Annotated in this window: 48 protein-coding genes, 2 tRNA genes and 1 pseudogene; 8 read left to right on the forward strand and 43 right to left on the reverse strand. The window is 56.5% G+C overall.

The genetic code is table 11. From position 1 onward, the window contains the following. Positions 1 to 85: 85 nt before the first annotated feature. Complete coding sequence (locus IE151_RS02030; protein ID WP_189487344.1) at positions 86 to 964, forward strand: ATP-binding protein; 879 nt, start codon at positions 86 to 88, stop codon at positions 962 to 964. A 65-nt stretch (positions 965 to 1,029) separates the two neighbouring features. Here the strand turns inward: IE151_RS02030 and IE151_RS02035 are convergent, their stop codons facing one another. From IE151_RS02035 to IE151_RS02095, 13 genes are all read right to left on the reverse strand, one after another. After that, on the reverse strand, positions 1,030 to 2,253 hold the full coding sequence (locus IE151_RS02035) for a peptidoglycan DD-metalloendopeptidase family protein (protein WP_244636567.1): 1,224 nt from the start codon (positions 2,251 to 2,253) through the stop codon (positions 1,030 to 1,032). A 131-nt stretch (positions 2,254 to 2,384) separates the two neighbouring features. After that, positions 2,385 to 3,038: a protein-L-isoaspartate(D-aspartate) O-methyltransferase gene (locus tag IE151_RS02040; RefSeq protein WP_244636568.1), complete on the reverse strand. Its 654-nt coding sequence runs from the start codon at positions 3,036 to 3,038 to the stop codon at positions 2,385 to 2,387. Then, entirely contained in the window at positions 3,031 to 3,789 is a 759-nt protein-coding gene (surE, locus tag IE151_RS02045; protein ID WP_189487348.1) for a 5'/3'-nucleotidase SurE, read from the reverse strand. Before surE ends, IE151_RS02040 begins: the two co-directional genes overlap by 8 nt. A gap of 3 nt (positions 3,790 to 3,792) precedes the next feature. Next, complete coding sequence (serS, locus tag IE151_RS02050; protein WP_189487350.1) at positions 3,793 to 5,085, reverse strand: serine--tRNA ligase; 1,293 nt, start codon at positions 5,083 to 5,085, stop codon at positions 3,793 to 3,795. Positions 5,086 to 5,184: 99 nt separating this feature from the next. After that, positions 5,185 to 6,015: a twin-arginine translocase subunit TatC gene (tatC, locus tag IE151_RS02055; RefSeq protein WP_189487353.1), complete on the reverse strand. Its 831-nt coding sequence runs from the start codon at positions 6,013 to 6,015 to the stop codon at positions 5,185 to 5,187. Continuing rightward, positions 6,012 to 6,653 carry a Sec-independent protein translocase protein TatB gene (gene tatB, locus IE151_RS02060; protein WP_189487355.1) on the reverse strand — a complete coding sequence of 214 codons (642 nt, stop codon included), beginning with the start codon at positions 6,651 to 6,653 and terminating at the stop codon, positions 6,012 to 6,014. Before tatB ends, tatC begins: the two co-directional genes overlap by 4 nt. Positions 6,654 to 6,686: 33 nt before the next feature. Beyond that, positions 6,687 to 6,923: a twin-arginine translocase TatA/TatE family subunit gene (locus IE151_RS02065; protein WP_189487357.1), complete on the reverse strand. Its 237-nt coding sequence runs from the start codon at positions 6,921 to 6,923 to the stop codon at positions 6,687 to 6,689. 226 nt (positions 6,924 to 7,149) lie between these two features. Further along, positions 7,150 to 7,887 (reverse strand): SMC-Scp complex subunit ScpB, encoded by a 738-nt coding sequence (gene scpB / locus IE151_RS02070; protein ID WP_189487359.1) that lies wholly within the window; start codon positions 7,885 to 7,887, stop codon positions 7,150 to 7,152. Further along, positions 7,884 to 8,687 carry a segregation and condensation protein A gene (locus IE151_RS02075; RefSeq protein WP_189487614.1) on the reverse strand — a complete coding sequence of 268 codons (804 nt, stop codon included), beginning with the start codon at positions 8,685 to 8,687 and terminating at the stop codon, positions 7,884 to 7,886. Before IE151_RS02075 ends, scpB begins: the two co-directional genes overlap by 4 nt. Before the next feature lie 68 nt (positions 8,688 to 8,755). Next, positions 8,756 to 9,775 (reverse strand): beta-N-acetylhexosaminidase, encoded by a 1,020-nt coding sequence (gene nagZ / locus IE151_RS02080; RefSeq protein ID WP_189487361.1) that lies wholly within the window; start codon positions 9,773 to 9,775, stop codon positions 8,756 to 8,758. A gap of 86 nt (positions 9,776 to 9,861) precedes the next feature. Continuing rightward, the gene (locus IE151_RS02085) at positions 9,862 to 12,714 is read right to left on the reverse strand and encodes an SPOR domain-containing protein (RefSeq protein WP_189487363.1); all 2,853 of its coding nucleotides are present in this window, start codon (positions 12,712 to 12,714) and stop codon (positions 9,862 to 9,864) included. A 101-nt stretch (positions 12,715 to 12,815) separates the two neighbouring features. Continuing rightward, the gene (argS, locus tag IE151_RS02090) at positions 12,816 to 14,573 is read right to left on the reverse strand and encodes an arginine--tRNA ligase (RefSeq protein WP_189487365.1); all 1,758 of its coding nucleotides are present in this window, start codon (positions 14,571 to 14,573) and stop codon (positions 12,816 to 12,818) included. A 63-nt stretch (positions 14,574 to 14,636) separates the two neighbouring features. Next, positions 14,637 to 15,854: a deoxyguanosinetriphosphate triphosphohydrolase gene (locus IE151_RS02095; RefSeq protein WP_189487367.1), complete on the reverse strand. Its 1,218-nt coding sequence runs from the start codon at positions 15,852 to 15,854 to the stop codon at positions 14,637 to 14,639. Between the two features lie 108 nt (positions 15,855 to 15,962). On the opposite strand from IE151_RS02095, the gene erpA reads away from it, so the two are divergent. Next, positions 15,963 to 16,301: an iron-sulfur cluster insertion protein ErpA gene (gene erpA / locus IE151_RS02100; RefSeq protein ID WP_189487369.1), complete on the forward strand. Its 339-nt coding sequence runs from the start codon at positions 15,963 to 15,965 to the stop codon at positions 16,299 to 16,301. An 85-nt stretch (positions 16,302 to 16,386) separates the two neighbouring features. Next, the gene (gene xth / locus IE151_RS02105) at positions 16,387 to 17,172 is read left to right on the forward strand and encodes an exodeoxyribonuclease III (protein ID WP_189487371.1); all 786 of its coding nucleotides are present in this window, start codon (positions 16,387 to 16,389) and stop codon (positions 17,170 to 17,172) included. Between the two features lie 12 nt (positions 17,173 to 17,184). Here xth and IE151_RS02110 read toward each other — a convergent pair whose 3' ends face one another. After that, complete coding sequence (locus IE151_RS02110; protein ID WP_189487373.1) at positions 17,185 to 17,478, reverse strand: Dabb family protein; 294 nt, start codon at positions 17,476 to 17,478, stop codon at positions 17,185 to 17,187. A gap of 228 nt (positions 17,479 to 17,706) precedes the next feature. Between IE151_RS02110 and IE151_RS02115 the strand changes: the two genes are divergently transcribed. After that, on the forward strand, positions 17,707 to 18,966 hold the full coding sequence (locus IE151_RS02115; RefSeq protein ID WP_189487376.1) for an SAM-dependent methyltransferase: 1,260 nt from the start codon (positions 17,707 to 17,709) through the stop codon (positions 18,964 to 18,966). A gap of 54 nt (positions 18,967 to 19,020) precedes the next feature. Here the strand turns inward: IE151_RS02115 and IE151_RS02120 are convergent. From IE151_RS02120 to dusB, 9 genes and pseudogenes are all read right to left on the reverse strand, one after another. Continuing rightward, positions 19,021 to 21,008, reverse strand: a pseudogene (locus IE151_RS02120) (bifunctional 2',3'-cyclic-nucleotide 2'-phosphodiesterase/3'-nucleotidase). A gap of 115 nt (positions 21,009 to 21,123) precedes the next feature. After that, positions 21,124 to 22,407: a GTPase HflX gene (hflX, locus tag IE151_RS02125; protein WP_465262248.1), complete on the reverse strand. Its 1,284-nt coding sequence runs from the start codon at positions 22,405 to 22,407 to the stop codon at positions 21,124 to 21,126. A 105-nt stretch (positions 22,408 to 22,512) separates the two neighbouring features. After that, complete coding sequence (gene hfq / locus IE151_RS02130; protein ID WP_189487383.1) at positions 22,513 to 22,761, reverse strand: RNA chaperone Hfq; 249 nt, start codon at positions 22,759 to 22,761, stop codon at positions 22,513 to 22,515. A gap of 325 nt (positions 22,762 to 23,086) precedes the next feature. Continuing rightward, positions 23,087 to 24,463 carry a Trk system potassium transporter TrkA gene (gene trkA, locus IE151_RS02135; protein ID WP_189487385.1) on the reverse strand — a complete coding sequence of 459 codons (1,377 nt, stop codon included), beginning with the start codon at positions 24,461 to 24,463 and terminating at the stop codon, positions 23,087 to 23,089. Positions 24,464 to 24,477: 14 nt separating this feature from the next. Further along, positions 24,478 to 25,839: a nitrogen assimilation response regulator NtrX gene (gene ntrX / locus IE151_RS02140; RefSeq protein WP_189487387.1), complete on the reverse strand. Its 1,362-nt coding sequence runs from the start codon at positions 25,837 to 25,839 to the stop codon at positions 24,478 to 24,480. A gap of 80 nt (positions 25,840 to 25,919) precedes the next feature. Beyond that, positions 25,920 to 28,214 (reverse strand): sensor histidine kinase NtrY-like, encoded by a 2,295-nt coding sequence (locus IE151_RS02145; RefSeq protein ID WP_189487389.1) that lies wholly within the window; start codon positions 28,212 to 28,214, stop codon positions 25,920 to 25,922. A 97-nt stretch (positions 28,215 to 28,311) separates the two neighbouring features. Then, positions 28,312 to 29,769 carry a nitrogen regulation protein NR(I) gene (gene ntrC / locus IE151_RS02150; RefSeq protein ID WP_189487392.1) on the reverse strand — a complete coding sequence of 486 codons (1,458 nt, stop codon included), beginning with the start codon at positions 29,767 to 29,769 and terminating at the stop codon, positions 28,312 to 28,314. Continuing rightward, the gene (locus tag IE151_RS02155; protein WP_189487394.1) at positions 29,766 to 30,893 is read right to left on the reverse strand and encodes a two-component system sensor histidine kinase NtrB; all 1,128 of its coding nucleotides are present in this window, start codon (positions 30,891 to 30,893) and stop codon (positions 29,766 to 29,768) included. The genes ntrC and IE151_RS02155 overlap by 4 nt, the downstream gene beginning before the upstream one ends. Next, positions 30,890 to 31,921, reverse strand: coding sequence for a tRNA dihydrouridine synthase DusB (gene dusB / locus IE151_RS02160; protein WP_189487396.1), 1,032 nt, complete (start codon positions 31,919 to 31,921; stop codon positions 30,890 to 30,892). Before dusB ends, IE151_RS02155 begins: the two co-directional genes overlap by 4 nt. Before the next feature lie 139 nt (positions 31,922 to 32,060). On the opposite strand from dusB, the gene IE151_RS02165 reads away from it, so the two are divergent. The 3 genes from IE151_RS02165 (at position 32,061) to IE151_RS02175 (ending at position 34,649) form a co-directional block, all read left to right on the forward strand. After that, entirely contained in the window at positions 32,061 to 33,296 is a 1,236-nt protein-coding gene (locus IE151_RS02165; protein WP_189487398.1) for a bifunctional 2-C-methyl-D-erythritol 4-phosphate cytidylyltransferase/2-C-methyl-D-erythritol 2,4-cyclodiphosphate synthase, read from the forward strand. After that, positions 33,293 to 33,784, forward strand: a complete 492-nt coding sequence (locus IE151_RS02170; RefSeq protein WP_189487400.1) for a CinA family protein — start codon at positions 33,293 to 33,295, stop codon at positions 33,782 to 33,784. The genes IE151_RS02165 and IE151_RS02170 overlap by 4 nt, the downstream gene beginning before the upstream one ends. An 88-nt stretch (positions 33,785 to 33,872) precedes the next feature. Then, positions 33,873 to 34,649, forward strand: a complete 777-nt coding sequence (locus IE151_RS02175; protein WP_189487402.1) for a glycosyltransferase family 25 protein — start codon at positions 33,873 to 33,875, stop codon at positions 34,647 to 34,649. On the opposite strand, the gene IE151_RS02180 is transcribed toward IE151_RS02175, so the two are convergent. The 20 genes from IE151_RS02180 to IE151_RS02275 form a co-directional block, all read right to left on the reverse strand. Continuing rightward, positions 34,638 to 35,357 (reverse strand): glycosyltransferase family 32 protein, encoded by a 720-nt coding sequence (locus IE151_RS02180; RefSeq protein ID WP_244636571.1) that lies wholly within the window; start codon positions 35,355 to 35,357, stop codon positions 34,638 to 34,640. The genes IE151_RS02175 and IE151_RS02180 overlap by 12 nt on opposite strands. A gap of 152 nt (positions 35,358 to 35,509) precedes the next feature. Beyond that, positions 35,510 to 35,965 (reverse strand): type II toxin-antitoxin system RatA family toxin, encoded by a 456-nt coding sequence (locus IE151_RS02185; protein ID WP_189487404.1) that lies wholly within the window; start codon positions 35,963 to 35,965, stop codon positions 35,510 to 35,512. A gap of 8 nt (positions 35,966 to 35,973) precedes the next feature. Next, positions 35,974 to 36,939 carry a lipoyl synthase gene (gene lipA / locus IE151_RS02190; RefSeq protein WP_189487406.1) on the reverse strand — a complete coding sequence of 322 codons (966 nt, stop codon included), beginning with the start codon at positions 36,937 to 36,939 and terminating at the stop codon, positions 35,974 to 35,976. Positions 36,940 to 37,075: 136 nt separating this feature from the next. Next, positions 37,076 to 38,521, reverse strand: a complete 1,446-nt coding sequence (gene lpdA, locus IE151_RS02195) for a dihydrolipoyl dehydrogenase (RefSeq protein WP_189487408.1) — start codon at positions 38,519 to 38,521, stop codon at positions 37,076 to 37,078. Between the two features lie 11 nt (positions 38,522 to 38,532). Continuing rightward, positions 38,533 to 39,174 carry an SGNH/GDSL hydrolase family protein gene (locus IE151_RS02200; protein WP_189487410.1) on the reverse strand — a complete coding sequence of 214 codons (642 nt, stop codon included), beginning with the start codon at positions 39,172 to 39,174 and terminating at the stop codon, positions 38,533 to 38,535. Between the two features lie 15 nt (positions 39,175 to 39,189). Beyond that, on the reverse strand, positions 39,190 to 40,560 hold the full coding sequence (locus tag IE151_RS02205; protein ID WP_189487412.1) for a pyruvate dehydrogenase complex dihydrolipoamide acetyltransferase: 1,371 nt from the start codon (positions 40,558 to 40,560) through the stop codon (positions 39,190 to 39,192). Positions 40,561 to 40,570: 10 nt separating this feature from the next. Next, positions 40,571 to 41,986 carry a pyruvate dehydrogenase complex E1 component subunit beta gene (locus IE151_RS02210; protein ID WP_189487414.1) on the reverse strand — a complete coding sequence of 472 codons (1,416 nt, stop codon included), beginning with the start codon at positions 41,984 to 41,986 and terminating at the stop codon, positions 40,571 to 40,573. A gap of 12 nt (positions 41,987 to 41,998) precedes the next feature. Further along, positions 41,999 to 43,042: a pyruvate dehydrogenase (acetyl-transferring) E1 component subunit alpha gene (gene pdhA / locus IE151_RS02215; protein WP_189487416.1), complete on the reverse strand. Its 1,044-nt coding sequence runs from the start codon at positions 43,040 to 43,042 to the stop codon at positions 41,999 to 42,001. 185 nt (positions 43,043 to 43,227) lie between these two features. After that, positions 43,228 to 43,554 (reverse strand): FtsB family cell division protein, encoded by a 327-nt coding sequence (locus IE151_RS02220; RefSeq protein WP_189487417.1) that lies wholly within the window; start codon positions 43,552 to 43,554, stop codon positions 43,228 to 43,230. A gap of 263 nt (positions 43,555 to 43,817) precedes the next feature. Beyond that, on the reverse strand, positions 43,818 to 45,098 hold the full coding sequence (gene eno, locus IE151_RS02225) for a phosphopyruvate hydratase (RefSeq protein ID WP_189487420.1): 1,281 nt from the start codon (positions 45,096 to 45,098) through the stop codon (positions 43,818 to 43,820). A gap of 158 nt (positions 45,099 to 45,256) precedes the next feature. Next, the gene (gene kdsA, locus IE151_RS02230; RefSeq protein ID WP_189487422.1) at positions 45,257 to 46,090 is read right to left on the reverse strand and encodes a 3-deoxy-8-phosphooctulonate synthase; all 834 of its coding nucleotides are present in this window, start codon (positions 46,088 to 46,090) and stop codon (positions 45,257 to 45,259) included. A 131-nt stretch (positions 46,091 to 46,221) separates the two neighbouring features. Next, complete coding sequence (locus IE151_RS02235; RefSeq protein WP_382344715.1) at positions 46,222 to 46,974, reverse strand: tetratricopeptide repeat protein; 753 nt, start codon at positions 46,972 to 46,974, stop codon at positions 46,222 to 46,224. A 768-nt stretch (positions 46,975 to 47,742) separates the two neighbouring features. Continuing rightward, positions 47,743 to 48,051 carry a putative quinol monooxygenase gene (locus IE151_RS02240; protein ID WP_189487424.1) on the reverse strand — a complete coding sequence of 103 codons (309 nt, stop codon included), beginning with the start codon at positions 48,049 to 48,051 and terminating at the stop codon, positions 47,743 to 47,745. Positions 48,052 to 48,149: 98 nt separating this feature from the next. Next, on the reverse strand, positions 48,150 to 49,295 hold the full coding sequence (locus IE151_RS02245; RefSeq protein WP_189487426.1) for an outer membrane protein transport protein: 1,146 nt from the start codon (positions 49,293 to 49,295) through the stop codon (positions 48,150 to 48,152). A gap of 349 nt (positions 49,296 to 49,644) precedes the next feature. Next, entirely contained in the window at positions 49,645 to 52,569 is a 2,925-nt protein-coding gene (locus IE151_RS02250) for a valine--tRNA ligase (RefSeq protein WP_189487433.1), read from the reverse strand. Positions 52,570 to 52,876: 307 nt separating this feature from the next. After that, entirely contained in the window at positions 52,877 to 53,743 is an 867-nt protein-coding gene (locus IE151_RS17810) for a PopZ family protein (protein WP_280517231.1), read from the reverse strand. A 337-nt stretch (positions 53,744 to 54,080) separates the two neighbouring features. Further along, on the reverse strand, positions 54,081 to 55,484 hold the full coding sequence (locus IE151_RS02260) for a TolC family outer membrane protein (RefSeq protein ID WP_189487435.1): 1,404 nt from the start codon (positions 55,482 to 55,484) through the stop codon (positions 54,081 to 54,083). A gap of 129 nt (positions 55,485 to 55,613) precedes the next feature. After that, positions 55,614 to 56,288, reverse strand: coding sequence for a protein-L-isoaspartate O-methyltransferase family protein (locus IE151_RS02265; RefSeq protein ID WP_189487622.1), 675 nt, complete (start codon positions 56,286 to 56,288; stop codon positions 55,614 to 55,616). Positions 56,289 to 56,421: 133 nt separating this feature from the next. Then, positions 56,422 to 56,495, reverse strand: a tRNA-Cys gene (locus IE151_RS02270). Positions 56,496 to 56,668: 173 nt separating this feature from the next. Further along, positions 56,669 to 56,947, reverse strand: coding sequence for a hypothetical protein (locus IE151_RS02275; RefSeq protein WP_189487437.1), 279 nt, complete (start codon positions 56,945 to 56,947; stop codon positions 56,669 to 56,671). Between the two features lie 288 nt (positions 56,948 to 57,235). Between IE151_RS02275 and IE151_RS02280 the strand changes: the two genes are divergently transcribed. After that, positions 57,236 to 57,310, forward strand: a tRNA-Asn gene (locus tag IE151_RS02280). Positions 57,311 to 57,671: the final 361 nt, after the last annotated feature.

A 57,671-nucleotide genomic window follows, 5' to 3' on the forward strand; every position in this document is an offset into this window, starting at 1 on the left:
TAGCTTACAGAAAGTTTGCGAGATCACACATCTGTGTCCTATGGTGCATGCCGAAAAGCCGTCTACTGTGGAGGAAATGCCGAAAATGACTGATGAGACCTGGAGCCGGATCGAGCGAAAGCTCGATCTTTTGATCGATGTGCTGTCCAGAATGGCTCCAGCAGCGCCCGAAAATCCGGACTTCGATTCCGCAGATTGCTTCGTGTGGAACGCCGAAAAGACCACTCTGGATCCGGTTCTCCGCGTGAACCGCGTCGATATAGGCCTAATACGCGGTGTCGATCATGTACGCGATATCCTCCTCGACAATACGCAGCGCTTTGGCCGCGGCCTACCTGCCAACAATGTCCTGCTGTGGGGCGCGCGCGGCATGGGTAAATCATCGCTCGTGAAATCGGTTCATGCGGCCATTAATGAAAGACAGGAAACCTCGAAACGGCTCAAGCTGATCGAGGTCCATCGCGAAGACATCGACACGCTGCCGCATCTGATGACTTTGTTGAAATCGAGCCAGCATTATTTCGTACTGTTCTGCGACGATCTTTCATTCGACCACGACGACACGTCCTATAAGTCGCTCAAGGCAGCCCTTGACGGTGGTGTCGAAGGACGCCCTGCCAACGTCCTCTTTTATGCGACATCGAATCGCCGCCATCTTCTGCCGCGCAGCATGATCGAAAATGAGAGCTCGACGGCGATCAATCCGTCAGAGGCGGTCGAGGAGAAAGTCTCGCTGTCGGATCGCTTCGGCCTGTGGCTTGGCTTTCACAAGTGCAGTCAGGATGATTATCTGCAGATGATCGATGCATATGTCGCGCATCATGGGTTGAAGATCGATGCCGAAAGATTGCGGGCCGAGGCGATTGAATGGGCCACAACTCGAGGTAGCCGCTCCGGCCGCGTAGCTTATCAGTTCATCCAGGATCTTGCAGGCCGCCTCGGGCAGCCTCTGCGCGAAACCTGATGAAAACGAAAACGTCCGCCGCGATTGCAGGCGGCGGACGTTTTCGTTTTCTAGCCGGAAAAGAGCTATTCGAGATAGGTGGACGGATCGACTGGTGACGAGTTCTTGCGAACCTCAAAGTGCAGCTTCGGTGAACCGGCCGAACCGGAGGCACCCGACAGCGCCAGATCTTGACCGCGGCTAACCTTATCACCGCGATTGACCTTGATCTCGCTATTATGGCCGTAGACGGTCACAAGTCCGTTGTCGTGGCGCACAAGAACCGTATTACCGAATTCCTTGAGACCATCTCCGGCATATATGACAACGCCGTTTTCGGCAGCTTTGACAGGCGTGCCGACCGGGACGGCAATATCCAGGCCATCGCTGCTCTTGCCAGTCCCTTTACCGAAAGTTGTGACAACGCGTCCGTTGACCGGCCAGCGCATCTTCGAAATACCGGTTGTCTGCGGGGCGGACGCAACCTGCTTGGACGCGTCATCGACCGATGTGCTCTGGCCCTGCTGGCTTGGAGGGGTATAGCTGCCGGTAGCCGGCGCGGCTTGCTCCGCCTGCTTTGGCGCCACTGCTGCCTGCTGCTGAACTGCCGGGGCCGGTTGTTCCGGCTTGGGCGCGACAGGGGCCGTTGAGGCGACCTGTGTGTCACCACTCTTCGGAATTGTCAGGGACTGGCCGATGCGAATCAAGCCGTTGTCGAGATTGTTGGCACGCTTCAAATCTTCAACCGAAACGCCATGCTTGCGTGCGACTGAGGAAAGTGTATCGCCCGCCGAGACGACATAACCGCCCGTTCCCCCACTGGCAGGCGCGGCTGGATTGGCCGTCTGCTGCTGAACGGCGGGTGCCGATCCATTCTGCGGAGCGGAAAGAGTGGGTGTCTGTTGGGGTAGCGATGCAACCTGCTGCTGCGCGGGGGCAGAGGGAGGGGTTTGGGTTTGCGCCTGCTGCACCGGCGGAGTGCTGCCGTAAGCAGGCGCCAAGGCTGGTGCCGAACCGGACGCAGGTGCAAGCGCTGAACGCGAGACGGTGGAATTGGGGGCTGCCGCTACCGGCGCTGCGGCCATGTTCTGATTGTAGGCCGGAGCTGAATAGCCATTATTATTTGTGGAATACGGAGAGGAATTCGCGGGTCCCGTCGAGGCCGTGGAAATACCATCGACCGCATCCGCAAACCGTGTTGCACCCGAGCTACAGCCTGCGGCCACGCCCCCGAGCAATACGACGACGGACACCCTTAAAAGACCGCGCTGGTTCTGGAAAATTTCAAACGCCCGCATAACCGAACCCATTCACGCTACCAAACACAAGCACAATAAAAGCGCGTTAATGTTACTGGTCGGTTAAGGGATGGCGAAAAACAGGCAATTGCGGCAAATTTGTTAGCAAACACTAACATTACTGGTTGATTTCCCTTGCGAAATCACAGTGCCTTCGCGCGTGACGTGTGCAACGGCTGAAACCGCACGCTCCAGAGATCAAGCCTTTCGAATCGCGAACCGATCTTCGTCATGCGCGACAAAATCTGTTCGCCATCGCCCGGCCCTACGGCCGCAATTAGAATACCGTGGCTTGAGAGTTGCTCCAGAAACGCCCGCGGGAGCGTCTCGAAAGCCGCCCACACGATGATTCGATCAAAGGGGCCCTCACCCGCAAGACCATTTGAACCATCGACATGCTTGACAATGACGTTGCGGAGATCAAGCGCCTCGAAACGCTGCCGTGCGTCATGGATGAGCGTCTGATAGCACTCAAGCGTCGTAACCCGCTCAACGATCCGCGCCATGACAGCGGCGGTATAACCCGTACCGGTACCGATCTCGAGGACCCGCTGTCCCGGCTGGAGATCGAGCGCCGCAAGTGTAAGAGCCTGCATATCGGCGCCTTCGATCGTCTCGCCGCAAGCGATTGGAATGGTTCGTCGCGACCACGAAAGATTTTTCATATCGCCAGGGAGGAACATTGAACGCGGTGTGGCCTCCAAAGCAGAGACCAACACATGCGACAATTGACCTGCAGACCGTAAACGCAACAGGAAGGCAGCAAGCTCTTCCAGTTCAGATCCCTTATTAGGCAAGCACCTTCTCCAATGCTTCTTTCGAAGCATAATCCGTCAGATCAAGTTTAAGAGGTGTTACCGAAATTTTGTTATCACGCATCGCCGCAAGATCGCTGCCCTCCACGATGTCGGATTTGGCGCGACCGAAGCGCAACCAGTAATAAGGAATGCCGCGACCGTCCTCACGCGCATCGATCGACAGGCCGTGATTCATCTTTCCCTGGTGAGTGACCTGAAGCCCGGCAACGTCACCAGGCTTGCATGCCGGGAAATTGACATTGATGAAGGTGCCCGCCGGCAGTTCCAACGTGAGAAGCTTGCGCACTGTCTCGACACCGTGAACCTCCGCGCAATCGAAGGAGTATTTCCCCCCTTCTTCCTTGGGAGAAAATGTCTGGCTAAGCGCGATCGACCGGATGCCGACCATCGTACCCTCCATGGCGCCGGCAATAGTGCCCGAATAGGTCACGTCATCAGCGACATTCGACCCGGCATTGATGCCGGAAAGAATCAGATCGGGCTTGCGATCGAGGATTTCGCGTACGCCCATGATGACACAGTCAGTCGGCGTGCCGCGCACGGCAAAGTGCCGATCGTCGATCTCGCGAATGCGCAACGGCTCAGAGATGGAAAGCGAATGGGCAAATCCGGACTGATCAGTCTCCGGTGCCACAACCCATACGTCGTCACTGATGGCTCGAGCGATCTTTTCCAGCACTGCGATACCAGGTGCGTAGATGCCATCATCATTGGTCAGAAGTATGCGCATATATCAGGCTCCGATACGTTCCACGCCACTCATATAGGGGCGCAATGCAGACGGCACGCTGATCGAGCCGTCTTCGTTCTGGTAATTTTCGATGACTGCGATCAGGGCACGGCCGACCGCCGTTCCCGAACCGTTCAGCGTGTGCACGAAACGTGTTTGTTTTTCACCAGCGGCCCGGTAGCGCGCATTCATACGGCGCGCCTGAAAATCTCCGCAAATCGAGCAGGACGATATTTCGCGATACGTCTTCTGCCCCGGCAACCAGACCTCGATGTCATAGGTCTTTTGGGCACCAAAACCCATATCGCCGGTGCAGAGCACAACTGTACGGAACGGCAATTCGAGTTTCTTCAGAACGGCTTCTGCACACTCTGTCATGCGCTCATGTTCTTTGAGCGACTTGTCTTCCGCTGTGATCGAAACAAGCTCGACCTTGTTGAATTGATGCTGGCGCAACATACCACGCGTGTCACGACCTGCTGACCCAGCCTCCGAACGGAAACATGGAGTCAGCGCAGTAAAACGTAGCGGCAAGTCACTGAAGTCGACAATCTCTTCCCTTACCAGATTGGTAAGAGTTACCTCTGCCGTCGGGATGAGCCACCGCCCTTCCGTCGTCTTGAACAGGTCTTCAGTAAATTTCGGCAGCTGGCCGGTACCGAAAAGCGCCTCATCGCGAACCAGAACGGGCGGATTCACTTCCGTATAGCCATGCTCCTGCGTGTGCGTGTCGAGCATGAATTGTCCGAGCGCACGTTCCAGACGCGCAATCTGTCCGGACAGCACCGTAAAGCGTGCACCCGAAAGCTTGGCCGCACGCTCGAAATCCATCTGTCCGAGCGCCTCACCAATTTCGAAGTGTTCCTTGATCCACTCTTCCTCGACGCGTGGCTCGCCAACGCGGCGCACCTCTACATTGTCGGCTTCATCCTTGCCGTGTGGCACGTCTTCGAGCGGCACATTAGGAAGACGCGCCAGCTTGTCTGCCAACGCCAGATCGATTTCACGCTCGCGCGCTTCGCCAGCCTGCACGTCATTCTTGATCTGCGCGACCTCTACCTTAAGGGAGTCGGCCTTTGCCATATCTTTGGCAGCCATCGCCTGGCCAATTTCTTTCGAAGCCTGATTACGGCGTTCCTGAGCCTTCTGCAGCGACGTCAGATGACCACGACGCTCTTCGTCAAGAGACACGATGGCGGAAATTTCGGCGGATGCTTCCTGGCTGTGCCACCCGCGCGCGACCAGCGCTGCAATTGCCTTATCCGAATTCGCACTGATCCATCTGATGTCGAGCATGATCTTTCCGACTGCATTTCATGATTTAAACAAAGCAACACCGGCCCTGTGAAAGGGCCGGTTGCTCCGGACGTAATGAACCGGAAGCGTGACGCAAAATCAGGCTTCGTCGACAGCCTCATCCGACTTGGCATCGGCAACCGTCTTCTTGGCCCGGTCGCGCTCGATCATCCGAGCCGTCCAGATGGAAATCTCGTAAAGAAGGATGGCTGGAAGAGCAAGACCGATCTGGCTCACCGGATCGGGTGGCGTCAGCACGGCGGCTGCCACGAACGCGATAACAATGGCGAACTTGCGTTTACTAACGAGCGAATCCGAGGTGATCATGCCCACGCGGACCATCAGCGTCGTCACCACTGGCAACTGGAAGACCAGACCGAAGGAGAAGATGAGCGTCATGATAAGCGAAAGATATTCCGAAACCTTTGGCAGAAGCGCGATTTGAATATCTTCGTCCGGTCCGACCTGCTGCATGGCAAGGAAGAACCACATGACCATCGGCGTGAAAAAGAAATAAACCAGCGCCGCGCCAATCAGAAACAGGATTGGTGACGCAATGAGGAAAGGGAGGAAGGCGCTGCGTTCGTTTTTATAGAGACCGGGAGCCACAAATTTGTAGAGTTGCGTGGCAATCATCGGGAAAGCCAGCACTAGCCCGCCAAACATGCCAAGCTTCACCTGGGTAAAGAAGAACTCCTGCGGTGCCGTATAAATCAATTCGACATGCTGCGTATCCAGCCCGGCAAATCCCACTGCCCATTTGAAGGGGATGACCAGGAGGTTGAAAAGTTCTTTTGCGAAGGCAAAGCAGCAGATAAACGCTATGAAGAACGCGCCAAGCGCCCACATGAGGCGCTTGCGCAGCTCGATCAGATGCTCGATGAGCGGCGCGGAGGAAGCATCGACCTCGTCTCTTTCAGAATCAGTCACTGGCTTTCATCCGTCTTGCTGGCGGGCTTCTTTTTCGTTGCACGCGGCTTTGTCGCCTTCGTTGCCGCAGCTTTTTTAGGTGCAGTCGCCTTCGCCTTCGGCGCGGCCTCAACGGGAGTCTTTCTAGCCGCCTTTGGTTTCGGCGCGGCCGGATCAGGTGTCAACGCTACATCCGCGGATACCGGTTCCATGGATTTGGCAGTCCCTGCGGAAGCCGCAGTCGTTGCAACCACGGGAGCAGTCGAGACTGCATTCTGCTCCGCCGCCTTGATAAGTGGGTCCTCGAGCGCGTCGCCTTCGCGCCCCCCCTTGAGCGGCTCGGAAGGAACAGCGGTCTTGCCCGGCTCATCCATCGTCTTCTTCAGATCATCCGCAGCTTCCCGCAGCGGATTGAGATGCTTCTGAATTTGGCTTTTAGGATTGAGCGAGCGAAGCTCGTTCACATCCTTGCGCAATTCCGAAAGCTCGGCTTCGTCCATCGCCTGATTGAACTGGCGCTGAAACTCACCAGCCATGCCGCGCATCTTCTTCGTCGCCTGACCGAAAGCGCGTAGGACACGCGGCAAGTCCTTTGGACCGACGACGACGATCAGAAGGATGCCGATGACCAGCATCTCGCTCCAGCCAATATCAAACATGCTGTCTATCCGACCCTTCGAAGCACATTGCGACTAGTGCTTGTTGACCTTGCTGGCCGGATCGCTGGCGGCGATGTTTTCTTCCGCACGGTGCTCAACGGTCTTCTGCTTGTCGGCAGCTGCCGCATCCTCGTCTTCCGACATGCCTTTCTTGAAGCTCTTGATGCCCTTGGCCATGTCACCCATAAGTTCCGGGATCTTGCCACGGCCGAAAAGAAGTAGCACGACGACCAGGACGATCAGCCAGTGCCAGATTGAAAAGCTACCCATTTATCCACTCTCTCTCGCAGATGTTTGCCTGAGACTTATTCCGTTTGAGTTCCGGTTTCAAACGCTTCTGCATTTAAATAGAACAAAACCCAAGCTTTTGTGTGATGCTCGCCGCAACGTGATCGATTTTTCTTACCGTACCATCCGGGAAATTAGCTCTACGGTAGAAAGTATGCCTCCGAAATCAAACTGTTAGCGCCTTTATACCTCTTTTGAGTGCCCTACGCTAATCCTCATCGGCTTTAGGCGGCAAAAGGCCAAGCTCCTCCAGATCAATATCTTCCAGCGGGTCTTCGGAAGCATCAAGCACGTCGGCATCGCGCGGTGGCAAAGGCATGGAGAAATTCGAGGGCATGCGCGCAGAGAGGAGCCCTGCCCCCTTCAACTCGTCCACACCTGGCAGATCGCGTAGCTCCTCGAGCTGGAAATGATCGAGAAACGCGTCCGTAGTACCATATGTAACGGGCCTCCCTGGCGTACGACGACGTCCGCGCATACGCACCCATTCCGTTTCAAGCAGCGTATCAAGGGTGCCCTTCGAGGTTTCCACACCTCGTATTTCCTCGATCTCCGCGCGTGTCACCGGCTGATGGTAGGCAATAATCGCCAGAACCTCGAGCGCAGCACGCGAAAGCTTGCGCAACTGCTGCGCGTCGCGACTCATCAGAAAGGCAAGATCGTCAGCAGTACGGAAGGCCCAGCTATCACCGACGCGCACCAGGTTCACACCTCGTTTCTCGTAGAGTCGTCGCAACTCTTCCATCACCGCCGAAACGTCCGTCCCGTCCGGCAAACGTTCGGCAAGTACCTTTGCGGGCACCGGCGAAGCGGATGCAAAAACCAACGCCTCGCCCATGCGCATGGCCTCGAAGAAACGCGCGCGCATCGCATCCCCCGCCGGGGAAACAGCCTCCAAACCATCCGGTTCACGCGGAAACGGAACGATGTTCTCGCGATCGGTCATTTTGATTCGCTTTCTGGCGGTGATTCCGTGTGGCCTTGCGCACCTCGAATGTAGAGGGGAGCAAAGGCTCCCGTCTGGCGCAATTCGATCTGTCCTTCACGCACCAATTCCAGGGATGCGGCGAAGGAACTGGCCACCGCAGTCGCCCGCTCTTTCGGATCGACCATATAGCGCAGGAGAAAATGATCTAGCGCCGTCCAGTCATCAAGCTGACCAAGCATCCGCGTCAAGATTTCACGCGCATCCTTGAGGGACCAGACGCCGCGCTTGGCAATCTGCACGTTCGTGACAGCTTGCCGCTGGCGCATAGTGGCATAGGCCGTCAGCATGTCATAGAGCGAAGCCTCGAAAATCGAGTTGCGAACGATAACGACGTTTTCAGGATCACCCCGCTGAAAAACGTCCCGCCCAAGCCGGTTGCGATTGACGAGCCGGGTTGCAGCGTCCCGCATAGCTTCGAGGCGACGCAGACGAAATTGCAGCAAAGCCGCTAGCTCCTCGCCCGATTGTCCATCGTCGTTCTTCTGTTTCGGGATCAACAATTTGGATTTCAGAAAGGCGAGCCACGCTGCCATGACAAGATAATCGGCAGCCAGTTCAATACGCAGCTCACGTGCCTTGTCGACAAAACGGATATACTGCTCGGCAAGCGCCAGAACGGAGATACGCGCCAGATCGACCTTCTGGATACGGGCCAGGTGCAGAAGCAAATCGAGCGGACCTTCGAAGCCATCAACATCGACGACCAGTGCAGGATCGTCGGAAGCGCGCGTCGCGCCATCCGACCAAAGCGCATCCATCGATGCTTGGCCCGCCCCCTGCTTGTCCTGTTCCACTTCTTGCGCCAAGCCTGCTGAATCCTCTTTAATCAAGCAACCGCCGTACCCATCAATGCTTCGAATTCTGCGCGCAACGTTTGCTCGTCAGCATCGTCTTTCCGTCGGCGCACCGCAAGAGCACACTCTGCACGCTCAAGGCCCCTACCCGCCAATACACCGCAATTTTCAGCAACAGCGATCATCTCGTCACGGTCTCCGTTGCAATGCAGAACGAGATCGCAACCTGCTGCTATGATATTCTTGGCGCGGCCTCCAAAATCGCCACTCAGCGCCTTCATCGAAACATCGTCGCTCATCAACAGCCCGTCGAAGCCAATTTCGCCCCGAATGATTTCAGAGATGACCTTCGGCGAAACAGTGGCTGGCGCGGCCGGATCGATTGCCTCGAATACGATATGCGCGGTCATCGCCGCGGGTAGATCGCGCAACGCCTTGAACGGCACGAAATCACGCTGCCGCAAATCGTCGAGCGTTGTCGCAACATGCGGCAGATGCAGATGCGAATCGGCGGTGGCACGCCCGTGGCCGGGCATATGTTTCATCGTCGGAAGCACACCACCGGCCATTAATCCTTCCGCAAGAGCCTTGCCCAGAATAGCAACCGGATTGACATTTTTAGCAAATGCGCGGTCGCCTATCACATCATTCGCCCCATCGATGCCCACGTCTAGAACTGGCAGACAGTTCGCATCAATGCCATAAGGCGCTAGGTCGAAGGCGTGCAACCGCCCAAGCAGCCAAGTTGCACGAATGCCGCTCTCTTCATTTCGCGCATAGAGCGCCCCGAACAGCGCTGCCGCCGGATAACGTGGCGCAAGCGGTGGTTTGATGCGCTGTACGCGGCCGCCCTCCTGATCGATGAAAATGGGTGCATCGCGCCCGACGCTTGCCCGCAGCTCAGCGGTCAAGCGCTTCAACTGTTCGGCGCCAGCAATATTGCGTCCGAAAAGGATAAAGCCCCAGGGCTGGTTCTCAGCAAAGAAATCAACCTCCCAAGGCTGGAGTGTCAAGCCGGCACAGCCAAGGATCATTGCCTTCATCGAAGTCATGCGAACACCTTTATAACGACATCCTCTTATAGCAAAAACGCGACCTTGAAGGTCGCGTTTTTATGCAAATCTTATGCCTTGCAAAATCAGCGTGAGACGAAGCAACTTCCGCCTGCGGCCTTGTACTGTTCGCACAACCGAACGGCCTGATCACGCGTGCCACCATTAATACGCACGCGATAGAAGGTACCGCGGCCCTCGATCTGCGCAGCAACAATATTGTAGCTGCGCGAGCCGAGAATCGAACTATAGCGCTGCGCCAGTGAATTATAGCTCGCTTGTGCAGCCTCGCGGCTAGGCTGGGATGCGATCTGGATCGACCACTCGCCAGCAGCAGGTGCAGCTTGCGGTGCAGCCGGCGGCGTCGTCGTCTGCTGCGGTGCAGCCGCCTGTTGTTGCGACTCCGGTGCTAGCGCAGGCGTCTGTGCTGCGGGCTGCGGCTGCGGAGCAATTGTCGTAGTTGAAACCGTTTGCGTCGGCACGGACGAGGCGTTTGGCTGAACAGAGGCGATCAATTCCTGCTGTACGTCACCTGTCCCCGTCTGTGCCTGTGACTGAATGGGCGCAGGCGTCTGATCTTCACGCGGAGCCAGCGTTCCGTCCGGACGAACCACAAGCGTACGAACTCGACGCGGGGTCACCAGTGCAACATCGGAGGCCTGCTCCGCCCCAGAAGAAGCCGGCGCCACACGCTCTTCCGTCTTGTCGCTTTCAACACCCGGAGCGAGCGCCGGAGTGTCGACGCCCGGCAGGTTATTCTCGTTCTGGCGCATGGCTGAAACATCGACCGGTTGTTCCGCGCCGCCTGCCAGGGTTTCCTGCTGCGGCGCCCCGCCCTCATTACCGGCCATGGTCTGAAAGACTTTGTTGTCGGTTGGCTCTTCAGCTCCAGCGCTGGTTTCCGGACGCATACGCACCGGACGATCATCGGCGGAGATTACGACGGGCTCACCGTCTGCCCCCACATCGTCATCACCCCATGTGCCCCATGCGACAGCGCCACCGATAAGGAAAACGAGGCCGGCAACACTTGCCATCAACAACTTGCTGCGGTCTTGCCAGATGGACTTGCGCGGCGTGCTGGCGATTTGCTGGCGAACAGGCTGATAGCTCGATCCATGCGAAGCGTAGTCCGGGAGATCGTCGTCGGCACCGAGACGTTGTTCTTGCATCGGCTGGCTTTCGTTGGTGGGGCTGTGGCTGCCACCAGCGACGGCACCAGCGGCAACACCTAAACCTGCGCCGGCAATTGCCGCATTCAGATCGCGCTCCCACTCATTGTCGAAATCATCTTCCACAGCAGCACTTGCAACGGTCGCCGGCGGAGCAATCTTTGGCGTCTCTTGACGTATCGGCGCTCCAAACGCTCCGGATAATTCTGATTCGAAATCATCATGCGGCTCAACGACGTTGACCGTCTCTTCCGGCTCGAACTCGAATTCCGGAATATCGAGATCATCCTTAAGGGGCGCAGCTCCTTCGTTGATATCGATCGTCTCGATCTCCGGCACATCGGTTCGCGAACGGTCGACGGCCTGACGCACGGACTGCGCAGACGCCTCGGCGACATCCGCGTGTGACCAATTGTTTTGCGCCAACTGCTCCTGCGTCGCCGTTATAGGCGCGAAAGCAGCTTTCATACGCGGTTCGTCATTTTCTTCATCGAATGTGTCGAGGCTCAGGCTTTCAAGAGCTGCAAATGGATCAACTTGTTCCTGGGCCGTAACCTGCTCTTGCTGCGATTGCCACTCGCTGTAGCTTTCGTCGCCCTGTTGCTCCTCGGCATACGAAGACGCAAAGGGGCTGTCGTCATCTGCGTACCCGGGTTCATCGACTTGGAGAGCGTTGACAGGCTGCGCATCCTGGGGATCAACCGTTTCATCAAAGTCGAGTTCGAAGCCGTCAAACTCGTCCAGTGTTGGTTCTTCCTGAGCCGTCTGCGCCGGCGTGTTCATATCTGCCTGGAACTCATTCCAGAATTTGTCGCCGTCCTTCGCGGTCGCCTGCGCCATCTGCGGCTCTTCATACGCAGCAACATCGGTTTCAGGCTGCGCGGCCGGCTGGACCGGATCCGCATCACCAACGAGAAAGGCCGAAAGCTCGTCCTCGAAGCTCTGAGGATCAGACGCAGGCGTCGCAACCCATTGCGATGAAACGCCATAAAGGTCGTTTTCCTGCGCAGGCTGTGCAGATTCAGCAACCACATCGGTTTCGCTGAAATCGAAATCGTCAAGATTCAGCTCGGTGAGATCATTGGCAATCCGCCCAGCTTCTGGAGCAGACTGGGCCTCGCCCGACCAGTGCGCCACATGTGGCTGTTGCCACTCTCGCGCATCATATGCTTCTTCTGCCTGCTCGGCAGCGGCATCGGGTGTCAGAGCATAAACGTCCTGTTCAACCGATGCAGGTATCTGCTCCGGCCATTGAACAGGCTCCGGAGATGCATCAAATTGATGCCGCGGCTCTTCCTGCATGCCAAGCTCATTTGCAAGAGCGTCGTCGAGATCGAAGCTGAAATCGTCGATCTGTTCGCTTTCTTGCGACGCCTGCTCCTGAACCGGTCGCGGCTGGAAAACACCGTCAAATACATTTGAGAACGCATCCGCATCCCATTGCTGGGCAGACGCCTCCGGCGATGCCGGTGCTCCGTAGAAGTCGTCACTGGAAGAACTTGCCCCCTGCGCCTGTTGCGCAAAGCCCTGACCGGCATCCTCGCGAGGCTGAGGTACATCCTCGATCGGATCGAGATCAGCCATCAGCTCCTTCTCGAGATCTATGCCAAGATCATCCTCATCCGTGGAGAACGAGACATCTGCCTGCTGCTTGGCCGCAACCGGCTCACGGGGATCAAACCCCATGATGCGCGTCAGCTCCGCAAAAGGATCTTCGTTGTCCGTTTCGGGTGCATGGCTGCGCCCTGGCCAATTTTTGTCTGCCATGGTGGTTTCCGCACTCAAACTCAAACGGACGCCGCAACGTCTCGCTTTACCAACCTTCTACCAGGTTAATGTGGGCAAAGATTGGCGGACCACCTTATAGACTAACGCATCTCGGCTGGCGCATCCGCCCCGATCAACCCAAGTCCGGATGTCAAAACATCACTGACCGCCTGCACAAGCCCAAGCCTGGCAAGTGTCAATTCTGGATCATTAACCTTAACAAAGCGTAAGTCTTCCTGGTCGGTGCCGCGATTCCATTGCCCATGCAGCGCGCTCGCCAGTTCATACAGGTAGAACGCAAGCCGGTGCGGTTCATGCGCCGAAGCTGCGGCCTCGATCAGACGCGGGTATTCCGCGAGCTTCTTGATCAGCGCAATCTCGCTCTCATCCGTCAGACGCGAGACGTGCGCAGTCATCGTTGCCCGATCAAATGATAGATCGGAAAGCTGCTCCTTGGCCTGACGCATGACGGAATGCGTGCGCGCAGATCCATATTGCACGTAGAACACGGGGTTGTCTTTCGACTGTTCGGTCACCTTGGCAAAATCGAAGTCGAGCGGCGCATCCGATTTCCGATAGAGCATCATGAAACGGATCGCGTCACGCCCTACTTCCTCCACCACTTCGCGTAAGGTCACGAACTCCCCTGACCGCTTCGACATGCGCACCGGCTCGCCATCGCGGAACAGCTTGACGAGCTGGCAGAGCAGGACGCTCATCTTCACGGTGCCGTCCGAAACGGCCCGGGCAACTGCTTCGAGCCGCTTCACATAGCCCCCGTGGTCAGCACCAAGGACATAAATCGTTTCCTTGAACTGACGATCGAACTTGCTTTTGAAATAGGCAACGTCCGCGGCAAAATAGGTATAGGCACCGTCGGACTTGACCAGCGGGCGATCCATGTCATCGCCAACCTCGGTGGAACGGAACAACGTCTGCTCACGATCCTCCCAATCATCCGGCTTCTGCCCCTTCGGTGGTGGCAGCGTACCATGATAGACGTGCCCCTTGAGCGTCAAATCGTTGATCGTCTGGCGGATCGCCTTGGCCTTGTCGGCATGCAAGGTGCGTTCGGAGAAGAACAGGTCGTGGTGCACGTTGAGCAGCGCCAGATCCTCGCGGATCATGTCCATCATCGCATCGATAGAGCGGTCGGCAACCAGCTGGAGCGCCTCATCTTCCGGTTTTTGCAACAGATCGCGACCGAACTCATCCGCAAGTGCCTGACCCAGCGGCACGAGATAGTCGCCCGGATAGAGCCCCGCCGGAATTTCCCCGACTTTATCGCCGAGCGCTTCGCGATAGCGGATCATCACGGAGCGAGCAAGAACCTTAATCTGCTCACCTGCATCGTTAATATAATATTCTTTGGTAACGTCATAGCCCGCAAAAGAAAGCAGGTTCGCCAACACATCGCCAACAACGGCACCGCGGCAATGTCCAACATGCATCGGTCCCGTCGGATTGGCCGACACATATTCAACGTTGACCTTCTGGCCGTTTCCAACAGTCGAACGCCCAAAATCCTGTCCCTTGTCCAGAACACCTGTCAGAAAATTTTGCCAATAGCCTTTGTCGAGTGTCAAATTGACGAAGCCGGGTCCCGCCACATCGACGGAAGCGATGTCCTTATCCTTGCGCAACTCAATAGCCAGAGTTTCGGCCAGCTGGCGCGGATTCTGCCCCAACGGCTTGGCAAGCAGCATCGCGGCATTGGTAGCCAGATCGCCATGAGCGGCATCGCGCGGCGGCTCGACGGTCAGACGTGACAAGTCAGGCTTTACCCCTTCCGCACCCTTTAGATCGAGCATGTCGATAGCGGTTTTGATCCGCTCGGCGAATTCCGAAAAGATGTTCATGGATGCAATCATTCCAGTGCATGGCGCTTGGGTTTTTCTACCCGACCGAGAATTTTCTTCGCCCTACCGTAAATCAGGCGTGCGGTCAAACAAGCGCTTGTGGGCATTGACGGCGTATGTGTCCGTCATGCCAGCGAGAAAATCCGAAACACGCCTTGCCTTGCGCGCGTCATTCGCTCCTTCAAGCCCCTTGTGCCAGTCGTCAGGCATGAGGTCAGGCTCAGCGAAATAGCGATCGAACAAGTCGCGCACGATCTGGTCCGCTCCCTCACGCACTGCCATTACATCCTCATGACGATAAAGATTGGCATAGAGGAAGCGCTTCAGCTCTTTCTCCTTTGCCGCCATCGCGTCTGAGAAGCGAACGATCGTCTCTCCTGCCCTGTGCACATCCTCCACGCTCTGCGGCCTGATACGCTCGAGATTGGCATGGGACGTGCGTATCACATCCTCGACCATCAGAGTGATCTGCCGACGCATCAGCTCATGCCCCTTTCGGCTCGGGTCGAGGTCGGGATAACGCGCCTCGACCTCGGCGAGAATATCACTGATCAGGGGAACGTTGCGCAGCTTGTCGAGGGTCAGCAGGCCGGACCGTAGGCCATCGTCCATATCATGTGCGTCATAGGCAATGTCGTCGGCGATAGCCGCACATTGAGATTCCAGATTAGCGTGGAGATCGAGTTCAAGATCATGAGTGGCGCAGTAGTCGAGGACCGCCGCAGACACCTCCCCGTTCAACCCCTTGCCTGCCGCATCGACCAGCGGCCCATTATGCTTGACCAGACCTTCCAACGTCTCCCAGCTGAGATTGAGGCCATCAAACTCGGCATAGCGGGCCTCGAGCTTGGTAACAATGCGAAGGGACTGGGTGTTATGATCGAAGCCGCCATAGGGCTTCATCTTCTCATGCAGCGCGTCTTCACCCGTATGGCCAAACGGCGTGTGACCGAAATCATGAACGAGCGCGACCGCTTCGGCGAGATCTTCGTCCCCCCGCATTGCCCGCGCCAACGCGCGGGCAATCTGCGCCACCTCGATCGTATGCGTCAGGCGCGTACGATAATGATCCGCCTCATGCGAGATAAAAACCTGCGTCTTGTGTTTGAGGCGGCGAAAAGCTGTCGAGTGGATGATCCGGTCCCGGTCGCGCTGAAAAGGCGTGCGGGTCGGACTCTCTATCTCCGGGTGAAAGCGGCCTCGTGTTCTGGCCGGGTCGCATGCATAAGGCGCACGCGGCCTGTAGCCGAAACCGATTTCGGAAAGCGCATCCTTTGTCATGATCTACCTGTTCTGCCCCATACATGCTAAGGTCGGTGCGCCTCTGTCATTGACGCACTCGCTTGCGCTTCATACCTATGGCATAGATTTGAAATCAAGGTGACGGAAATGACCAGTTCCTCCAAAAGCGTCGAAATGACGGAATCGGCTGCAAAGCGGATCAATCGCATCGTTGAGAAGGAACCCGGCAAGATCGGCCTGCGCATTACGGTCGAAGGCGGAGGCTGCTCAGGCTTCTCCTACAAGATGGATCTCACCGATTCCGTAAACGAAGATGACATTCGCATCGAACGCGATGGTGCAGTCGTGCTCGTAGACGATCTTTCGCTCGTTTACATGGGCGGCTCGGTCATTGACTTCGTCGATGACCTGATGGGGCAATCCTTCCAGATCAAGAACCCTAATGCCGTCGCGTCCTGTGGATGCGGTACGAGTTTTTCGATCTAACCTCTTTTCAGCTGTTCGGCGGTGCATGACAGCCGCACCTCATGTCGCTAATCTCTCCGCGACCAGAAGCAACGGAAGAATCGACATGAAGATTGCCACATGGAACATTAATGGCGTACGCGCTCGCATCGGCAATCTCGTCGCATGGCTGAAAGAAAGCGAGCCGGATATCGTCTGCCTTCAGGAGATCAAGTGCGAGGATGCCTCGTTTCCCCGCATGGAGATCGAAGATCTCGGCTACCATGTTGAGACGCATGGCCAGAAGGGCTTCAACGGCGTGGCCCTTCTTTCGAAGCTTCCCTTCGACGAGGTAACGAGCGGCTTGCCTGGCAATGATGAGGATGCACATTCGCGCTTCATCGAGGGCGTTTTCTCCACGTCGAAAGGCGTGCTCCGGGTCGTCTCGCTCTACCTGCCGAACGGAAATCCGGTCGGTACGGAGAAATTTCCTTATAAACTAGACTGGATGCACCGCCTTGAAGAGTGGTCGAAGGAACGTTTGGCGCTGGAAGAGCCTTTGGTGCTGGCCGGTGATTACAACGTCATTCCCCAACCAATAGACGCGCGCCATCCGGAAAACTGGACAGGAGACGCCCTGTTTCAGCCGGAAACGCGTGCAGCATTCCGCCGCCTCGTCAATCTTGGCTTCACGGAAGCGATCCGCAACGTAACGGATGAAGACGTTTATACCTTCTGGGATTATCAAGCCGGCGCATGGCAAAAGAACAACGGCATCCGCATCGATCACCTGCTGCTGTCACCGGAAGCCGCGCGCTATCTGGACGCTGCCGATATCGAGAAACACGTACGTGGCTGGGAAAAGCCGTCCGATCACGTGCCGGCCGTAATCCATCTCGGCATGGCAGGCTGAAGCAGTAGGTACTTATTCTTTCGTGGTCCGATAGTCCGCCGACATGCGAACTTCGCGCCGTGGGCGAACGAGCGCCGTCGTCTCATGATAGATGGGATCGGCCTTGAAGGCCGCGAGCGCTGCCTCGTCCGCGAATTCTCCGTAGACAACGATATCCACTTCGTTGGAATAGAGATCAACCTTGGAATTCAGGACCACTTCGAAGAACTGCGAATGTGGAATCGTGCCTAAGCGGGCCAACTCACTGCGAACTTGCTCACGATCTTCGCCGGGCTTAACGGTGAAAAGGACGATGTGACGGATCATGGCAGCTCCTGAAATTTTCAAGCCTTTTGGCTCGTCATCTCATCTGCGTCAACACTCCATTCCTTCCGCCGATCCAGCTAAGCGGAAATTATAGCAGGAACGCCTTCCAGCAGTCGTCCATGCGGGCCCTTGTCACCTATCAGGACATGAAGCAGTATTAGCAGATAGCGATACGACGCTTTGGGCATTTGGCAGTATCGCCTGAAGGACGATTATGGGAGACGCACCATGGAAACTGTCGCTGGCAAACATGTGCTTCTTACACAGGACAATCTCAAACAGGAAACTGCGCATCTTCCATGGCGTGCGCGCTTCGCACTTGCAACCCTTTTGGAGCTGCCAAAAGGTAGCCTCACCGTTACGACGCCCAACGGGAAGATTTTGCGTGTCAGCGGCAAGGAAACCGGACCGAACGCCGATATCACACTCAATAATTGGCGCCTTATCGATCGCGCGCTTGTCGGCAGCACGATCGGCGTTGCCGAGTCCTATATGGATGGGGATTGGGAAAGCGGGAATGTCACGACTTTCCTGGAGCTTTTCGTCGTAAACGAGCAGGCGGGCGAAAAACTGGCCGGCAACAAGAGCTTCTTCCGAGAACTGTTAGCGCGCGTTCGCCATTGGACCAATCGCAATACCAAATCCGGGTCGCGTAAGAATATCTCTGCCCATTACGACCTCGGAAACCGCTTTTATAAGCAATGGCTCGATCCTTCTATGACCTACTCGTCCGCGCTCTATGAAGAGGGCGCAAATGATCTGGAGAGCGCGCAAGCTGCGAAATATCGCGCCCTCGCCGAGGACACGGGCATCACGGCAAAGGATCATGTTCTTGAGATCGGATGCGGATGGGGTGGTTTTGCCGAGTTCGCGGCGCGTGAGATCGGCTGTCGCGTTACAGGTCTGACCATTTCGAAGGAACAGTTCGAATTCGCAACCGAACGAATGATCAAGGCTGGGCTGAGCGACAAGGTCGAGATCAAGCTGCAAGACTACCGCGACGAGAAGAACCGGTACGACCGTATCATCTCCATCGAAATGTTCGAGGCAGTCGGTGAGAAATACTGGCCGATCTTCTTCTCGAAGGTGAAGGAGAGCCTCAAGCCCTGCGGCACAGCCGGTTTTCAGATCATCACGATCAAGAACGAGGCGTTCCACTTATATCGCAAACGTCCGGATTTCATTCAACGCTACGTCTTCCCAGGCGGGATGCTTCCCTCGCCTGAAATCCTCCAGAAACTCGGAAACAAACACGGCCTGTCCTTTCTGCGGGAACGTGCTTTTGCGCAGGATTACGCGCGGACGCTGGCGGAATGGCGGCAGAGCTTCAAGGCGTCGTGGGACAAGATTGTACCGCTCGGTTTCGACGAGCGCTTCAAGAAGCTCTGGGAATTCTATCTCCACTATTGTGAAGCGGGTTTCCGAACCGAGCATTTAGACATAAAACAGCTCGTGTACAGAAAGTGCAATGAAACATTCACTAACTAGCTCAATCCATTGAAATTAAACTAAAATCGATATTCATCATCCCGTTCGGTAAGCTTAAAGCAAGATTCGGTACATCGAGAAGCCGTTTTCGCCTTCGCCCGCTTCCTCGATCTTCACTCCCCTCACGTCGGCCAGGAATTTGGCGGCCGCAGGACCAGTCTCGAACGTCACGGTCGTGTTGGGCATGGGTACAAAAGTCCAGTTGCCGTCCGCAGACGGATCGATAGTCTTTCGCTCCTGGATATAGCGCACAAGTACGTCTCGGTTAGTGTCGGGTGCCTCAAAGATCACCTTGCCAGCGCCGATCTCCGGGAAATTGCCGCCGCCACCAGCACGATAATTATTTGTGACGACGATGAACTCTGCCTTCTCATCGATCGGCTTGCCGGCAAAGTAAAGCTTCTTGATACGATTGGCAGAAGCGTTCACAACCTCACCTTCCTCGCCGTATTTCGATGGCTGCGACAAGTCGATCTGATAGGTCACGCCATCGATCACATCGAAATTGTAGCTCGGAAAACTCTTGTCAATCAGAACAGCATCCTTTGCACCCGGCTCGATCTGGTGAAATATGCCAGCCGCGCGCTCCAGCCATTCCCGCACCTGCGCACCGTTGATGCGTACTGCCTGCACCGTGTTCGGATACAGATAGAGATCAGCGACATTCTTGATCGCCAGCGGCCCGGGTGCGACATCGGTGTAATAATCCGGCCCACCACGTCCGCCTGCCTTGAACGGCGCTGCCGCCGAAAGAATCGGCAGGCTTGCATACTCCGTTGTCCTCAACATATCGGCAATGTACCAGCTCTGCGCCTGATTTACGATTTGTACGGAAGGGTCGTCCGCTACCAGCGCAAAGTAGGAATAGAGCGGCACGGAGGTTTCACCAACCGGTGTGCGCACATAAGCAAGCGTCGCCTCATGATCTGCCCTCACGGTCGTTTCCACATCGGCGCGGCTCTCCACAATCGCCGTGATGCGGCGTCCATCCCGGCGTGAAATCGGACGGGCTTCCGAAGTCGAGCTAATTACCCGCCAGCCACTACCGTCGCGCTCCACCAAGAGATCGATCAGACCCAGATGCGAGCCCCAGAAACCGGCCATGACCCCCGGCTTGCCGTTGATCAGCCCCTTCTTCACATCCAGCCCCTCCATGTTTGCGAATTTGGGACCGGGAAAATCGAGATGGCTGTGACCGGTTACGATAGCGTCCACGCCCTCGACACCCGCGATCAGCAGCGAAGCGTTTTCGAGATTCTCTGCTTCTTTTAGGTCCCCCATGCCCGAATGCGAAAGCGCGATGACGATATCGGCGCCTTCTTCGCGAATTTGAGGCACCCAGGCGCGTGCGGCAGCCACCATGTCCCGCGCCCTCACCTGACCCTCCAGATGCTTGACGTCCCAATTCATGATCTGAGGTGGCACGAAGCCAATGAGGCCGATGCGGATAGGATGTTCCTCGCCAGCGCCATCCTTGAGTTTACGATCGAGGATCACATACGGCTTGAGTAAAAGTGCGTCTTTGGTGGGATCGGCACCTAGCGCGCCCTTGGTCACATTTGCGCAAACGAACGGGAAATCCGCCCCGTTCAGCACCTTGAACATGAAATCCAGACCATAATTGAATTCATGGTTTCCCAAGGTCGAGCAATCATAGCCGAGCAGGTTCATCGCAGCGATGATTGGATGCACATCCTCATCCTTCATGCCCTTTTGCAAGGCAACATAGTCTCCCAGCGGGTTGCCTTGCAAAAAGTCACCATTGTCGACGAGGATCGAATTGCCGGCTTCGGCGCGAATCGTGTCGATTAAGCTTGCAGCACGAGCGAGGCCCATCGTGTTATTGGCGCGATCGGCAAGTAGTCGTAGGGCATGACATGGCAGTGCAGATCAGTGGTTTCCATGATCCGCAAATGCGCCTGATTGGCTTGCGCACGCGCCGCAAAAGGATGCAGAACCGTTAATGCGCCCACTGCGCTCGCTCCTGTCAAAAAAGCCCGTCTGGAAATCGTCTTGAAGGACGAAGAGCGAAATGCAGTCATTGAAACATCCTCTCGTGAGATTCGCACCTGAACAAGATCATCCCTGTGAGAACATCAAATGACAGTTTTCAATGTCGCGCAATTACGTGATCGCGTACCTTTTTGTCGGTTTCGCCTAGTTTTCGCCGGAAATTCGTCGCTCTAGCATCTGACGATTGGCAACTGGCATCGAAAGCGTCAGTGCGATCGATCCGTCTTCGCGATCTTCGCGCTCAAGAACATTGCCATTGCGATAAATCCAGTCGATCAGATTGAGCTGTCCCGGTTCGATCAGGACGTCGAACAGTTCGAGCTGGCCAGAAATACGGCTCTCAATAACTTCCACAAGACGATCCAACCCCTCGCCGGTCACTGCCGAAATCGGCACAGGCGCATGTGCGCGCTTCGATCCCGCAGTGCTTTCAGCAAGTGCGTCGCGTGCGGTTTCGTCCAGAAGATCGACCTTGTTCCAGACCTCGACTACCCGTTGCTCATCACTTGCATCTATGCCGAGATCTGAGAGAATATGGCGCACATCATCGGCTTGCGCATTGCTGTCGGCATCGGCAATGTCCCGCACATGCAGGATCAGGTCGGCTTCAACCACTTCTTCGAGCGTTGCACGGAAAGCCGCTATCAGATGCGTTGGCAGGTTAGAGATAAAGCCCACCGTATCTGAGAGGATGATCTTGGTACCAGATGGCAGGATGACCCGGCGCAACGTCGGATCCAGCGTCGCGAAGAGCATGTCCTGCGCCAAGACTTCCGCCCCTGTCAGGTGATTGAACAGTGTCGACTTGCCGGCATTGGTATATCCGACGATCGCAACGACCGGGAACGGGATTTTCTTCCGCTTCGCACGATGCAGTTCACGCGTACGCTGCACGCGCTCAAGCTCGCGCTTGAGCTTGATGATCTTCTCTTGCAGGGCGCGTCTGTCCGCCTCGATCTGAGTTTCGCCCGGGCCGCCGAGGAAGCCCGCGCCACCTCTCTGCCGTTCAAGGTGCGTCCAGCTACGGACCAGTCGCCCCTTCTGATAATTCAGATGCGCAAGATCAACCTGCAGAACACCTTCGCGGGTGCGCGCGCGGCGGCCGAATATCTCAAGGATCAGCCCGGTGCGATCAAGCACCTTGGCCTTCAGCTCCTTCTCGAGATTGCGCTGCTGAACCGGCGTCAATGCATGATCGACAATCACCAACTCGGCGTCAGTCTCGGCGCGGATCGCGGCCAGTTCCTCGACCTTGCCGGTCCCCATCAGGGTGGCCGGTCGCGGCGGATCGACATTCACAATCCCCGCGTGAACAATATCGAGGTCGATTGCGGCCGTCAGGCCTACGGCTTCATCCAGACGCGCTTCTGGCGAACGCATGAGCCGACGAAGACCTGTCTCTTCATCGATCTGCGGGGAATCACGCAAAACCGGAACGACGACAAGCGCCTTTCCGGTTTCCTTATGCGTTTCGAATGCGGCGCGTTTGGCCCTCGGCTCGCCGCTCTCATTGTCGTTGTAATCGGATGCCAATCAGCTGTCCTGTTCCGGTGTTTCGCCTTCAAAAAGCTGAACGGGCGAACCAGGCATGATGGTCGAGATCGCATGCTTGTAAACCAGCTGCGAGTGGCCGTCTCGACGCAAAAGCACGCAGAAGTTGTCAAACGACGTAATCACGCCGGTCAACTTCACGCCATTGATAAGGAAAACTGTGAGGGATGTACGATTCTTGCGAACTGCGTTCAGGAACTGATCCTGCAAGTTTTGTGTGCGTTCTGCCATGTTTCTTTTCTTTCGCAGGTCCCCAAAACCAATGCTCTTGGTTCTACGTTCTTGTTTCGTTATGCCGACTGCATCGCATGAAGGGTGCCATCGACTGTTTTTTAGAGCAAAGCGAAGCCTTTCCTAACACACGCGTTAACAGGCTGACCTTTTTTCTGCAATGTAAAAAAAGTCACAGGTAGCGTTCCGGGAGGCCAGCGTGGCGGAAATTCCACGGATCGTTCTTCAGGATCGTATGCATTACGTAGTTATCCGGTGCGCGCGTTCAATGCACTACCGGAAATTGCATAATTGACGAGACGCGGATCACGAAATTGATTCGGAATCAGAAGAACTCGAGGCTCACTCGGAACATTTGCTCGACCTGTTTGACTGCGTCCGCCAACGCAAAGAGCACGACGCGATCCTTCGATTTGATCTTGAGACCTCCTGACGGACGGATTACCTCGCCATTACGGTAAATCGCGCCTATGCGCAGATTATCCGGCAGTTCAAGGTCGCGAAGCGCAACACCCACGAGAGGCGACGTGTCAAGCGCCTCGGCCTCGATGATTTCCCCCTGCCCAACGCCGATCGAGTGTACTGCACGAATGCGCCCGCGCCGCACGTGCTGCAAGACACGTGAGATCGTCACCGCACGCGGGTTCACGAAGGCGTCGATACCGAGTGTCTTGGAAAACCCCTGGTAGGCAGGCGTATTGATGAGCGCGAGATTGGCTTTGCAGCCCAACTGCTTGGCCATCGCGCTCGACAGAATATTGACCTGATCGCTATTGGTCAGCGCGATCATCAGGTCCGCGTCCTGCACCTCCGCTTCCGTCATCAGCTTCTGGTCGAGCGCACTGCCCTTCAAAACCAGCGTACGTTCCAGCCCCTCTGCAACGGAAATAGCGCGATCACCTGACTGCTCGATAATCTTGACCCGCGTGCGGCTCTTCATCTTTTCCAACGTCCGAGCAACGTAGAGGCCAATGTTTCCGCCACCGGCTATAATGATGCGATTGGCAAGTTGCTCTTCATGGCCAAACAGGCCGAGCGTGCGACGCACCTGTTCGCGTGTCGTCACAACATAGGCGATGTCGCCTGCAAACAGTTGGTCCACCGAATGCGGAACGAAGAGATGATCATCTCGGACAATACCAACGACAGTCGACGGTAAATCGGGAAAAAGCTCGCTCAATTGCGCCAGCGGCGTGTTGATGACAGGGCACTCTTCGAGGCACTCGATGGCGATCATCACGATCTTGTCGTCACCAAAGCGCACTACATCGGTTGCCCCTGGCAAGCCGATGCGTCGCAGAACCATCTCGGCAACTTCCAGTTCCGGAGAAATAATTACGTCGATCGGTATATGATCGCGCGAGAAAAGATCGCGATAATGTGGCTGGAGGTAGGATTGAGCGCGGATGCGCGCGATCTTGGTCGGCACGTTGAACAGTGCATGCGCCACCTCGCACGCGACGATATTGACCTCGTCATAAAGGGTTACGGCAATAATCATGTCGGCTTCCGCCGCGCCTGCTGCTTCCAGCACCTCCGGATGAGCCCCATGCCCGACAAAACCGCGGACATCGAGCGTATCTCGCATCGATCGTATGAGTTCAGTCGAGGTGTCGATCACGGAAACGTCGTTAGCCTCCGCCGCCAGGCGTTCGGCGATACCGTAACCGACCTGACCGGCTCCGCAAATGATGACGCGCATGAATAAATTCCCGATTAGACGCCGAGAGATTTCAGTTTGCGATGCAACGCTGAACGCTCCATGCCGATAAATTCGGCGGTGCGAGAGATATTGCCACCGAAGCGGTTGATTTGCGCTAAAAGATATTCGCGTTCGAACAGTTCGCGCGCCTCGCGCAACGGCAGCGCCATGATGTGCTGGTCGGTCTGATTCGGCACGCGCGGCATTACGTCCCCGATTTCCGAAGGCAGCAGATCGGCGGTAATAGGTGCGCTCGCGTCTTCGGAGCGAACCAGGATCATCAGCCGCTCAATATTGTTGCGCAATTGGCGAATGTTGCCCGGCCAATTATGGGCCTGCAACACTGCCATCGCATCATCACTGATACGGCGGGGCTTGATCCCCGCCTGACGTGCGATCTGACGCATGAAATAGTCCACCAGATACGGAATATCCTCTCGGCGTTCTGCCACACCCGGTACCGTGACCGGTACCACAGCCAACCGATGGTAAAGATCTTCACGAAACAGACCCGCCCCGATCAGATCCGGCAGATTGCGCGACGTCGACGAGATGATGCGGACATCTACCTTGACACGCTTCGTTCCTCCGACGCGTTCGAACTGCTGCTCGACCAGCACGCGCAATATCCGACTCTGAGTCTCACGCGGCATGTCCGCGATTTCGTCCAGATAAAGAATGCCGCCATGCGCTTCTTCCAGCGCACCGACCTTGCGCTCGGTGCCGTTCGGCTCCGTGCCGAAAAGCTCGATCTCCATGCGCTCCGGCGTGATGCTGGCGGCGTTCAGCGTCACGAAAGGACCTTTCGAGCGAGCTGAAGCTGCGTGAATGGCGCGCGCCACAAGCTCCTTGCCACTGCCTGACGGGCCGATAATCATGATGCGGCTGTTGGTCGGAGCCACACGATCAATGGTCTGGCGCAACTGGTTCATAGCCGGTGACATGCCGATCAGCTCGGAGGATTCGCCACTACGCTGCTTCAAGTCAGAAACCTGGCGCTTGAGCTTGGAGGTTTCCAGGGCGCGTTCGGCAATCAAGAGCAGGCGATCGGACTTGAACGGTTTTTCAATGAAATCATAGGCGCCGCGCCGAATGGCCGACACTGCCGTCTCTATATTGCCATGCCCCGAAATCATCACGACCGGCAGATCGGGGTGCATCGTCTTGATCTCGTCGAGCAGGGCGAGGCCATCGAGGCGCGAGCCTTGCAGCCAGATGTCCAGGAAAACGAGACGAGGCACACGATCCGCGATTGCGGCCAACGCGCTGTCGCTATCATGGGCGATACGGGTCTCGTGGCCCTCGTCATCGAGGATCCCGGCAACCAGTTCACGAATATCCTGCTCATCGTCGACGATAAGAATGTCTGATGCCATTACCGATCTTCTCTTCCCTTGCAGACGCCATCACGAGGCTTTGCGAGAGCGGCTGCAATATTTTTCCTGAAAGCCATCGCCTAGACTTCTTCCGGCCCGGTTCGACGCCTGGTTTCCGATATGTCTGCAATGCTATGGGCACTTCCCGTTCGCGGATTTTCCGCAGCTGGAAAGATCATGCGGATCATTGCACCGCGTCCGCCATAAAAGTCAGCGGGTGCGTCATGCAGTTCGAGAACCCCACCATGGTCTTCGATGATCTTTTTGACGATTGCAAGACCTAAACCCGTACCCTTTTCGCGTGTGGTCATGTAGGGCTCGAGCAACTTCTGCCTGTTTTCGCGTGGCAGGCCCTTGCCGTTGTCGATAACTTCAACGACGATTCCACCCGTTGTCTTTGCCGCGCGCACCCAGATCACGCCGCGATCCGGATTTTCTTCCTCATTTCCCTCGATTGCCTCGGCGGCATTCTTGATGAGATTGCCGAACGCCTGAGCCATCAACCGCGCGTCAAACCTACCGAGCAGCGGCTCGTCGCCGAAAGAACGACGAAATTCAATGTCGTGCTTGGAGACTTCGATAAGGAAGGACGCCTCGCGCAGCGGCTCCCGCAGGTCCGAAGTCTGCATCTCGGGCTTCGGCATTCGCGCGAATGCCGAAAATTCATCGACCATCCGCCCGATATCTTCAACCTGCCGAACGATCGTATCTGTACATTGCTCGAAGACGGCCTTGTCGTCCTGGTTTATCTGCTTGCCGTAACGACGACGGATACGCTCTGCAGAGAGCTGGATCGGCGTCAATGGATTCTTGATTTCGTGAGCGATACGTCGTGCAACGTCTGCCCAGGCGCTGGAGCGCTGCGCCTGAACGAGGTCGGTAATGTCGTCAAAGGTCACAACATAAGATTTCTTCTCGCGCGCTTGCGGCGTTTCCTCCATTGTCACCTGGACGCTGAAAGTGCGTTCCGCACCGTTGCGATAAAACGTAACCTGTTCGCGATAGACGCGCTTGCCGGACGTCCTGCCGAGTTCAAACACCTGGCCGATGTGGGGCTGGAGCGCCGAGAGATTGCGTCCCACTGCCCGCGCCGAGGTTAGACCGAGCAGGGACTCGGCAGAACGATTGACGATATCGACAATGCCCCGTGCGTCGACGCCAATAACACCGGCAGTCACGCCCGCCAGCACTGCTTCACTGAACCGGCGGCGTTCGTCGATCAGGTCCTTCGTCGCGACCAGTTCGTTTCGCTGCGAGTTGAGCTGGAGAATCATATTGTTGAATGTATCGGAAAGCTGTCCGACGTCGCCATCGGATTGGCGAACTGGCACGGCAACATTGAGATTGCCGGACGAAACCTCATGTGCAGCTCCGATCAGCTGACGGATTGGACGCACGAGACGATCCGCCAACGCAATGCCGGTCCAGATCGCAGCCAGGACAATGATGAGTGCCAGCCCCAGGTAGAGCAGCGCGAATGCAAGCTGCACCTGCCGGCGATTAGCCTCCATGCCACGATATTCGTCGGTGTTCGAAGCCACGATCTGACGAGCACGTATCACTTCCGGATCGACCAGACGCACCGTGTAGAGATAGACGTCCGGTATTTCGCGCAACTTGACAATGGCGCCGACAATATTGCGAATACGTGGCTCGATCAGCACCGGCAAGCCATCTCCTGCCGTTTGTACCGCCTCTATCGGGGGCTCAGGTAGCACAAAATTGCGGTCGGCGTCCGCCTGCATCACAACCGAGCCATCCTCGCGAATCAACGCAGCGGCGTTGAGCGCCCTACCATTCGCCTGCCTCGTCATGAAATTGCGAAATCCGGTCCGGTCGAGATTATAGAGAGCCCGCCCCTGGTCGAGGTCATTCGCCATCGATAGCGTCGTGCCCTGAAGATTGCGGGCATTCTCGACGACATAGGCTTCGGCGATCGACAGCGATGAGTTTATAATGGTTTTCGTCCGGATCTCGAACCATCGATCCAGCCCCACTTCCAGGCTGATAGAGGCAACAACCGCCACCATTAGTGCCGGAATCGCCGCCACCAGCGCAAACATGGTGACGATACGGACGTGAAGGCGCGAGGCTGCCTTGCCCCGCCGACGCGCCGAATAGATACGATGCGCCTCGCGACCGATGAGCAATAGCAACAATCCGACGAAGAGCGCGTTGACGAGGATGACGATGAGGGTCGTCCGTTGCGTCACTTGGATTGGCGTCGCGCCAACCAGAATAGCAAACGAAGCCGCACCCGCCAGCAGCGAGCCGACAACAGCAATAATGCCCGGAAGCGCCATCAGCCGGCGGGCTTCCGCAGCACGAGATTGTGCGAATAACGGCTTGGCAGCCGCAGAAAGGTCGCTTGTCATTACCTACGCATCGTCACAGAGTCGTCGCATATATGCAACGCAATGTGGCGATTGTGCAACATTTCCACAAAGTGGGAAAATGTTTTCCAACAACGCCTCAGCCTTTTGAGGAGCGGTAGATATTGACGCCGTGATCCTTGATCTTCTTGCGTAACGTGTTGCGATTGAGACCAAGAAGTTCTGCCGCCTTGATCTGGTTGCCGCGCGTCGCCGTCATCGACGCCAGAATTAGCGGATACTCCATCTCTGCGAGGATGCGATGATAGAGCCCCGGCGGTGGCAGATCATTGCCGAAGGAAGCGAAGTAGCGTTGTAGAAACGCCTCTGTTGCTTCGGCAATTGTGAGATTGCTTGGCGGTGTCTCGCCCTCTTCTACCTTGAGTGGCGTGATCCCGGTCTGCAATTCGCCTTCGACGATTTCAAGCGAGATCTCATCCTGCGGATAGAGCGCGGCCAAACGGCGCACGAGATTTTCAAGCTCACGCACATTGCCCGGCCAGCTATAGCGCTTCATCGCTTCAAGTCCAGCAGCTGAAATGCGCTTGGGCTGCAAGCCCTCTTCTTCTGCCTGCTTGAAAAAATGGCGCACCAGATCGGCGATGTCCTCCGACCGTTCGCGCAAAGGCGGAAGGCGCAATGGCACGACATTGAGGCGATAGAACAGGTCCTCGCGAAAAAGCCCCTGGTTGATCAGTTGGCGCAAGTCCTTGTTGGTCGCGGCCACAATGCGTACGTCGGTGCGGATCGGAGTGCGCCCGCCTACAGTCGTATATTCGCCCTGCTGCAACACACGAAGCAATCGCGTCTGGGCTTCCATTGGCATATCACCGATCTCGTCCAGGAAGAGCGTTCCGCCTTCTGCCTGCTCAAAACGCCCCGCCGAACGATACTGCGCGCCCGTGAAGGCTCCTTTCTCGTGACCGAACAGTTCTGATTCAATCAGATCACGTGGGATCGCGGCCATGTTGATCGCCACGAATGGCCCCGCGCGACGCTTGCCATATTCATGCAGCGCGCGCGCCACCAGCTCCTTGCCTGTACCAGACTCACCATTGATCATGACCGTCAGGTCAGTCTGCATCATGCGCGCCAGCATCCGGTAGATTTCCTGCATAGCGACGGAGCGGCCAATTAGCGGCATGTTATCGATCGTCTCGTCACTCAGTTTTTCAGCCGTCGGCTTTTTCGGCTCGGAAAGTGCTCGGGACACGATTGCCAGCAACTCGCCCAGATCGAACGGCTTTGGCAGATATTCATAGGCGCCTGCTTCGGATGCACGAATCGCCGTCATGAAGGTGTTTTGGGCACTCATCACGATGACGGGCAGATCCGGGCGCGATTTCTTGATGCGGGGCAGCATGTCAAAGGCATTTTCATCTGGCATGACAACATCAGTAATGACGAGATCGCCATCACCGGCCGCTACCCACCGCCACAGCGTGGCGGCGTTCGAGGTCACGCGCACTTCGTGGCCAACCCGGGACAGAGCCTGACTCAAGACTGTCCGAATAGCGGCGTCGTCGTCCGCAATAAGAATATTGCCGCGAACTGTCATTGCATGTCCTCATTATCAAGCCGCATCGCTGCTGCCTTGCCCTTGAAGGCCGGAAGAAGGATTCGAAACGTCGTGCCGCGCGATGTTGAATCGCATTCGATGACCCCGCCATGATCGCCGACGATCTTGGCAACCAGCGCCAGGCCCAGCCCCGACCCGTTGGTCTTGGTTGTCACGAACGGGTCGAAGAGGATCGGTATCAGATCCGACGGCACGCCCGGTCCATTGTCCTGTACGCAAAATTCCAGCGGCAGCGATACGCGATCCGTTGTTCCCGGCACGGATACCCGAATGCCAGACTTGAAGGCGGTAGAGAGGATAATCTCTCCACCTGCCCTGTTACCGATGGCTTCCGCGGCATTTTTGATCAGGTTGAGGAAGATTTGCACCAACTGGTCGCGATTGGCAAAGACTGGGGGCAAGGAAGGATCGTAATTTTCACTGATCTTTATATGCCTCGCAAAGCCGTTCTGGGCGATCGCCTTCACCCGGTCCAGAACGACGTGAATATTGACCGGCGTGCGCTCGATAGGCCGCTCGTCGGAGAACACTTCCATACGATCAACCAGAGCAACGATGCGGTCTGTCTCCTCGGTGATCAGCCGTGTCAGCGAACGATCTTCGTCCGATACCGCCATCTCGAGCAGCTGTGCTGCCCCGCGAATGCCGGAAAGCGGGTTCTTGATCTCATGTGCCAGCATTGCAGCCAGACCCGTCACCGAGCGCGCGGCACCGCGATAGGTCATCTGCCTCTCGATCTTCTCTGCCATGGAGCGTTCTTGCAGCATGACGGAGATATGCCCTGGCATTTCGGCGGCAGGGGAGACGTAAAGATCGACGACTTTCTCCACTCCTATGCGAGGCGAAGACACATCGACGCGATATTCGCTCATCGGCGCACCGCGGTCTCGCACCTGCTCGACAAGCGTCAATACGGGACTTCCAAATGGAATGAGTTGTGACAATGTCTCCCGCGCAAGTACGCTTGCACTCGAACGAAAGAAATTCTCGGCATGCATGTTGGCATAGGCGACCTGCCCCTCCGGACCGATCAGCAATATTGGGTGGGGAATACTGTCGAGAAGAATGGTGGACAGCTCCGACGCGCTTTTAAGCGAATTCATGCAACCTCGCGAAGGGCGGCTTTCTGGCCGAAATGCTGATTGAACGCCCGCTCCAACAGAAGACACACATTCGCTGGATCCACGTTGATCATGATCGCGGCCCGCTCCGCGTCCGAAAGACTCGGGCAGTGGCGTTCGAGGTACCATCCAAGATGTTTACGCGCCTGACGCAAACCGCTTTGCTCGCCATAAAGCGAGAGCATGTCCTGATAGTGTGCGATTACATATTCCCCCATAGAGCCCGCATCATTTGGAATACCGCGGGCGTATTCACCGCGCGCTTGCGCCGCGATCTCTCCCGCCAGCCACGGCGCACCGTAGTGGCCACGCCCGACCATGACCGCATCGGCTCCCGACTGTTCCAGTGCCGTACTTGCATCCTGCGCGCAGACAATATCCCCATTGGCAACCACCGGAATCGAAACGGCTTCCTTAACGCGGCGGATCGCACGCCAGTCAGCCTGGCCTTTGTAGAACTGACAGCGCGTGCGGCCATGCACCGTAACCATGGAAACACCTGCCGCTTCAGCCCTGCGGGCAATATGCGGCGCGTTCAGGAATTCTTCGTCCCACCCCAGGCGCATCTTCACTGTTACAGGTATATCGACCGCATTTGTCACCGCTTCTATAAGCGACAGCGCATGATCCGGCTCGCGCATCAGTGCAGAACCGGAGTAACCGCCCGTCACCTTCTTGGCGGGACAGCCCATATTGATATCGATAACATCGGCACCCTCACCCACAGCAATGATAGCTGCTTCGCGCATGGCGTCTGCCTTGCAGCCCGCCAGCTGGACCATGTGTATGTCGACATTGGGACGAGCCAGACGCACGGTGCTCTCCCTACGTCCTTTCGCAAGTTCGCCACTGGCAATCATTTCAGACACGACGAGGCCCGCACCATGCGCGAAACCGCGCTTACGCATTGCCGCATCGGTGATACCCGAGAGCGGCGCCTGAAAGACCCGGTTGCGGATTATCTTGGAGCCTAAAGCAAGAGGTTGTGCCAGAACGGCAAGATTATTCATGCATATTTTCCATGCAATTATATCTTCTGCTTAATTTCTAGCCAATTACTCAACGCAAGGCAACGTACATATAACAGATTTCAGCGAAAAATGACGCTTCGCTCTGGTTTTTCGCGAATGTCGCGATTATGCGTCAGCGATGGATCAGAGATACCCGAATTCCGAGCAGAATGCCAATGGCGTGAGCGCAGCAGTAATCGTTGCCGCAGGCAGGGGTGAGCGCGCCGGTCAACCACATGAAGGCCCCAAACAATATCGACGTATCGGCGGCGTCCCCGTCATCCGCCGTACGCTCGAGGCTTTTGCTGACCATCCGGAGGTCGGCCCAATCGTGGTCGCCATCCATCCCGACGACGAAGACCTGTTCGAGAATGCCGTCGGTCCTCTTGTTGATCGCGTCATTATGGTTCATGGCGGCGCAACACGTCAGGATTCCACGCGGCTTGCCCTGCTTGCTTTGCGTGATATCGCTCCCGACAAGGTGCTGATCCACGACGGCGTACGCCCTTTCATCGATGCGGAGCTGATCACCCGCGCCATTGCACTGACAACGGAAGACTGCGGCGTGCTGCCCTCCCTTCCCGTTTCAGAAACGCTGAAGCGGGAAGCGGCTGATGGCACCATTGCAGAGACGGTGCCCCGCGTCGGCTTGCATGGTGCACAAACCCCGCAGACCTTCCCGTATGCATCGATCCTGCAAGCGCATGAACGCGCTTTCCAGGCTGATCGCCATGATTTCACCGACGATTCGGCAATTGCGGAATGGGCCGGCATCTCGGTTCGGCTCGTCATGGGTTCGGCCGACAATGTCAAACTGACCTGGGCAAAGGATATCGCGATGGCAGATCAGCGGCTCGGCGGCGGAAATCACCAATTCTTCCCCGACGTGCGGACCGGCACCGGCTACGACGTGCACGCCCTCGGCGAAGGCGATGGCATCTGGCTCTGCGGCGTCCACATCGATCATGACAAGCGCCTTGTCGGCCATTCCGATGCAGACGTCGCCCTGCATGCCTTGACCGACGCACTTCTTGCCACGCTGGGCGATGGCGACATAGGCACTCATTTCCCGCCATCAGATCCGCAATGGAAGGGCGCCGCCTCCAAAATTTTTGTGGCGCACGCCGTCGAGAAGGTTCGCGCCAGAGACGGCCGGATCGCCAATGCGGATATTACATTGATCTGCGAAGCTCCGCGAGTCGGCCCCCATCGCGCGGAGATGACGCAAGCCTTGCACGAGATGCTTGGAATTTCTGCGGGTCGCATCTCCATCAAGGCAACCACCAATGAAAAACTGGGTTTCATAGGTAGAAGCGAAGGCATTGCCGCCTTTGCGACCGTTTCGGTCGTCTATCCTGGAGAGCTTCCCGAATGAACCCTGCGTTGCGCGATCTCGCTACTGGTTTCCTGAGTGCCTGCCGCGACAATGCACTTCTGGTGGCAACGGCTGAATCCTGTACAGGCGGCCTGATCATCGCGACGCTCACCGAAATTCCCGGCAGCTCTCCAATGGTCGATCGCGGCTTCATCACCTACTCGAACCAGGCCAAGATGGAGATGCTTGGCGTAGCCAATGCGACGCTGGACGAATTCGGCGCGGTGTCCGAGCAGACCGCCCGCGAAATGGCCGAAGGTGCGCTCGCCGCTGCTGGTGCCGGAATTGCCCTTTCGGTAACAGGTATTGCAGGGCCTGACGGAGGCTCTGAAACGAAGCCTGTCGGCATGGTCTGCTTTGGCGTTGCCATATCCGGCGGCGCAACCATCGTGCAGACCCGTCATTTCGGTGACATAGGTCGTGCCAACGTTCGAAACGAGACGGTGAAGACAGCGCTCTCGCTCGGATTGACCGCGCTGAGCGAATAGGCTCCTACCAGAACGATACCATCTCTAATTGAACAGTATTCTCACCTGAAGAATAAACCGTTCCGGGGGCAAACCTCGGGACAATATCTTGCTTGACGCAGTAACAACCGCGAATGCGGACCAGAATGCACGTGCAAATTTTGCGCTGGCCGTTTCCATTTTGACGATTCAGCCGGAAGGCGGCCCACGCCGCCTCCACGCAGAAAAACAGCTGCAAACGATCGGTCTGAGCGGCACCTTTATTCAAGGTTTCAGCAAAAATGACCCGCAGATCATGTCGGAATACACTTCCGTAAAGAATCTGCTCTTCAGTAAACGGGATCTCACGCTAGGCGAGATCGCAGTCTACTGCGGCCATCGTGCGATCTGGCGCAATTTTCTTGAAAGCGACGCCAAACATCTCCTGGTCATGGAAGATGATTTCGTTGTCCTCGACCCGAGAAAATTTATCGAGGCACTCGCCGACTGCCTCGATAAGCAATCGGATTGGGGCATGGTCAAGTTCTTCGATTACCGTCCCAAGCGCGTCCGCAGACGTAAACAACTCAACGCAACGGAAATCGTCCAGTATAAATACGCTGCGTCGGGCGCAGTCTGCTATCTTATTAACCGCCAGACTGCCGAAAATTTTCTCAAGCGCAAGCGCTTCTTCCGCGCCGTTGACGAGGATTTTTCCTGGGGCTGGGAGCTTGGCCTGGATGTCTGGTCGGTCACGCCGAACCTGATGGCTGACGGAAGCGAAACGCTTGGCGGTTCACTGCTTCAAGATGACCGCCTGGCAAAGAAGAAGCAGCGAAATCTGCCGCGTTCCTTCTGGGCGAATCTCATTCAAGCCTACAAGCTGACCCGCTCTTTAACGTCCTGATGCGCGCTTGAGCCTGCGCAGCCGCTTCCTGGCGAGCGAGGCATAGAACTTTTTGCGCATTTCCATGAGACGCCCCAGGGGCGACGAAAACCGATAGGCCTTGTGCGTCTCGCCGAACAGTTGTCGGGCATAGACCTTTCCATCCCCACTATACCGGACGCCTGTGTAATGTTCGGGAATGAGCGTGTGAGAGGGCCAGATTACGATCTCGGGCCGCAGTTCTTCGATGAGTTGGGCGACAAAGAGATTACCCGTCTGTTTCCATGGGTGGTCGAGTTCGCTCACCGGAACCGCAGCCAGCCTGTCGAGCAACGCGTCCAGGAAAGCGTTTCCAACTGTTGCCGCGATGATCGGCGAGACGAGCCTGCCGCGCACGAACTCGTTCTCATAAACTGTATAGAGTGTTCCACCATCCAGCATCAGTTCATCGACTGGATGAAGGCAAATACTATCTGCCTCAGCGAGGTAACCGCCATTCTTGTAGAGAATTTCGTAGCGAAGGAGGTCGGCAGCACCGGCATACCAGCCGCGCTTCATATATTCATCGATCTGTTTTCGTGTGCGGAAATTGCCGTCTCTGAGATAGGCATTGTCGTAGAGATGATAATGCCACTGAGGATGCTTGTTTGCCCAGCTCTGCATCCAGTTTGAGGGCGGCGTCTTCGGACCAATCCAGATATGTCCGAGACGCTTGGGGATATTCATCATGCCTAATGCCTTTTGCGCCCCCCAAGCACTGTCGGCATACGCACTATCGTCATCACATCGTTCTCACAAGCCAGCACAAACTTATTCAGCGTTAGCTGAATTCGCTAGATCAATGTTCTGGCGTACCGCTTAACAATGTGAAATCGGGCATCTCAAGCCGTGCGCATCTCGTAGACCTTATCCGCCCGGGCTTCGAACGCCTCGGCGAAAGTGCGGAATGCACGTTCGAACATCGTGCCCATGAGGGCACCAAGGATGCGATTCTTGAACTCGTACTCGATGTAGAAGTGAACGTCGCTGCCGTCCTCGGCAGGAGTGAAGCGCCAGATATTGTTCAGGTGCCTAAATGGCCCGTCGACGTATGAAACCTCGATCCGGTTTTCCTCCGGCTTGAGGAATACCTGGGAGGTAAAAGTTTCGCGAATAGCCTTGTAGCCAACGGTCATATCCGCGATCAGCAGCTTATGACCGTCACGCTCGCGCGTTGAGCGAATCGTCAACGCTTCGCATAATGGCAGGAATTGCGGATATTGCTCGACGTCGGCCACCAGAGCAAACATCTGCTCTGGTGAATGCTTCACGCGACGGATGGTTTCGAATTTCTGCATCGGTAAGATCAGGATGCCTTCTTGGCCAGGAATGCTTCGCGGGCTGCACGCAGACGAGCGAAGTCATCGCCGGCATGGTGGGAAGAGCGCGTCAGCGGGCTGGATGCGACAAGCAGGAAGCCCTTGCTCATGCCAACTGTCTTGTAGCCCGCGAATTCCTCGGGCGTGACGAACTTCTTGACCGGATAGTGCTTGCGGCTTGGTGCGAGATACTGCCCGATAGTCATGAAGTCGATATTGGCGGAGCGCATGTCATCCATCACCTGCAACACTTCGTTGCGCTCCTCTCCGAGACCGACCATGATGCCCGACTTGGTGAAAATCGACGGATCGAGTTCCTTCACGCGCTCCAGAAGACGCAGCGAGTGGAAGTAGCGCGCGCCGGGGCGCACCTTGAGATATTTTGAGGGAACTGTTTCTAGGTTGTGATTGAACACGTCCGGACGTGCAGCCACGACAATTTCGAGCGCGCCGGGTTTGCGCAGGAAGTCCGGCGTCAGGATTTCAATCGTCGTACCTGGCGATGAAGCGCGAATCGCATGGATCACGTCGGCAAAATGCTGAGCACCGCCATCAGCGAGATCGTCGCGATCGACCGAAGTGATCACGACATGCTGCAGGCCCATCTTATGCACGGCCTTGCCCACATTGGCAGGCTCGTCGGGGTCAAGCGCAGTCGGGATGCCGGTCGAGACGTTGCAGAAGGCGCAGGCGCGCGTGCAGATTTCGCCCATAATCATGAAGGTCGCGTGCTTCTTGTCCCAGCACTCGCCTATATTCGGGCAGCCCGCCTCTTCACACACCGTGACGAGCTTGTGCTCCTTCACGATGCCACGCGTTTCGAGATAGCCCTTGGACGTCGGAGCCTTGACCCTGATCCAGTCCGGTTTGCGCAACACCTCCTGGTCGGGCTTGTGTGCCTTCTCCGGATGCCGCGGGCGCGGCTTGGCAACCATGTCGAGAACGTTGACCATCTCTCGTCCCTAAAATCTTCAGTCGAAGCCCAGACGTCTGCATTAGCAGACGGTATAAGGGGCCTTCCTGCCTATATAGATAAATGCGCGGCAAAGATCACCCCTTCGCCGCGCATCCCTTCAATGCATTACGGCCTTAAGCGTTAAGCGCACGTCCGTAGGCGTCGAGCACGCTTTCCTTCATCATTTCCGACAAGGTCGGATGAGGAAAGACCGTGTGCATCAGCTCTTCTTCAGTCGTTTCCAGGTTCATGGCGACCACAAAGCCCTGGATAAGCTCGGTCACTTCCGTACCCACCATGTGTGCACCGAGAAGCTGCCCCGTCTTCTTGTCGAAAACGGTCTTGATCATACCTTGATCTTCCCCGAGCGCGATCGCTTTGCCATTGGCAGCAAAGGAGAAGCGTCCGACGCGCACGTCGTAACCTGCTTCCTTGGCCTTTGCCTCTGTCAGGCCGACGCTGGCAACCTGTGGGTTACAATAGGTACAGCCCGGGATCTTGCTCTTGTCGAGCGCGTGAACGCCCTTCACACCGGCGATCTTCTCGATGCAGATCACACCCTCATGTTCGGCCTTGTGCGCCAGCATCGGCGCGCCGGCAACATCGCCAATGGCGTAGATGCCCTTCACGTTGGTCGCGCCATAACCATCCACGACGATGCAGCCACGCTCCGTTTTGATGCCAAGCTCTTCGAGGCCGAGGTTTTCGATATTACCCTGCACGCCGACTGCCGAGATCAACCTGTCAGCCGTGATCTTTTCGACCTTGCCGTCCTTGGTCTCGACATGGGCGGTAATGCTGTTCGCCTCCTTTTCGACCTTGGAGACTTTCGCCCCGGTAATGATCTTGAGGCCGCGCTTTTCCAGCTGCTTGCGGGCAAAGGCCGAGATTTCGGCATCTTCCACTGGCATGATCTGGTCCATCAGTTCAACGACAGTCACATCGGCGCCCATCGACTTGTAGAAGCTCGCAAATTCGATACCGATTGCACCCGATCCCATTACGACGAGCGATTTCGGAAGTTCGGCGGGCTTCATCGCTTCGAAATAGGTCCAGATCAGCTTGCCGTCTGGCTCTATGCCCGGCAATGCACGCGGGCGTGCACCCGTGGCGACGATTATATGCTTGGCCTTGTAGGTGCCTTCACCCAATGCTCCCTTCGGGAGCGGATGCTGCGGTTCAACCGGAGCCTTTTTGGTCTTGGTGACCAGGATTTCGCCCGGCTTGGAAAGCTTTGCCTCGCCCCAGATCACGTCGACCTTGTTCTTCTTCATCAAGAATCCGACACCGCCGTTGAGACGTGCGGAAACGCCGCGCGAACGGGCAACTACGTCCTTCACATCCGCCGTCATCGTGCCTTCAAGCTTGAGACCGTAATCCTTGGCATGATTGGCATGGTCGAGAATTTCAGCCGAGCGCAGCAAGGCCTTTGTCGGAATGCAGCCCCAGTTGAGACAGATACCGCCCAGATGCTCACGCTCCACGATGGCTGTCTTGAAGCCAAGCTGAGCGGCGCGCACTGCCGTTACATAGCCACCTGGGCCAGAACCGATGATGATGACGTCGTAAGTGTCGGCCAAGATAATCTCCTTCAACCGATGTCGAGCAACGCGCGGACCGGACCTGCCAGTCCTTCGCCGATTGCCCTTGAATTTCTCCCGTCCAGATGAATCCCGTCGAGGGGCGATGCACTGGACACCGTTGCGGCATCGAAAAAGTTACAGAACTTTTGTTCAGCCACAGATGCATATAGTTCAGAGAGCTTTTTGGAAAGAGCAATTCCGTTAGGGAAAAGTAGCGGAAAATCGACCCAGTCCGTCTCCGTCAAATGCGGCGGCGCAACGAGCAGGATCCCTGGCACCTTCGCTCCGACAGGATAGGCATGACGCACTATCGTGTCGACCAATCGTCCAAGCCCACGAGCCGAGGCTAAAGGCGACCCAGCGATCCAAGGCTTGAGGTCGTTGGTGCCCAGTATGATGATGATGAGATCGAGCGGCGAATGGGTGGTTAGCACCGTCGGCAAAAACGTTGCGCCATTGCGATTTTCCGGTGCGGTGCCATCCTCGAAAACGGTTGTGCGGCCGGGGAGTGCTTCCGAGATGACCTGCACGCCGCTTCCAAGAACCTCTTGCAACACGTTTGGCCAACGGTCTAGTGGCGCATGCCTGCCCTGCCCGTCCGGTCGGGAGCCCCATGTCAGCGAGTCGCCATAGCAGAGTACGCTTTTCATCGGGCTCCCCCGTTCTTAGACGAGCATGCTCATCGGGTTTTCGATGCGGCTCTTGAACGCTGCCAGAAGCTCCGCCCCCAGGGCGCCATCAACCGCACGGTGATCGCATGAAAGCGTCACGCTCATCATCGTCGCGACCTTCACCTCGTCATTATCCGTCACGATGGCGCGTTTTTCCCCTGCACCAACGGCAAGGATCGTGCCCTGCGGCGGGTTGATGACGGCCGAGAAGTTCTTGATGCCGAACATGCCAAGGTTAGACACGGAGGTCGTGCCCCCCTGATATTCTTCCGGCTTGAGCTTCTTGTCCTTGGCGCGCGCCGCCAATTCCTTCACCTCGTTGGAGATAGCGGAAAGGCTCTTCGTTTCTGCCTTGCGGACGATCGGCGTGATCAGCCCGCCATCCAGCGCAACAGCTACTCCGACATCAGCATGCTTGTGCACAAGCATGCCCTGCTCGCTCCAGGACGCGTTAGCAGCCGGAACGTCAGTAAGTGCCAGGGCAAGCGCCTTGATGACGAAGTCATTGACCGAAAGCTTGTAGGCCACGCCGTCGCCCCGCCTCGGAGCGGCATTATTGAGATCGGCGCGCAGCTTCATCAGCCCGTCAATATTGCAGTCGAGCGAGAGATAGAAATGCGGCACCGTCTGCTTGGCCTCCACCAGACGCTTGGCAATTGTCCGGCGCATTCCGTCATGCGGCTTGAGCTCGTAGGAGCCTTCCTCGTAAAGCTTGAAGACGGCATCATCGGACATGCCTTTTGATGCGACCGGTGCAGCAGCTTCGCCCTTAACAGGGGCCGTCGCCTCATTTTTGGAAACGCCGCCCTTGGCAGCCGCCTCAACGTCGGCTTTGACGATACGCCCGCGCGGGCCGGTCCCGGACATGGACGAAAGATCGAGGCCTGCCTCCTTGGCAAGACGACGCGCCAGCGGCGTGGCAAACTGACGGTTACTAACGCCATTTCGGGTAGCCGGAGCCACTTCCTGCTTCGGAGCTTCGGATTTTACAGGAGTCTTTTCGTCAGTCTTTGGCGATTCTGCCTTGGCATCGCCGTTGGAAGACGCTGCCTCTGCCTTTTCCTGCTTGAGCGCAGGTGCCGCGTGTCCGGAAGCAGCCTTAGCTGCCTCTGCAACATCTTCGCCATCTTCGGCCAGAACCGCGATCAGCGCATTGACCTTGACACCCGCCGCACCAGCCGGAACGACGATTTTGGCCAATGTACCTTCATCGACTGCTTCCACTTCCATGGTCGCCTTGTCGGTTTCGATCTCCGCCAGCACGTCGCCCGGCGCAATCTGATCGCCTTCCTTCTTCAGCCATTTGGAAAGGTTGCCCTCTTCCATGGTTGGCGAAAGGGCAGGCATCGTGATTTTGATCGGCATGACGCTTCCCTTACTTCTTGTAGGTGACGGCTTTGACGGCCTCGATCACTTCGCCGACATTCGGCAGCGCGAGCTTTTCGAGGTTTGCTGCATAGGGCATCGGCACGTCTTTGCCCGCAATGGTGATGACCGGTGCATCCAGATAATCGAAAGCACGCTGCATCACCTGGCTGGCAATATGATCGCCGACCGATGATTGCGGAAAGCCTTCCTCCACCGTGACGAGGCGGTTTGTCTTCTTCACCGACTCGATTACCGTGTCGAGATCAAGCGGACGAATCGTGCGCAAATCGATGATTTCAACATCAATGCCCATTTCGCGTAGCTCGGCTTCCGCTTTGACGGCATAGGTCATACCAATGCCGAAGGAAACAATGGTAACGTCGTTCCCCTTCTTGTGCACGCGTGCCTTGCCTATCGGTAGAACGAAATCGTCGAGTTTCGGAACCTCGAAGGTCTGGCCGTAGAGGATTTCGTTCTCGAGGAAGATCACCGGGTTCGGGTCTCGAATGGCAGCCTTCAGCAAGCCTTTGGCGTCGGCAGCCGTGTAGGGCTGAACGACCTTGAGACCGGGAATATGGCTGTACCAGGCAGCATAATCCTGGCTGTGCTGCGCTCCAACGCGGGCCGCCGCGCCATTAGGACCGCGGAATACGATCGGCGCGCCCATCTGGCCGCCGGACATATAAAGCGTCTTTGCAGCCGAATTGATGAGATGATCGATCGCCTGCATGGCGAAGTTGAAGGTCATGAATTCGACGATCGGCTTCAAACCGGCCATCGCAGCACCGACGCCGAGGCCTGCAAAACCGTGTTCGGTAATCGGTGTATCGACAACGCGCTTCGCGCCGAATTCCTGCAACAAGCCTTGTGTGATCTTGTATGCGCCTTGGTATTCGGCCACTTCCTCGCCCATGACGAAAACGTCACCGTCCCGACGCATTTCTTCGGCCATAGCGTCGCGCAGCGCTTCACGCACAGTGGTTTCGACCATTTCCGTACCTTCCGGAATGTCCGGATCGGCAACGACTTGCGCTTTCGGCGCGGCAGGCACCTTAGCCTTGTCTTCGTCGCCTTGAACGGAAGCGGGTTTCTCGCCGGAGGCTTCTTCCGCTTGCGGCTTGCTTTCCTTGTTTTCTTCCTTTGCCTCGGAAGAATCCGCCGAAATCGAAGACGCGTCTTCGCCTTCTTCGAGCAGAAGGGCGATCTTCGTGTTGACCTTCACGCCCTGGCTACCTTCCTCAATGAGGATCTTGCCGAGGGTACCTTCGTCAACCGCTTCCACTTCCATGGTCGCCTTGTCGGTTTCGATCTCGGCAATGACGTCGCCGGGGGCAACCTTGTCGCCTTCCTTCTTCAGCCATTTCGAGAGATTGCCTTCTTCCATCGTCGGAGAAAGCGCGGGCATAAGAATATCGATAGGCATGGAGCGCTCTCCTTAAAGCAGAATATCGGTGTAGAGCTCGGATGGATCCGGTTCCGGATCGGTTTGGGCAAACTCTGCCGAGTCCGTCACGATATCGCGCACATCCTTGTCGATGGCCTTCAATTCGTCTTCCGAAGCCCATTTCTTTTCCAGGAGACGCTTCTTGACCTGTTCGATCGGGTCCTGCTCGGCGCGCATTTTCTGCACTTCTTCTTTCGTGCGATACTTCGCCGGGTCGGACATCGAATGGCCGCGATAGCGATAGGTCATCATTTCGATGATGATCGGACCCTTGCCGTCACGGCACCACTGCGTGGCAAAATCGCCGGCAGCCTTGACCGCGCGCACATCCATGCCATCCACCTGGAAACCAGGAATGCGGTGGGAAACGCCACGCTGCGAGAAATCGGTTTCGGCTGACGAGCGCGATACCGATGTGCCCATCGCATAGCGGTTGTTTTCGATGATATAGATGGCGGGAAGCTTCCACAGCGAGGCCATGTTGAAGCTTTCATAGACCTGGCCCTGATTGGCCGCGCCGTCGCCGAAATAGATCGTGGCGACATTGTCGTTGCCACGATAGTGGTTCGAAAACGCAAGACCGGTGCCGAGCGACACTTGCCCGCCCACAATGCCGTGGCCACCATAGAAATGCTTCTCTTTCGAGAACATGTGCATGGAGCCGCCCTTGCCCTTGGAATAGCCTCCGCGGCGCCCGGTAAGTTCAGCCATCACACCGCGCGCCGTCATGCCGGTCGCCAGCATGTGGCCATGGTCACGATAACCCGTGATGATCTGGTCACCTTCATTGAGAGCCATCTGCATACCGATGACTACAGCTTCCTGCCCAATATAAAGGTGGCAGAAGCCGCCGATGAAACCCATACCGTAAAGCTGGCCGGCCTTTTCCTCGAAGCGGCGGATGAGCAGCATTTCGCGATATGCGGAAAGCTCCTCCTCCTTGCTGAATTCGGCCGCCTTGGGTGCCGTCATGCGCGACGGCAAGGGCGCGGCTGCGTTGTTCTTGGAGGGCGATTTTCTCGCTACGCTCGCCATGCAAAACTCCCTGAAAAGGTGATGCAGATGACTGGAAACACCTGGCGCGAACAAAAGTTCGCATTGCTTCCAGCGATGCGCGGAAACTAGCACGGCGGCATAAAAAGGGAAATCAGAAAATTGCAGCCTGAATTTTATGCATCATATTGATTTTTATGGGATTTTTTGAATTAACTTGATTTTGGTTAATTTACAATTCGACCAGTTTCAAGGATAATGAGCTCGTCTGGCTGTGACATGTTGAGGACTCGGCGCACCTGTTCGTCAAGCATGTCGCGTTCGATCGTTCCGTCGCGCAAAAGGCTCAAGCGGTTGTCAAGTTCCATGCGCTCGGCCCGAATGGCGGCAAGCTGTTGCTCCAGTCCTGCCCGACGTTCTATGAGCTGATATTTGGAATAGATCCCGTATTCGCCATTATAGGCATGAAAGCCGAAATAGCTCAGGAACAGCGTCGCGATCGAAGGCACGATTAGCCGGCCCCATGGACGGTTCTTATGCTGCTTGGTCCACATACCGGGTCCACACTCACGCAAATACCAGAATGAATCACCCACTAGGGCGCAGTTTCGACCATGCCGAAACTTGCTTAATGGAGCGTTTACGTACGGGAGAGCTTGGAAAGGAAATAAGCGGGTGTAGGGCATAATCCCGGCCATGGCAGGGAGCCACCTTGAACATGGGAGGGCACGAAAGACGAAAACTTCTTCGGAACAGCCCCTGCTTCGACCGGCAGAAACCTCCCCCCAGCGAAGGGGGAGGTTAAAGAGCGGCGTTCTTAGCCCTTGACGCCAAAGGCATCACGACCGGCATACTTGGCCTGGCGGCCCAGTTCCTGCTCGATGCGAATCAACTGGTTATATTTCGCGGTACGATCAGAACGGGCCAGCGAGCCTGTCTTGATCTGACCGCAATTCGTCGCAACCGCCAGGTCGGCGATCGTCGAATCTTCCGTTTCGCCGGAACGATGTGACATGACCGCGGTGTAGCCGGCCTTGTGCGCTGTTTCGACCGCGTCCAGCGTTTCCGTCAACGAGCCAATCTGATTGACCTTGACGAGGATCGAATTGCCGACGCCCATCTTGATGCCATCGCGCAGGCGCGCCGAGTTGGTGACGAAGAGATCGTCGCCAACGAGCTGGCACTTGGAGCCGATCTTGTCGGTGAGCAACTTCCAGCCTTCCCAGTCGTCTTCGGCCATGCCATCTTCGATGGTGATAATGGGATAGCCCTCTACCAGCTTGGCAAGATAATCGACCTGGGCAGCCAGATCACGTTTCACGCCTTCGCCTTCGTAGTCATAGACACCGTTCTTGAAGAATTCCGTTGAGGCACAGTCGAGTCCAATGGCAATGTCCTGCCCCGGCTTGAAACCTGCCTTCTCGATGGAAGTCATAACGAAGTCGAGCGCAGCTTCGGCGCTCTTCAGGTCCGGCGCAAAACCACCCTCGTCGCCGACATTGGTATTGTGCCCTTCTTCCTTCAGACGCTTTTTCAGCGTGTGGAAGACCTCCGCGCCCCAACGCACGCCTTCGCGCAGCGAATTCGCACCGACTGGCAGGATCATGAATTCCTGAAAGTCGATCGGATTATCGGCATGCGCTCCGCCGTTGATGATATTCATCATTGGAACAGGCAGCAAATGCGCGTTCGAACCGCCAACATAACGATAGAGCGGCAGGCCGGTGGCGTGCGCCGCAGCCTTGGCAACGGCCAGCGAGACACCAAGGATGGCGTTGGCGCCAAGCCGGCTTTTGTTCGGGGTACCGTCCAGCTCGATCATCGTGCGGTCAATATGTATCTGATCTTCAGCATCCTGCTCGACAAGCGCCTCATAAATTTCGGTATTTACAGCTTCGACCGCTTTTTCGACCCCCTTGCCAAGATAGCGTGCGCCGCCATCGCGCAATTCCACAGCCTCATGGGCGCCCGTCGAGGCGCCAGAAGGAACGGCTGCGCGACCAAAGGAGCCGTCCTCCAGCGTCACATCCACTTCGACTGTGGGGTTGCCACGGCTGTCGAGAATCTCGCGTCCGGTAATGTCGATGATTGCGGTCATTCGTCTTGGCCCTTTGTCTTTTTTGGGTAGCCCGCGCTGAACGGAAGGCAGTGCGGAAATTTGCCTGTCTGTCTTAGCCAATGCCGATGAAAACGCAATGACGCCCTAACAGACTGTAACGAAAAGGCGAGACATGAATGCCCCGCCCTTCTCTGAAATTAGCCACGCTTGGCGATGGCATCTATCTCCATGAGGGTTTCCAGAAGCCTCCGCATCTCGTCAAGCGGCACCATGTTCGGACCATCGGATGGCGCATTATCCGGGTCTTCATGGGTTTCGATGAAGAGACCGGCAACACCAACCGCAACGGCCGCGCGCGCCAGGGCGGGTACGAACTTGCGTTCACCGCCAGAAGAACCGCCCTGCCCACCCGGCTGTTGAACCGAATGCGTGGCATCGAATACGACCGGGGCTCCAAGATCAGCCATGATCGGCAACGAGCGCATATCTGAGACCAGTGTATTATAACCGAAGGATGCGCCACGCTCCGTCAAAAGCACATTTGAATTGCCCGATTCCGTCACCTTGGTCAGAACATTCTTCATATCCCAGGGCGCGAGGAACTGTCCCTTCTTCACATTGACAACCTTGCCGGTCTTGGCAGCCGCGACCAGAAGATCGGTCTGGCGGCAAAGAAAGGCCGGGATTTGCAGTACGTCGACAGCCTCCGCCACCAGGCTGCATTGCTCTTCCGTATGCACGTCAGTAACCACGGTGACGCCGAGATCCTTGCGCAGGTCGGCGAAAATCGGCAAAGCGGCATCGAGACCAGCTCCACGCGTACCCTTCAACGATGTGCGATTGGCCTTATCGAAACTGCTCTTGTAGACAAAGCCCACACCCAGCTCATCCGTCAGTTCCTTGAGTTTTCCCGCCATCATGAAAGCATGATCACGCGTTTCGAGCTGGCATGGACCAGCAATCAGCGAAAACGGCTTCGCAGACGAAAAGACGGCTTTGCCGACCGATACGGATGAATTGGCTGAAGTCATGGAATTCCGACGTCCTGTTTATTGGCAAGACCGGTCATAGCCGGTTTGCGGTGGCAGCGAAAGCATTGCCGCACAGATGGAGGTCAGGAAAGAAAAGATCAAGCCGGCATATCCGTGCCGACAAGTCGTGATTACTGTGCCGAGTTCTGCAAAAGTGTTTCGGCAAGTGTGATAGCCGTACGGCGATCCGTTTCCGGCGCAAGCGCAAACGCCTCTTCCTGCATGCGACGAATCCAGACGCGATCACCAGGCGAGGCATGTTCCATGGCAGCCGTCATCATGGCTAATCCACGAACCATCTTACCGCTCTGGAAAAGCAGGTTGCCGAGCGTTGCCTGAGCACCGGCATGTCCCTTTTCAGCAGCGAGCTGCAACCAGCGTCCTGCCTGACGTACCGACGCCTTTACCCCACCCTCGCCATTGAGGAACATCTTGCCCATCTCGAACTGCGCGGCGGGATTGCGATAAGTCGTCGCCGCACGCATGAAGAAGTCTTGCGCTGCACTTGGATTGGCGGCAACGGGCGAACCCGGGATGCCCTTCTTCATATAGATACCCAGAGCAAGCAAGGCATCCGACACATAGCTTTCTTCCGGACTGCCGGGAGCCACGTCTTGTTCGATGATCTCGTGGAAAAATTTGAAGGCGGCGTAATCGTCCTGACGCACACCATCACCTTCGGCATACATGCGGGCGAGCTTCCAACGAGCGCCAATCTGACCATTGTCGGCGGCATAACGATAGGCTTCGACTGCTTCCTCCTTGTGGCCGCTTTTATAGGCGGAGAAACCAAGCTTGAAAACGTCGCCGGGAGAGCGTTCGAAATCGCGTTCCATCGAATTGGGATCGAAAGCCGATGCCGTCACCACTGTCGTAAGTAACACAAACGCACTCAACGCAATTCCGGCAACGTTAGGGACCGCAATCGCGCTGACTCGAGCGGAGTGAGGTGACGGACACTTCGAAAAGATCCGAAGTCGCTCCACACCCGATTTGATGAATACGCCACAGCACATGCTATGCGACATGATCTTCATTCTTCCACGATGAAGCGCGTTCTTCATAAACGCCGGCTCCACCCAAACAGAGTTTCTTGCTCCGCTTTCCAATGTACCGACACAAAACTCCCTCACGCGTGCAGAAAATCCGCCCGTCGTCCGTGTTTCACGGTGTCTCACAAGGAAAGCGTTCAATGTAACGCGACTTTCGTCGCCGCACTTTAAGTTAATGTAAGAATGCGCTGGGTTTTGGTCCAAATTAGGGCCATGTTCGAAGCCTGTCATAGCAAGAGGGAAAGACCGGGTTCGCGCCTTTACTGGTTTGAAGAAGAATCCGCTTCGGGTCGTAAAGTTACGACCAACTGACAGAAACTGTTCTTTCGTCACAAACCTGACGTTCACTCTAACCCCCTTGTCACAAGAACCGGGAACCGATGCTTGAAACAGATTACATCTCCGGCGTGCGCCTGCTTTATGGCGGGAACGGGGCAATCTGGACCTTGAAACCTCCAGCGCATTCGTCAGCAAATTACTGTTGCCGATTCAACACAACTGCTTGCGCACACATTCATGAAGCATATTCGCAACAGAATGGGTTAAGAAATTCATTTCATGAGGAAATTCGGTCTGAGGATAAGCATTACGTTGAGTGCATTATCGACGGGAATCGTTTCGAAGCTCCCGCCAAAGGCTGAATAGCCTGTCCTCCTTAAGAAGCGCTGGCAAACTGGCATGCCACTCAGTGCGGTACGGTCGCGCAAGTTGCACATCCAGCACATCCTGATGATCCTGCCACGTCTCAATCAACATGAAGCGCAGCGGATCTGACGGATCCTCATGCAACGTGGCGCTAATAAACGTGTCTTCGTGCCGCATTGCATCAAGCACACCGGAAAGCAGCGACAAAAACAATGCACGCTTCTCTGGCTTGACGTGGAAAACGATTTCGTACGTAACGCTCATTCGCCCCCATCCTGCCAACCCGGTTATCGGCGGGCCATAATGCCATCGTGATAAAAGCCCCCGAATAGCGGTTTGCGAGGGCTTTTAAATAGTTACTATTACCAGCGGAATTTGTATCCAAGCTGACCGGAATAGGCCCAGCCATCTTCCATGCTTTCCGAACCTGCCGGATGCAAATGCGCGACTGGCCCCTCCTGGTAGCTAATACCAACGCCCGCACGCAATTCACCGCCAACACTGTCCTTCACAGACGTACCCAGTGCCAAGGTGTAGGTGTCTCCGTAAAGGTCGTAACCAGTACTGACGCCACGGTCCCAGCGAAGGGCAACCGAACCGGCCACCTGCTCGTTGAAGGCATGTCCGACGCCTGCTGTAACGGTCCAGCCGTCCTTCCAATAATACTGATTGTTTGCAGTGCGACCACTGAAACCGAGGTCGAGCGTTTCATTGACCGACCAATCGGTCCACTTGATAGAACCAAATGCCAGCCAACCAGGCGCAATACCGCTCTGGAGCTTCAGCTCAACGCTTTGCGGCAAGTCGCCCACGCCGAATGCAGGCAGAACAGCGGCTGGCGGTTGTCCAACCAGAATCCCGGCACCAGTAATGGTGCCGTCGGGATTGTGTTCGGTTGCAGAGCGATACATAAGCTCCGCTCGCAAGGCGATCTCGGGGATTTCATAGCCCACGCCAGCGCGCCAACCCACGTCAGATCCTGAGAGGCTGACCTTTACCGGAAAGCTGCCCAACGGCGTTGGCAGGAGACCATCCAGTCGATAATCGAGTTTTTCGACAAACACACCGCCCAGAAAGGCCAGTCGGCCTCGCTCCATGGGGACGAAGACGGCGCAGGTCGCACCATATTCGTCGATGCCGATCGTTTCACTGTTTTTCCGGATCGGAGAAACCAGGGCCGGAGATGTCGCATAATCATAATCCGATGCAGCCCCATAGACTTCGGTATAGGTCGCCGCGCAGGCGATCCTGTCATTGCCGAATTTCGCAGCAAAGCTTGGGATGACATATGCTTTTGAATACGTCGTTCCCACGAGTGCCGGATTGGAATTGGTACGGAATTTTCGGTTAGGATTGACCCAGGTCACGCCAGCGCGGGCATTGACGTCGCCTTGTTCGTAAAGAATGTCGGTGTCTGCCGTACCACGAGAGAAACCGCCTGCGGTCGCGCTACCAGCAGCCATGGCAGATGCGCCGGCTGCGAGCGCGATGGTGACCATCTTCTTCATTACTGTCCTCCGAATGTCCCCTTAGACCGTTTTTGCGGCCTTGATATTTTTATCGGCACTGAAAGAGGGCTTGGCAACGAGAACATTCGGCGGCCGGAAAACTCAAATGTTTCGAAAAATAGTGAATTTCAGTTTACGTTTACGTCAAAGAAATCCAAGCCACGGAAATATATGGAGAATTTTATTAAGCCTCTGAAATCGCTACGGACTTGATCGCCGTTGCGAAAAAGCCACACGCCCATTACTTCGAACTAGATCGCAAGGGAGAGAACCAAAACACCCGGATGGAAAACAAGAAGCCGGCGCTTTTGTGCCGGCTTCCATTCCCATCCTTTTGATTCGAATGGAACTACTCTGCTTCAATCACTCGCGATAAGGCGGTTTCCAGCTTGGCAAGGAGCGTAGCCAGCTCCGATTGCTTTTCTCGCTCGGCCAGAACAATTTCTTCCGGCGCATTCGCGACGAACTTTTCGTTCGAAAGCTTTTTCTCGATGCGCTCGATCTCGCTGCGCGTCTTGGTAATATCCTTCTGCAAACGCGCTTTTTCAGCTGATACATCGATCAGCGCGCCAAGGGGCAGACAATAGACGGTTTCGCCGACAACGAGTTGCGCAGCGCCCTTGGGGGCGTCGGTCGCACTCGATAGATGCTCGACGCGCGCCAGCCGCTTGATGACGGCCTCGTGGCGCGCGACGCGCTCCTGCGTCAGTGGATCAGGTGCGACCATGACCAGCGGCGCCATTGCGCCGGCTGGAACATTGCTGTCGGCGCGGACCGAGCGAATTCCCGAGATCAGGTCAACCAGCCAATTGATCTCGCCTGCGGCCGCCTCGTCGGCGAACTCGGCAACGGGCCATTCCGCATGACAAAGAAGCCCCTCACGCACTCCTTCGCTCGCCGTCAGTCCCCAGAGCTCTTCCGTCATGAACGGCATGAACGGATGCAAAAGCTTGTACGCCTCGTCCAGCACATAAGCCACGCAACGCTGTGCTTCGTGCTTTGCCGCCTCGTCCTCCCCCATGAATACGGGCTTCAACAGCTCCAGATACCAGTCGCAGAACTGATTCCACACGAATTTGTAGGCTGCGTCCGCTGCTTCGTTGAAACGATAGCGCTCAATACCTTGCGTCACTTCCGCCACAGTGCGTGACAGTTCCGTCAGTATCCAGCGGTTAACGGTTTGCGTTGCATCGCCCGGCGTGAAATCACCAGCGCCCGAAACGCCATTCATCTGTGCAAAGCGTGTCGCATTCCAAAGCTTGGTGCCGAAATTCCGGTAGCCGGCGATGCGCGCGGGATCGAGCTTCACGTCACGTCCCTGGGCTGCCATGATAGCCAGCGTGAAGCGTAGCGCGTCCGCGCCATATTCTTCGATCAGTTCCAGCGGGTCGATGACGTTGCCTTTCGACTTCGACATCTTGTTGCCGTTCTTGTCGCGAACCAGCGCATGAATATACACGGTGTGGAACGGCGCGACCGCCTGGCCGCTTTCATCCTTCATGAAATGCAGACCCATCTGCATCATGCGCACGACCCAGAATGGAATGATGTCGAAGCCGGTCACAAGCACGCTGGTGGGATAATAACGTGCGAGTTCGGGAGTCTTTTCAGGCCATCCCAACGTCGAAAAAGGCCATAATGCTGAGGAGAACCATGTGTCGAGTACATCTTCGTCGCGGGTCAGGATTTCTTCCGGCTTGAAGTTCTCAAGCTTGTCTTCCACGAATGCCTTCCACGGCCCATCCACCGCTAGATAGAATTCAACCGCCTGATCGAGCGCCTCTTTTTCGCTCTTGGCCACAAAAACCTTGCCATCCGGCCCGTACCACGCGGGGATCTGGTGACCCCACCAGAGCTGCCGCGAAATGCACCACGGCTCGATATTTTCCAACCAGTTATTATAAGTCTTTTCCCAATTTTTGGGCACAAAGTTGGTGCGTCCGTTCCGCACGGCATCAAGCGCTGGACCTGCAAGCGCCTTATTGTCGACAAACCACTGGTCGGTCAGCATTGGCTCGATGACGACGCCGGAGCGATCGCCGAACGGCTGCATGATTTTCTTGTTTTCGACGTACGGAATAGCATTGCCTTCCTCGTCCAGCGTCGTGACGGCCAGCCCTTCGGCGTTTATTGCATCTACGATGCGCTTACGCGCGTCGTAGCGGTCAAGACCTCGATATTCTTCAGGCACGAGATTGATCTCATCGACCTCGTTCTCGCTTGGCAGCTCACCCGTCCTGGCGATCTTCTGCGCCTGTTCGGCGTAATAGGCATATGGCTCGCCGTCGGCGCGCATCCGCGCCTGGTTGTCCATCAGGCGGTAGAGCGGAATATGGTTGCGCTTGGCGACCTGATAATCATTGAAATCATGCGCCCCGGTTATCTTCACCGCACCTGAGCCAAAATCCATCTCCGGATATTCGTCGGTGATGATCGGAATCAGGCGGCGATGCTCTTTCGGCCCGACGGGAATTTCGCACAGCTTGCCGACGATCGGCGCATAACGCTCGTCATCAGGATGAACGGCAACGGCACCGTCGCCCAGCATGGTTTCAGGACGTGTCGTAGCGATCGAGATATAGTCGCGCTCCTCGGAGAACGTGACATTGCCGCCTGCGTCCTTTTCAACATAGGTGTAGGTTTCGCCGCCAGCTAGCGGGTACTTGAAATGCCACATATGGCCGTCGACTTCCTTGTTCTCGACTTCCATGTCGGAAATGGCAGTCTCGAATTTTGGATCCCAGTTTACCAGCCGCTTGCCGCGGTAGATCAGCCCGTCGCGATAAAGGGATACGAAGACTTCCAGGACTGCCTGAGACAGCCCCTCGTCCATGGTGAAGCGCTCGCGCGACCAGTCGCATGATGCGCCGAGGCGCTTGAGCTGGTTGAAAATCAACCCGCCGGATTCTTCCTTCCATTCCCAGATCTTGTCTACGAAAGCCTCGCGGCCCAATTCGCGGCGCGTCGGTTGTTTCTCGGCCGCCAGTTTGCGCTCGACCACCATCTGCGTCGCAATACCAGCATGGTCCATGCCCGGCTGCCACAGAACGTCCTTGCCACGCATGCGCTCGAAGCGCACGAGAATATCCTGAATCGTATTGTTCAGAGCATGGCCCATGTGCAGCGAGCCAGTCACATTCGGTGGCGGGATCACGATGGTGAACGTCTCGGCACCAGGCTTTGAGCCTGCACCGGCACGAAACGCGTCCTTGTCCTGCCATTCCCGGGAGATCTTCGGCTCGACGCTCTTTGCGTCATAGGTCTTTTCAAGCATCACGCGCCTATGGACTTTTCTGACAAATGTTTAATGCGTGTAAATCGGAACGGGCCGCCTGAGTCAACGCACGTTCAGACGCCGTGGGACCGCGACGCCGGTTTCATATCCATGCGGCAGTATGAGTGTGTGGAGACATGGAGAGCATTTTCCACCGGAAGATGTTCGGTCGCGTCGCATCACGCTGCGGCATTTCCGCCGGATACCATCTCAAGCGCTGCGTCCACCCACGGCCTGATATTCAGGCATTCAAAAAGCCCGCCGCAGCTAGCTGCAACGGGCCTTCTGTCCGGATATCAAAATCAGCTTATCGACCGCCGCGCGCAATGCGTTCAATCTCTTCGCGAACCAGCTTTTCCACCAGGCTTGGCAGGTTGTTATCCAGCCAATCTTGCAACATCGGACGCAGCATCGTCTTCGCCATTTCGTCAAGTTCACGGCGGCGATTAGCCTCAAGCGCAACGTTCAACTCGCCAAATGCTGCCGCGATCTGCTGGCCCGCCTGTTCGGAGAGCATCTTTTCCGTGTCCGGCCGTGCAACGTCCTGACGCGGAGCCGGCGCTTGCAATTCTGGCTGCACATTCACAATGGCCGACTGAATCGACACGTTTTCTTCTGCGCGAGCGGACACACTCGGAGCAGTCTGGCGATAAACACCTTGCCCCTCGCCCTCCAGGGAGCGGGGGGCTGTCGGTGCAAAGCTCGGCTTCGCAGCTTGCATCGCTGGCTCGATCCGCTCACGCGTCGGAGCCACCTGAGACTGACTGTCCCATGCGGGTTGCTCACTCTTTGGCGCCTGACCGAATCGGCCCTGATTGTTCATGCTGCTCTCCTCTGCTTGCCGTCGGGGCGCATGCGCATTGGCATCATGCGCAGGCATTTCACGCTCGAGCACATCGGAAACGGCACGGACGGCAGCCAGATCGAAATCATCATTCCGCCTATCCTCGGCAATCTGGGTTTCTCGCGAAACCTCGACTCGCTCAGTCAGGGCTGGATTGTTCACAACCTCGAACTTTGGCTCCTGGCGGACGGCCCCAGCTACTTCCTTAACTGGTGGAACGCTGTCATTCGCCTGCTTGGCACCTGCGTCGCTGTCCTCGATGATACGTCGAATGGAAGCCAGAATCTCTTCCATCGTCGGCTCACGCTGAGCGCTATTTGCCTGTGCCATGATCATCCACCGCCAGAATTTGTGTTCACGAAGCGGCTTTTCAAACGGAACTTGTCCACCTGAGTCGCCACCATGATTTACGACTTGTTAACACAAAACAATCTGGCTTTGAATCCGCTGCCACCGTGTCGCGCAAACTACGCACAACTTGCTGTCATCGCGCTGCTCTTGCACTGCAATATCTCGGAAACCATTATATATTTGACACTAAAACTACGAAACCGTGCAGATTTGCACGGTCCGGCAAACCAGTCGTTGCGACCCGGATATAGGCACCGGCTCTGGAATCAAAAAAGCGGCCGACCTGCGACCGCTTTTTCATAAGGGCTAAAAAAGCTTAACGCCCGTCCGGGGTACGTAGTCCACGCCACTTGTCCTTGACCGCGTTATAATGCTCTTCCGGCTTGTATTCGGCGACCTGCAAGCCAAGACTGCGGACGTTCAGAGCGCCAATTGCCGCAACGATCTGATAGCTCGAATAGACGAGATCGCGCTGCGTCTGCACGACTGCGATTTCAGCGTCGATCACGTCGGCCTGGCTCTGCAAGACATCCAGCGTCGTGCGCTGGCCGACATTGCGTTCCTCGACCACGCCTTCCAGAGCGAGACGCGCAGCACGCACGCCCTCGCGGCTAGCCGCAACCGCCTGATTATTGGCATTGTACGCGACCCAGGCAGCCGTCACGGCGCGGCGAACCTCGTCGCGCGTCACATCTACATTGATGCGAGCCTGATTCAGGCTTTCCTTCGTCTGGCGAACCGTCGCGTCCAGTCGACCGCCCGAATAAAGCGGAATCGTCACCGTCGCTCCGATTGTCGCGGAATCATTGGTACCGTCCTGGTTGCTGCTCACGCCAGGAAGACCCGGCGCATAATCGCTCTCTTGCCAGCTGCGCTGCGCTGTCGCCGAGGCGCTCACCTGCGGAAGAAGCGCCCCTTCGGCCGCCTTTACATTATAACCCGCAACATCGACCGAGTGCTCAAGCGCCTTGACGGCCGGATGGGTCGTGAGAGCGAGCGTCACTGCCTGATCGATGCCCTTCGGCAACAGCTTCGAAATTGGGCCAGGCGCCGTCAGATTGGTCGGCTGCGCACCGACGATCTGGTAATAGATGGCCTCGCTTGCTCCCACACTGGCGCGCGCTGCGGCCAGTTGCGAGATCGCCAGCTGGCGCTGCGCCTGCGCCTGCGCAATATCGGTACGGGTACCCTCACCCACGTCAAACCGCGATTGGGCCGCGCGCAACTGCTCGTTCAGAAAGGAAAGATTGCGTTCACGCAACACGGCGATTTGTCGGTCGCGAATGACATCGAGATAAGCAGCAACGCCATTCAGCAGAACTTCCTGCTCACTGTTTCCCAGATTGGCATTGGCAGCGCGGACTGCGGCTTCCGCAGCACGCACCTGGTTGCGGGTCTGAAAACCGTCGAACAGCTTCTGCTGCACCTGCAGGCCGCCATTTGCTGAGTTCGTGCGTGCACGGTCCGTATTGCTATGCTGCACGGTGCCGTTCAGGTTAACCGTCGGGCGGTAACCAGACTTGGCAATCGCGACGCCTTCGTCGGTGACCCGAACACCGGCCCGATCGTAATTCAAGGTGGAATTGTTCTGATACGCCTTCGCCAACGCTTGGTTCAGGCTATCTGCAAAAACCGGAGACGAGCCGAGGAACGTAGTCGTAATCAAAAGTGCGCCCAGGACACGGGTACGAATGCCTGTCACGTTAAGCCCTCTCAACATTAATACCTTCGGTTTCCCGCTCCTCCCATTGCTTACGCAAAGCGGAAATCCTTCGCAAGGATAAGTAAGCCCGAGCATACTACCCGTCACTTACGGCAAAATGGTCTCACCGCCACTCAATGGCAATGGTTAAAATTTGAAGGTCGGCTTTTTCTCAAAACCCGCAATCGACCGAATCGATAGATTGAACGCCTTGCGGCTTGTAACATTTTCGCCGTCTCGTACATAGACGAGCGCGTTGGCCGCATTCCCGTGCCCCTCCACGGCAACGAGACGACCACCTTCGCGTAACTGCTTGAATAGGTCGGAGGGGACTTCCTCGACCGATCCCTCAATCAGGATCACGTCGTACGGGCCTTCCTTCGCACATCCCTGGACCGCCGGAGCGTTTACCACCGCGACATTATCGAAGCCGAGACGGGACAATGTTTCGGAAGCTGCCGCGGCAAGGTCCGCATCGTCCTCGACGGCAATAACCGATCCCGCGAGACGCGAAAGGACAGCCGCCGAATAGCCGAGGCCACAACCGAGGTCGAGAACAACGTCGCCGGGCTTCACATCGGCCAACTGTACCAGTTTGGCAAAACAGGCAGCTTCCATGAGATAACGCGCAGGCTGGCCTTCGCCCGCGGCCTGAATCAGGATATCTTGGTCAGAATAAGCGATGGCGCGTTTAGCAGCAGGAACGAACTCTTCGCGCGGAACGTCGAACAATGCATCCAGCAGTGATCGATTCGTCACGTCGATGGTCCGAATCTGGCCTTCGACCATATTGTTACGCTGCAAAGCGAATTCCGTCGTCATGACCGCCATCTGCCCTTCCCGCTGCATGCACCTGAGAAGATACATTACAGATTAATGCTTCGATTGGTTGGGCGGACAGCTCAGTCCGCCGCGCAATCGAGCGACGCATTGCCATGCATCGTGTTCCCTTTGCTGGAGGCCTCGCCCGGAATCGAACCGGGATACAAGGATTTGCAGTCCTCTGCGTAACCATTCCGCCACGAGGCCTCAAGCAAAGGGAATTTGCCGGCAGAACACGTCTGCGAGCGCTTCAATATGGTGTCGGACCTGCTCCGTCAAGCGACCTCCATGCGCTTATCCTTTGTTTTTCCAGGCTATGATAATGATTTGATCGCACTGTCGCGGAAGCGCAACGGGTTGCGCATCTCGTTTCCGCGCCGCTACGGCGTCCTGCCTCGCTTTGCCGCGCGCTCACGCCGGATCTTTCGATGCCACCAAAGTGTGCTGCGCCGCCTGCGACGGCGAATCGAGGCAAAGTCATAGGAAAGGATAAGAAGGCCGACGGGTATCATCCAGAAGCCGAGAATCGGCAGAAATCCCAATAGACCGCCTATGACAAAGGCTATGCCCAGCGAGATTCGCAGCAGACGTGAGCGCGGCAGTGTGATCTTGCGACCGAAGATCGAGACTTTTACCGTTCTGTTTTCGAATGTCTGCACGTTCTATACGTCCACTTCCTCTTCATCGACGGCATTTCTGTATCAACAGCCAGCGATTCTCAACGGTCAGCAATTGCCATGCCAATCATAAACTTTTCGGATATTCCTTATACGCCACCGCGAGAAGATTATTCCGTCGGATGGCCGACAAGGCTTCGCCGGAGCGCCAAAGAGTTTCGCCGGATAAATTCACAGCCGATTTGCCGTTTTTTGAAAAAAATCAAAATTCCCCCTTTTCAAAACGGAAAACCGAGTGCTATAGGCAGCCTCGCCTTCTGGCGCATGAGTTCCCCGGTAGCTCAGCGGTAGAGCAACCGGCTGTTAACCGGTTGGTCGCTGGTTCGAATCCGGCCCGGGGAGCCATAAATATTTGACGCTACAAGTGCGTCAAAATTTTCCTTGATAAAAATCAATAGGTTCAACGACTTGATGGCGTCGCCGCATCAGGCTCGGGTTTATTGACGCCCGCGCTGTGGTACATTGTGTGCTACAAAATGTGGTTCAACGATGAACAAACCATTCGAGAAATACGTAAAACGACGGTCTTTCGGCGGCCCGTCGCGGGTCGCCCGCCTTTAATCCCGGATGCGCAGCAAGCCGATGTTTGAAGGTCTCTCGCTGCACGGCCTCCCCTCAGGCAAGTCTTGCGGGATAAACTCCGCTTGAAGGCGCCAAGAGCTGGGGCTTGGCTATCCATCCAGGAAAGCAGCTTACAACCGATCCT

It is taken from the genome of Limoniibacter endophyticus (assembly GCF_014652835.1).
In the GTDB taxonomy this organism is placed as follows: Bacteria; Pseudomonadota; Alphaproteobacteria; order Rhizobiales; family Rhizobiaceae; genus Limoniibacter; species Limoniibacter endophyticus.

What these genes read in the sequence shown, in the direction of transcription:
- eno (WP_189487420.1), bottom strand. Translation starts at nt 45,098, where the DNA reads ATGACCGCAATCATCGACATTACCGGACGCGAGATTCTCGACAGCCGT.
- IE151_RS02110 (WP_189487373.1), bottom strand. Translation starts at nt 17,478, where the DNA reads ATGATCCGTCACATCGTCCTTTTCACCGTTAAGCCCGGCGAAGATCGT.
- nagZ (WP_189487361.1), bottom strand. Translation starts at nt 9,775, where the DNA reads ATGACTTCGATGAAGGCAATGATCCTTGGCTGTGCCGGCTTGACACTC.
- IE151_RS02260 (WP_189487435.1), bottom strand. Translation starts at nt 55,484, where the DNA reads ATGTTGAGAGGGCTTAACGTGACAGGCATTCGTACCCGTGTCCTGGGC.
- IE151_RS02065 (WP_189487357.1), bottom strand. Translation starts at nt 6,923, where the DNA reads ATGGGTAGCTTTTCAATCTGGCACTGGCTGATCGTCCTGGTCGTCGTG.
- IE151_RS02155 (WP_189487394.1), bottom strand. Translation starts at nt 30,893, where the DNA reads ATGAATTCGCTTAAAAGCGCGTCGGAGCTGTCCACCATTCTTCTCGAC.
- IE151_RS02245 (WP_189487426.1), bottom strand. Translation starts at nt 49,295, where the DNA reads ATGAAGAAGATGGTCACCATCGCGCTCGCAGCCGGCGCATCTGCCATG.
- trkA (WP_189487385.1), bottom strand. Translation starts at nt 24,463, where the DNA reads ATGCGCGTCATCATTTGCGGAGCCGGTCAGGTCGGTTACGGTATCGCC.
- IE151_RS02250 (WP_189487433.1), bottom strand. Translation starts at nt 52,569, where the DNA reads ATGCTTGAAAAGACCTATGACGCAAAGAGCGTCGAGCCGAAGATCTCC.
- IE151_RS02165 (WP_189487398.1), top strand. Translation starts at nt 32,061, where the DNA reads ATGGATCAGAGATACCCGAATTCCGAGCAGAATGCCAATGGCGTGAGC.
- IE151_RS02205 (WP_189487412.1), bottom strand. Translation starts at nt 40,560, where the DNA reads ATGCCGATCAAAATCACGATGCCTGCCCTTTCGCCAACCATGGAAGAG.
- IE151_RS02170 (WP_189487400.1), top strand. Translation starts at nt 33,293, where the DNA reads ATGAACCCTGCGTTGCGCGATCTCGCTACTGGTTTCCTGAGTGCCTGC.
- IE151_RS02030 (WP_189487344.1), top strand. Translation starts at nt 86, where the DNA reads ATGACTGATGAGACCTGGAGCCGGATCGAGCGAAAGCTCGATCTTTTG.
- dusB (WP_189487396.1), bottom strand. Translation starts at nt 31,921, where the DNA reads ATGAATAATCTTGCCGTTCTGGCACAACCTCTTGCTTTAGGCTCCAAG.
- IE151_RS02220 (WP_189487417.1), bottom strand. Translation starts at nt 43,554, where the DNA reads ATGTGGACCAAGCAGCATAAGAACCGTCCATGGGGCCGGCTAATCGTG.
- IE151_RS17810 (WP_280517231.1), bottom strand. Translation starts at nt 53,743, where the DNA reads ATGGCACAGGCAAATAGCGCTCAGCGTGAGCCGACGATGGAAGAGATT.
- surE (WP_189487348.1), bottom strand. Translation starts at nt 3,789, where the DNA reads ATGCGCATACTTCTGACCAATGATGATGGCATCTACGCACCTGGTATC.
- IE151_RS02265 (WP_189487622.1), bottom strand. Translation starts at nt 56,288, where the DNA reads ATGACGACGGAATTCGCTTTGCAGCGTAACAATATGGTCGAAGGCCAG.
- IE151_RS02180 (WP_244636571.1), bottom strand. Translation starts at nt 35,357, where the DNA reads ATGATGAATATCCCCAAGCGTCTCGGACATATCTGGATTGGTCCGAAG.
- IE151_RS02145 (WP_189487389.1), bottom strand. Translation starts at nt 28,214, where the DNA reads ATGACAAGCGACCTTTCTGCGGCTGCCAAGCCGTTATTCGCACAATCT.
- serS (WP_189487350.1), bottom strand. Translation starts at nt 5,085, where the DNA reads ATGCTCGACATCAGATGGATCAGTGCGAATTCGGATAAGGCAATTGCA.
- IE151_RS02185 (WP_189487404.1), bottom strand. Translation starts at nt 35,965, where the DNA reads ATGCAGAAATTCGAAACCATCCGTCGCGTGAAGCATTCACCAGAGCAG.
- tatB (WP_189487355.1), bottom strand. Translation starts at nt 6,653, where the DNA reads ATGTTTGATATTGGCTGGAGCGAGATGCTGGTCATCGGCATCCTTCTG.
- argS (WP_189487365.1), bottom strand. Translation starts at nt 14,573, where the DNA reads ATGAACATCTTTTCGGAATTCGCCGAGCGGATCAAAACCGCTATCGAC.
- lipA (WP_189487406.1), bottom strand. Translation starts at nt 36,939, where the DNA reads ATGGTCAACGTTCTCGACATGGTTGCCAAGCCGCGCCCGCGGCATCCG.
- scpB (WP_189487359.1), bottom strand. Translation starts at nt 7,887, where the DNA reads ATGACCGATCGCGAGAACATCGTTCCGTTTCCGCGTGAACCGGATGGT.
- ntrX (WP_189487387.1), bottom strand. Translation starts at nt 25,839, where the DNA reads ATGGCATCAGACATTCTTATCGTCGACGATGAGCAGGATATTCGTGAA.
- IE151_RS02210 (WP_189487414.1), bottom strand. Translation starts at nt 41,986, where the DNA reads ATGCCTATCGATATTCTTATGCCCGCGCTTTCTCCGACGATGGAAGAA.
- IE151_RS02240 (WP_189487424.1), bottom strand. Translation starts at nt 48,051, where the DNA reads ATGAGCGTTACGTACGAAATCGTTTTCCACGTCAAGCCAGAGAAGCGT.
- IE151_RS02035 (WP_244636567.1), bottom strand. Translation starts at nt 2,253, where the DNA reads ATGGGTTCGGTTATGCGGGCGTTTGAAATTTTCCAGAACCAGCGCGGT.
- IE151_RS02095 (WP_189487367.1), bottom strand. Translation starts at nt 15,854, where the DNA reads ATGACAAAGGATGCGCTTTCCGAAATCGGTTTCGGCTACAGGCCGCGT.
- IE151_RS02115 (WP_189487376.1), top strand. Translation starts at nt 17,707, where the DNA reads ATGGAAACTGTCGCTGGCAAACATGTGCTTCTTACACAGGACAATCTC.
- xth (WP_189487371.1), top strand. Translation starts at nt 16,387, where the DNA reads ATGAAGATTGCCACATGGAACATTAATGGCGTACGCGCTCGCATCGGC.
- IE151_RS02085 (WP_189487363.1), bottom strand. Translation starts at nt 12,714, where the DNA reads ATGGCAGACAAAAATTGGCCAGGGCGCAGCCATGCACCCGAAACGGAC.
- kdsA (WP_189487422.1), bottom strand. Translation starts at nt 46,090, where the DNA reads ATGACTTCAGCCAATTCATCCGTATCGGTCGGCAAAGCCGTCTTTTCG.
- IE151_RS02200 (WP_189487410.1), bottom strand. Translation starts at nt 39,174, where the DNA reads ATGAAAAGCGTACTCTGCTATGGCGACTCGCTGACATGGGGCTCCCGA.
- pdhA (WP_189487416.1), bottom strand. Translation starts at nt 43,042, where the DNA reads ATGGCGAGCGTAGCGAGAAAATCGCCCTCCAAGAACAACGCAGCCGCG.
- hfq (WP_189487383.1), bottom strand. Translation starts at nt 22,761, where the DNA reads ATGGCAGAACGCACACAAAACTTGCAGGATCAGTTCCTGAACGCAGTT.
- erpA (WP_189487369.1), top strand. Translation starts at nt 15,963, where the DNA reads ATGACCAGTTCCTCCAAAAGCGTCGAAATGACGGAATCGGCTGCAAAG.
- ntrC (WP_189487392.1), bottom strand. Translation starts at nt 29,769, where the DNA reads ATGACAGTTCGCGGCAATATTCTTATTGCGGACGACGACGCCGCTATT.
- IE151_RS02075 (WP_189487614.1), bottom strand. Translation starts at nt 8,687, where the DNA reads ATGGATGCGCTTTGGTCGGATGGCGCGACGCGCGCTTCCGACGATCCT.